Source organism: Aeromonas popoffii (genome assembly GCF_000820025.1).
Taxonomy (GTDB): Bacteria; Pseudomonadota; Gammaproteobacteria; order Enterobacterales; family Aeromonadaceae; genus Aeromonas; species Aeromonas popoffii.
The window spans coordinates 115344-172386 of the sequence record NZ_CDBI01000047.1; the positions used below are offsets into that span (position 1 = coordinate 115344).

The 57043-nt window shown below is 60.0% G+C and carries 50 protein-coding genes, 1 tRNA gene and 1 pseudogene (1 of these 52 running past the window's edge); 34 read left to right on the forward strand and 18 right to left on the reverse strand.

Annotated elements, in window-relative coordinates; genetic code table 11:
- From BN1129_RS09110 to BN1129_RS09120, 3 genes are all read left to right on the forward strand, one after another.
- Nucleotides 1-152, forward strand: the end of a protein-coding gene (locus BN1129_RS09110; RefSeq protein WP_042035934.1) for an LON peptidase substrate-binding domain-containing protein. Its footprint begins 415 nt before the window's first position; only the last 152 of its 567 coding nucleotides appear in the window; its start codon lies off the left edge, out of view; it ends in the stop codon at nucleotides 150-152.
- A 133-nt stretch (nucleotides 153-285) separates the two neighbouring features.
- Nucleotides 286-855 carry a sigma-70 family RNA polymerase sigma factor gene (locus tag BN1129_RS09115; protein ID WP_042035936.1) on the forward strand — a complete coding sequence of 190 codons (570 nt, stop codon included), beginning with the start codon at nucleotides 286-288 and terminating at the stop codon, nucleotides 853-855.
- Nucleotides 848-1525, forward strand: a complete 678-nt coding sequence (locus tag BN1129_RS09120; RefSeq protein ID WP_042035937.1) for a ChrR family anti-sigma-E factor — start codon at nucleotides 848-850, stop codon at nucleotides 1523-1525. The genes BN1129_RS09115 and BN1129_RS09120 overlap by 8 nt, the downstream gene beginning before the upstream one ends.
- A gap of 63 nt (nucleotides 1526-1588) precedes the next feature.
- On the opposite strand, the gene bacA is transcribed toward BN1129_RS09120, so the two are convergent.
- The 5 genes from bacA to galE form a co-directional block, all read right to left on the reverse strand.
- Nucleotides 1589-2404: an undecaprenyl-diphosphate phosphatase gene (gene bacA, locus BN1129_RS09125; protein WP_042035938.1), complete on the reverse strand. Its 816-nt coding sequence runs from the start codon at nucleotides 2402-2404 to the stop codon at nucleotides 1589-1591.
- A 115-nt stretch (nucleotides 2405-2519) separates the two neighbouring features.
- A complete protein-coding gene (gene galM, locus BN1129_RS09130) occupies nucleotides 2520-3545 on the reverse strand; it encodes a galactose-1-epimerase (RefSeq protein ID WP_042035940.1) in 1026 nt (341 codons plus the stop codon).
- On the reverse strand, nucleotides 3542-4690 hold the full coding sequence (gene galK / locus BN1129_RS09135; protein WP_042035942.1) for a galactokinase: 1149 nt from the start codon (nucleotides 4688-4690) through the stop codon (nucleotides 3542-3544). The genes galM and galK overlap by 4 nt, the downstream gene beginning before the upstream one ends.
- Nucleotides 4687-5745 (reverse strand): UDP-glucose--hexose-1-phosphate uridylyltransferase, encoded by a 1059-nt coding sequence (locus BN1129_RS09140; RefSeq protein WP_042036037.1) that lies wholly within the window; start codon nucleotides 5743-5745, stop codon nucleotides 4687-4689. The genes galK and BN1129_RS09140 overlap by 4 nt, the downstream gene beginning before the upstream one ends.
- Nucleotides 5746-5827: 82 nt before the next feature.
- Nucleotides 5828-6841, reverse strand: coding sequence for a UDP-glucose 4-epimerase GalE (gene galE / locus BN1129_RS09145; RefSeq protein ID WP_042035943.1), 1014 nt, complete (start codon nucleotides 6839-6841; stop codon nucleotides 5828-5830).
- 202 nt (nucleotides 6842-7043) lie between these two features.
- On the opposite strand from galE, the gene BN1129_RS09150 reads away from it, so the two are divergent.
- From BN1129_RS09150 to BN1129_RS09175, 6 genes and pseudogenes are all read left to right on the forward strand, one after another.
- Nucleotides 7044-8051 (forward strand): substrate-binding domain-containing protein, encoded by a 1008-nt coding sequence (locus BN1129_RS09150; protein WP_042035945.1) that lies wholly within the window; start codon nucleotides 7044-7046, stop codon nucleotides 8049-8051.
- Between the two features lie 190 nt (nucleotides 8052-8241).
- On the forward strand, nucleotides 8242-11307 hold the full coding sequence (locus tag BN1129_RS09155; protein ID WP_042035946.1) for a beta-galactosidase: 3066 nt from the start codon (nucleotides 8242-8244) through the stop codon (nucleotides 11305-11307).
- A 234-nt stretch (nucleotides 11308-11541) separates the two neighbouring features.
- On the forward strand, nucleotides 11542-12528 hold the full coding sequence (mglB, locus tag BN1129_RS09160; protein ID WP_042035948.1) for a galactose/glucose ABC transporter substrate-binding protein MglB: 987 nt from the start codon (nucleotides 11542-11544) through the stop codon (nucleotides 12526-12528).
- A 53-nt stretch (nucleotides 12529-12581) separates the two neighbouring features.
- Complete coding sequence (mglA, locus tag BN1129_RS09165) at nucleotides 12582-14102, forward strand: galactose/methyl galactoside ABC transporter ATP-binding protein MglA (RefSeq protein ID WP_042036039.1); 1521 nt, start codon at nucleotides 12582-12584, stop codon at nucleotides 14100-14102.
- Nucleotides 14103-14118: 16 nt separating this feature from the next.
- Nucleotides 14119-15129, forward strand: a complete 1011-nt coding sequence (gene mglC, locus BN1129_RS09170) for a galactose/methyl galactoside ABC transporter permease MglC (protein ID WP_017412477.1) — start codon at nucleotides 14119-14121, stop codon at nucleotides 15127-15129.
- Nucleotides 15130-15247: 118 nt separating this feature from the next.
- Nucleotides 15248-15451, forward strand: a pseudogene (locus BN1129_RS09175) (hypothetical protein); the annotation flags it as partial.
- Between the two features lie 905 nt (nucleotides 15452-16356).
- Here the strand turns inward: BN1129_RS09175 and BN1129_RS23790 are convergent.
- A complete protein-coding gene (locus BN1129_RS23790; RefSeq protein WP_167335271.1) occupies nucleotides 16357-16533 on the reverse strand; it encodes a hypothetical protein in 177 nt (58 codons plus the stop codon).
- A gap of 747 nt (nucleotides 16534-17280) precedes the next feature.
- Here BN1129_RS23790 and arcA point away from each other — a divergent pair.
- From arcA to BN1129_RS09200, 4 genes are all read left to right on the forward strand, one after another.
- Entirely contained in the window at nucleotides 17281-18501 is a 1221-nt protein-coding gene (arcA, locus tag BN1129_RS09185) for an arginine deiminase (RefSeq protein ID WP_042035951.1), read from the forward strand.
- 62 nt (nucleotides 18502-18563) lie between these two features.
- The gene (arcC, locus tag BN1129_RS09190) at nucleotides 18564-19490 is read left to right on the forward strand and encodes a carbamate kinase (RefSeq protein WP_042035952.1); all 927 of its coding nucleotides are present in this window, start codon (nucleotides 18564-18566) and stop codon (nucleotides 19488-19490) included.
- A gap of 100 nt (nucleotides 19491-19590) precedes the next feature.
- A complete protein-coding gene (gene argF / locus BN1129_RS09195; protein WP_042035954.1) occupies nucleotides 19591-20595 on the forward strand; it encodes an ornithine carbamoyltransferase in 1005 nt (334 codons plus the stop codon).
- A 122-nt stretch (nucleotides 20596-20717) separates the two neighbouring features.
- A complete protein-coding gene (locus BN1129_RS09200; RefSeq protein WP_042035955.1) occupies nucleotides 20718-22124 on the forward strand; it encodes a YfcC family protein in 1407 nt (468 codons plus the stop codon).
- 206 nt (nucleotides 22125-22330) lie between these two features.
- Here BN1129_RS09200 and BN1129_RS09205 read toward each other — a convergent pair whose 3' ends face one another.
- The 4 genes from BN1129_RS09205 to BN1129_RS09220 form a co-directional block, all read right to left on the reverse strand.
- On the reverse strand, nucleotides 22331-22822 hold the full coding sequence (locus tag BN1129_RS09205; RefSeq protein ID WP_042035956.1) for an arginine repressor: 492 nt from the start codon (nucleotides 22820-22822) through the stop codon (nucleotides 22331-22333).
- A 201-nt stretch (nucleotides 22823-23023) separates the two neighbouring features.
- Nucleotides 23024-23488 carry an aspartate carbamoyltransferase regulatory subunit gene (gene pyrI / locus BN1129_RS09210; protein ID WP_005318436.1) on the reverse strand — a complete coding sequence of 155 codons (465 nt, stop codon included), beginning with the start codon at nucleotides 23486-23488 and terminating at the stop codon, nucleotides 23024-23026.
- 17 nt (nucleotides 23489-23505) lie between these two features.
- Nucleotides 23506-24426: an aspartate carbamoyltransferase gene (pyrB, locus tag BN1129_RS09215; RefSeq protein ID WP_042035958.1), complete on the reverse strand. Its 921-nt coding sequence runs from the start codon at nucleotides 24424-24426 to the stop codon at nucleotides 23506-23508.
- Between the two features lie 274 nt (nucleotides 24427-24700).
- Nucleotides 24701-25243, reverse strand: coding sequence for a hypothetical protein (locus tag BN1129_RS09220; RefSeq protein ID WP_042035959.1), 543 nt, complete (start codon nucleotides 25241-25243; stop codon nucleotides 24701-24703).
- A gap of 201 nt (nucleotides 25244-25444) precedes the next feature.
- Here BN1129_RS09220 and BN1129_RS09225 point away from each other — a divergent pair.
- The 3 genes from BN1129_RS09225 (at nucleotide 25445) to BN1129_RS09235 (ending at nucleotide 29355) form a co-directional block, all read left to right on the forward strand.
- A tRNA-Trp gene (locus BN1129_RS09225) sits at nucleotides 25445-25521 on the forward strand.
- A gap of 319 nt (nucleotides 25522-25840) precedes the next feature.
- Nucleotides 25841-27211, forward strand: coding sequence for a phosphatidylserine decarboxylase family protein (locus BN1129_RS09230; RefSeq protein WP_042035961.1), 1371 nt, complete (start codon nucleotides 25841-25843; stop codon nucleotides 27209-27211).
- 254 nt (nucleotides 27212-27465) lie between these two features.
- On the forward strand, nucleotides 27466-29355 hold the full coding sequence (locus BN1129_RS09235; protein WP_042035962.1) for a methyl-accepting chemotaxis protein: 1890 nt from the start codon (nucleotides 27466-27468) through the stop codon (nucleotides 29353-29355).
- 63 nt (nucleotides 29356-29418) lie between these two features.
- On the opposite strand, the gene BN1129_RS09240 is transcribed toward BN1129_RS09235, so the two are convergent.
- Nucleotides 29419-29931, reverse strand: a complete 513-nt coding sequence (locus tag BN1129_RS09240; protein ID WP_042035963.1) for a lipocalin family protein — start codon at nucleotides 29929-29931, stop codon at nucleotides 29419-29421.
- Between the two features lie 17 nt (nucleotides 29932-29948).
- Nucleotides 29949-30851 carry an AraC family transcriptional regulator gene (locus tag BN1129_RS09245; protein WP_042035964.1) on the reverse strand — a complete coding sequence of 301 codons (903 nt, stop codon included), beginning with the start codon at nucleotides 30849-30851 and terminating at the stop codon, nucleotides 29949-29951.
- 157 nt (nucleotides 30852-31008) lie between these two features.
- Between BN1129_RS09245 and yqhD the strand changes: the two genes are divergently transcribed.
- The 7 genes from yqhD (at nucleotide 31009) to BN1129_RS09280 (ending at nucleotide 41100) form a co-directional block, all read left to right on the forward strand.
- On the forward strand, nucleotides 31009-32172 hold the full coding sequence (gene yqhD / locus BN1129_RS09250) for an alcohol dehydrogenase (protein ID WP_042035965.1): 1164 nt from the start codon (nucleotides 31009-31011) through the stop codon (nucleotides 32170-32172).
- Nucleotides 32173-32677: 505 nt separating this feature from the next.
- Nucleotides 32678-34204 (forward strand): Re/Si-specific NAD(P)(+) transhydrogenase subunit alpha, encoded by a 1527-nt coding sequence (gene pntA / locus BN1129_RS09255; RefSeq protein WP_042035966.1) that lies wholly within the window; start codon nucleotides 32678-32680, stop codon nucleotides 34202-34204.
- A gap of 11 nt (nucleotides 34205-34215) precedes the next feature.
- A complete protein-coding gene (gene pntB, locus BN1129_RS09260) occupies nucleotides 34216-35700 on the forward strand; it encodes a Re/Si-specific NAD(P)(+) transhydrogenase subunit beta (RefSeq protein WP_042035968.1) in 1485 nt (494 codons plus the stop codon).
- A 341-nt stretch (nucleotides 35701-36041) separates the two neighbouring features.
- Nucleotides 36042-36710 carry a helix-turn-helix transcriptional regulator gene (locus BN1129_RS09265; RefSeq protein ID WP_209418494.1) on the forward strand — a complete coding sequence of 223 codons (669 nt, stop codon included), beginning with the start codon at nucleotides 36042-36044 and terminating at the stop codon, nucleotides 36708-36710.
- 25 nt (nucleotides 36711-36735) lie between these two features.
- Nucleotides 36736-38043, forward strand: a complete 1308-nt coding sequence (locus tag BN1129_RS09270) for an L-cysteine desulfidase family protein (protein ID WP_042036040.1) — start codon at nucleotides 36736-36738, stop codon at nucleotides 38041-38043.
- 239 nt (nucleotides 38044-38282) lie between these two features.
- Nucleotides 38283-39683 carry an L-cystine transporter gene (locus BN1129_RS09275; RefSeq protein ID WP_042035970.1) on the forward strand — a complete coding sequence of 467 codons (1401 nt, stop codon included), beginning with the start codon at nucleotides 38283-38285 and terminating at the stop codon, nucleotides 39681-39683.
- An 88-nt stretch (nucleotides 39684-39771) separates the two neighbouring features.
- Nucleotides 39772-41100, forward strand: a complete 1329-nt coding sequence (locus BN1129_RS09280; protein ID WP_042035972.1) for a CoA-disulfide reductase — start codon at nucleotides 39772-39774, stop codon at nucleotides 41098-41100.
- 126 nt (nucleotides 41101-41226) lie between these two features.
- Here BN1129_RS09280 and BN1129_RS09285 read toward each other — a convergent pair whose 3' ends face one another.
- Complete coding sequence (locus BN1129_RS09285) at nucleotides 41227-41982, reverse strand: outer membrane protein assembly factor BamD (protein WP_042036042.1); 756 nt, start codon at nucleotides 41980-41982, stop codon at nucleotides 41227-41229.
- A gap of 117 nt (nucleotides 41983-42099) precedes the next feature.
- Here BN1129_RS09285 and rluD point away from each other — a divergent pair, with 117 nt between their 5' ends.
- The 4 genes from rluD (at nucleotide 42100) to BN1129_RS09305 (ending at nucleotide 47589) form a co-directional block, all read left to right on the forward strand.
- Nucleotides 42100-43080, forward strand: coding sequence for a 23S rRNA pseudouridine(1911/1915/1917) synthase RluD (gene rluD, locus BN1129_RS09290; protein WP_042035974.1), 981 nt, complete (start codon nucleotides 42100-42102; stop codon nucleotides 43078-43080).
- A gap of 105 nt (nucleotides 43081-43185) precedes the next feature.
- Nucleotides 43186-43923 (forward strand): peptidoglycan editing factor PgeF, encoded by a 738-nt coding sequence (gene pgeF, locus BN1129_RS09295; protein WP_042035975.1) that lies wholly within the window; start codon nucleotides 43186-43188, stop codon nucleotides 43921-43923.
- Between the two features lie 207 nt (nucleotides 43924-44130).
- A complete protein-coding gene (gene clpB / locus BN1129_RS09300) occupies nucleotides 44131-46704 on the forward strand; it encodes an ATP-dependent chaperone ClpB (protein WP_042035977.1) in 2574 nt (857 codons plus the stop codon).
- Between the two features lie 60 nt (nucleotides 46705-46764).
- Nucleotides 46765-47589 (forward strand): MBL fold metallo-hydrolase, encoded by an 825-nt coding sequence (locus BN1129_RS09305; RefSeq protein WP_042035979.1) that lies wholly within the window; start codon nucleotides 46765-46767, stop codon nucleotides 47587-47589.
- Nucleotides 47590-47900: 311 nt separating this feature from the next.
- Here BN1129_RS09305 and asnA read toward each other — a convergent pair whose 3' ends face one another.
- Entirely contained in the window at nucleotides 47901-48893 is a 993-nt protein-coding gene (asnA, locus tag BN1129_RS09310; RefSeq protein WP_042035980.1) for an aspartate--ammonia ligase, read from the reverse strand.
- A gap of 153 nt (nucleotides 48894-49046) precedes the next feature.
- Between asnA and asnC the strand changes: the two genes are divergently transcribed.
- Nucleotides 49047-49508: a transcriptional regulator AsnC gene (gene asnC / locus BN1129_RS09315; protein WP_042035982.1), complete on the forward strand. Its 462-nt coding sequence runs from the start codon at nucleotides 49047-49049 to the stop codon at nucleotides 49506-49508.
- Between the two features lie 105 nt (nucleotides 49509-49613).
- Here asnC and BN1129_RS09320 read toward each other — a convergent pair whose 3' ends face one another.
- Nucleotides 49614-50378, reverse strand: a complete 765-nt coding sequence (locus tag BN1129_RS09320; RefSeq protein ID WP_042035983.1) for a substrate-binding periplasmic protein — start codon at nucleotides 50376-50378, stop codon at nucleotides 49614-49616.
- A gap of 85 nt (nucleotides 50379-50463) precedes the next feature.
- Between BN1129_RS09320 and BN1129_RS09325 the strand changes: the two genes are divergently transcribed.
- Nucleotides 50464-51000: a DUF2301 domain-containing membrane protein gene (locus tag BN1129_RS09325; RefSeq protein WP_042035984.1), complete on the forward strand. Its 537-nt coding sequence runs from the start codon at nucleotides 50464-50466 to the stop codon at nucleotides 50998-51000.
- On the opposite strand, the gene BN1129_RS09330 is transcribed toward BN1129_RS09325, so the two are convergent.
- Nucleotides 50997-51401: a CBS domain-containing protein gene (locus tag BN1129_RS09330; protein ID WP_042035986.1), complete on the reverse strand. Its 405-nt coding sequence runs from the start codon at nucleotides 51399-51401 to the stop codon at nucleotides 50997-50999. The two genes, BN1129_RS09325 and BN1129_RS09330, sit on opposite strands and share 4 nt — an antisense overlap.
- A gap of 134 nt (nucleotides 51402-51535) precedes the next feature.
- Here BN1129_RS09330 and BN1129_RS09335 point away from each other — a divergent pair, with 134 nt between their 5' ends.
- Complete coding sequence (locus BN1129_RS09335) at nucleotides 51536-52240, forward strand: SDR family oxidoreductase (RefSeq protein ID WP_042035987.1); 705 nt, start codon at nucleotides 51536-51538, stop codon at nucleotides 52238-52240.
- 38 nt (nucleotides 52241-52278) lie between these two features.
- On the opposite strand, the gene BN1129_RS09340 is transcribed toward BN1129_RS09335, so the two are convergent.
- Entirely contained in the window at nucleotides 52279-52791 is a 513-nt protein-coding gene (locus BN1129_RS09340; RefSeq protein WP_042035989.1) for a 2-amino-4-hydroxy-6-hydroxymethyldihydropteridine diphosphokinase, read from the reverse strand.
- A gap of 126 nt (nucleotides 52792-52917) precedes the next feature.
- On the opposite strand from BN1129_RS09340, the gene cydH reads away from it, so the two are divergent.
- The 4 genes from cydH (at nucleotide 52918) to BN1129_RS09355 (ending at nucleotide 56317) form a co-directional block, all read left to right on the forward strand.
- Nucleotides 52918-53010 carry a cytochrome bd-I oxidase subunit CydH gene (gene cydH / locus BN1129_RS23270; protein ID WP_157013321.1) on the forward strand — a complete coding sequence of 31 codons (93 nt, stop codon included), beginning with the start codon at nucleotides 52918-52920 and terminating at the stop codon, nucleotides 53008-53010.
- A 105-nt stretch (nucleotides 53011-53115) separates the two neighbouring features.
- On the forward strand, nucleotides 53116-54516 hold the full coding sequence (locus BN1129_RS09345; protein ID WP_042035990.1) for a sensor histidine kinase: 1401 nt from the start codon (nucleotides 53116-53118) through the stop codon (nucleotides 54514-54516).
- Nucleotides 54517-54524: 8 nt separating this feature from the next.
- Entirely contained in the window at nucleotides 54525-55040 is a 516-nt protein-coding gene (locus BN1129_RS09350) for a hypothetical protein (RefSeq protein ID WP_042035991.1), read from the forward strand.
- Nucleotides 55037-56317 (forward strand): sigma 54-interacting transcriptional regulator, encoded by a 1281-nt coding sequence (locus BN1129_RS09355; protein WP_042035994.1) that lies wholly within the window; start codon nucleotides 55037-55039, stop codon nucleotides 56315-56317. Before BN1129_RS09350 ends, BN1129_RS09355 begins: the two co-directional genes overlap by 4 nt.
- Nucleotides 56318-56372: 55 nt before the next feature.
- Here the strand turns inward: BN1129_RS09355 and BN1129_RS09360 are convergent, their stop codons facing one another.
- On the reverse strand, nucleotides 56373-56855 hold the full coding sequence (locus BN1129_RS09360) for a DUF1097 domain-containing protein (protein WP_042035995.1): 483 nt from the start codon (nucleotides 56853-56855) through the stop codon (nucleotides 56373-56375).
- Nucleotides 56856-57043: the final 188 nt, after the last annotated feature.

Sequence of the window (57043 nt, forward strand, 5' to 3'; positions counted from 1 at the left end):
ATGATCCCGACTGGTACGATGCCAGCTGGGTGGCTCAGCGTTGGCTGGAGGTGCTGCCCATTCCCGTAGAACAGAAGCAGTGGTTGCTGGCGGCGGAAGACAACCAGCCCGCACTCTCCCTGCTGAGCGGCCTGCTGGTTGCCAGCCATTGAGTGCATATTTTCGGCCCTGCCAGTGATCCTTTTTCCACACCCGGCGTAATGGTGATGACCACAACATTGAAGGCATGGCGCAATGGCATATACTGGCCAACCCCAATCGACTCAGCGCAGGATATCGCCCCCCATGGACAACCCAGATGGCGATCTGAAGTCTCTTCTCATCCGGGTCGCCGAGCAGGCCGACAAGGCTGCCTTCGCCCGCCTGTTTCACCACTTTGCGCCGCGCATCCGCAGCTATGGGCTGCGTCACCTCGGCAGCGAAGCCAACGCCATGGAGCTGGTGCAGGAAACCATGTTGCTGGTGTGGCAGAAGGCCCGCCTCTACCACCCCGAGAAGGGGGCGCCGACCACCTGGATCTACACCGTCATGCGCAACCAGAGTTTTGACATGCTGCGCCGCCGTCGCGCCAGCAAGGAGGATCTCTGCGCCGAGGAGTTGTGGCCCATGCTGGAGTTCAGGGCGGAAGAGGAGCACCTGAGCGGTGGTGAGGATGCCGTGCTGACTCGCCAGATGGCGCACTACCTCGCCACTCTGCCGGAACCGCAACAGCAGGTGGTGCGCGGCATCTATCTGCAGGAGTTCTCCCAGCAGGAGCTGGCGGAGCGACTCGGCGTACCGCTTGGTACCATCAAATCCCGCCTCAGACTGGCACTACAGAAATTGAAAGAGCAAGTGGAGCAAGGCCATGATTAAAACCCATCCGATTCACGCCATGTTGCGCGCCTTCGCTGCCGACGAGCTGCCCCTGCCGCTGGCGGTCGGTGTCTCTGCCCATTGCGAGCTCTGCCCCGAGTGTGCCGCCCGCTTGCAGGCCTGTGAAGAGGCGCTGGCCCGTCAGTATCTGGAGCCGGTAGATGAGCCAACTGAGACAAGCGAAAGCATGCCGGTGGAGCTCGATGCCATGCTGGCCGGCATACTGCAACAGCCGGTGGCCAGCCCGGCCGAACTCGGCCAGCCGGTGCGGCCAGCACCCGAGTTGCAGGTGGCGGGCCAGTCATACCGGTTGCCCAGGGTGTTGGCTCGTCACCATGCCCCCAAGTGGCGCCACATAGGTGCCATTCGTCAGCACAGCTTGCCGCTGGACGAGTTGGGGGCCCGTGCCAGCCTGCTGCACATCGAGGCAGGTGGCCGCATACCCGAGCACACCCATCAGGGCTATGAGTTGACCCTGCTGCTGGCTGGCAACATACAGGACGGGGAGACCTGCTATCAGGCGGGGGACTTCATCTGGCGCGATGCCAGCCACGCCCACAGTCCGCACACTCCGGACGGGTGCCTCTGCTACACGGTGCAGGATGCGCCGGTCCAGTTCACCAAGGGACTGTCGCGGCTGCTCAACGGCATCACCCATCGTCTCTATTGAGGTGGGGCAGCAATAGAAAAAGGGACCGAAAGGTCCCTTTTTCATTCGGCTATTTGCCTGTCATCAGGCCACAAACACCAGGTAGACGACGAAGGCCACGATAAAGCGATAGATGGCGAACGGAATGAAGTCGAGGCGACGGATCAGCGCCAGGAAGGTCTTGATGGCAATCATGGCGACCACGAAGGCAGTGATGAACCCCACCGCAAACATGGGAAAGTCGGCCATGGAGAGGAGGTCGCGGCTCTTGTAGAGATCCAGCCCGCTTGCCGCCACCATCATGGGCACCGCCAGGATGAAGGAGAACTCGGCTGCCGCCTGACGACTGATCCCCATCAGCATGCCGCCGCTGATGGTGGCGCCGGAGCGGGAGAAGCCGGGCCAGAGCGCCAGACACTGGAACAGACCTATGCCGAATGCCTGTTTGTAGCTGATGTCATCCAGGGTCTCGGAGCGTACCGCCGGGCGACATTTCTCGGCGATGATCAGCAGTATGCCGCCAGCCACCAGGGCGTACATCACTGTCTCGGGGCCGAACAGGTTGGCTTTGATCCAGCTGTGAATGGCGAGGCCGATGATCACGGCGGGCAGCATGCCGAGGATGATGTGCACCAGGGAGAGGGTGGCGTGATCCTGCGCTGGCTTCTGGCCAAAGTGGATGCCAATCAGGCCGAACAGGCGGCGCCAGAAGACGGCCACGACCGCGAGAATGGATCCCATCTGGATCACTATCTCGAAGGTGGCGGCCTTGGGGCCTTCGAAGCCCAGCAGGTGGCCGACGATGATCATGTGGCCGGTGGAGGAGACGGGGAGGAACTCGGTCAGCCCCTCGACGACGCCCAGAATAAAGGCGACCAGCAGGCTATAAGTGTCAGTCATCGAACAAACAGTCCTTAATTTCGTTGATGTAAAAACGCCCCGGGAAGGTCTCGGGGCGGTTTATCTTGCTCGATTGTGACAGATGAGGCCATGTAAATCTTAAGATCTGCCGATCTCAGTTGCGGATAAAACGGTAGCGGGTCTGGTGGTGGTAGTAGTGTCCCGGCAGCAGCCAGGGGTTGCCGAGCTCGGGCCGGTTGGGGCTGTCCGGTAACTGCTGCGCCTCCAGGCAGAAGCCGTCGTAATCCCGATACGGCTGGCCGTCGCGGCTCGGCGTATTGGCAAGCCAGTTGCCGGTGTAAAACTGCAGCGAAGGCTGGTTGGTGTAGACCTCCATCGCCAGCTGCCGATCGCCGGAGATCACTCGTGCGGCCCAGGTATGCTCAGGGTCAGGGAGCGGTAAAGAGGGGATCTCTCGGCTGTCATGCCGTAGCTGGTTGAGCAGGAAGGCGTGATCGTACCCCCTGGCCTGCTGTTGCTGGGGATGGCTCAGCCAATCCTGGCCTATTGGGCGCGGGGCGCGCAGATCGAAGGGGCCTTCCACCGGCGTAATGGCCAGCGGCAGACCGCTCTCATCGGTTGGCAAAAAGCGATCGGCGTTGAGGCTGATGGTGTGCTCGCGTACATCGCCGCCCCCATCCAGGTTGAAGTAGGCATGACTGGTGAGACTGACCGGGGTCGGTGCATCCGTGCTGGCCCTGAAATCGACCACCAGATCGCACTGCTCCAGCCGGTACTCCAGCGTCACCCGCACGTTGCCGGGGAAACCCTGATCGCCCGCCTTTGACAGCAGGACGAGTCTGACCCTATCAGCCTCCAGCTCCTTGATGTTCCAGCGCTGGCGATGAAATCCCTCTCGTCCGCCGTGCAGGCAGTGGGGCGCCTGATTGGCATCCAGCGGCCAGTGCTGGCCATCGCGCACCAGTTTGGCGCCGCCAATGCGGTTGGCAAAACGCCCAGCGACTGCGCCCAGCCACGCTTGCTGCGCAGGATAGGCTGCTTCGGCGCAGCCCAGCAGCACCTCGCGGTGCTTGCCCGCTACCGGCAGGGTGAGGGAGGTGAGGGTGGCGCCAAAATCGAGGCCGCGCAGGCGCAGCCCCTCTTCGTTTTCCAGCTCGAATGGGGTCATGGCGCCGCTCATAACTTGCCTGCCCCTGAACTGGCGCGGCAGACATAGCTATCGGCCTTGAGACCGAAGTGGGCCGGATACTCGGCGTCGACGGCGGCAATCACCTCGGCCACCTGCGCCGGGCGTAGCAGGGCAACCACGCAGCCGCCGAAGCCGCCGCCCGTCATCCGCACACCGCCTTCGCGGCCAAGCTTGGCCTTGATGATCTCCACCAGACCGTCGATGGGGGGCACTGTGATCTCGAAGTCATCGCGCATGGCAGCGTGGGACTCGGCCATCAGTTCGCCGAGGCGCACCAGATCGCCGGACTCCAGCGCATCGGCGGCGGCCAGGGTGCGGGCGTTTTCGCCCACCACGTGGCGAGCGCGGCGGTAGCAGATCTCATCCAGCCCGGCCTTGCCCGCTTCCAGCGCGGCCATGTCGAGGTCGCGCAGCGCCTTGACCCCGTAGTGGCGGGCGGCGGTTTCACACTGCTGACGGCGGGTGTTGTATTCGCTGTCCACCAGACCGCGCCACACGTTGGAGTTGACGATCAGCACCGCCAGATCGGGGGGCATGGGGATGAGACGGGTTTCGAGCGAGCGGCAGTCGAGCAGCAGGGCATGATCCTGTTTGCCGCTGGCGGAGATCATCTGATCCATGATGCCGCAGTTGCAGCCGACGAACTGGTTCTCCGCCTGCTGGCCATTGAGCGCGATCTCGGCCTGGCTGATGTCGAGCCCCAGCGCCTCCTTGAAGGCCTGGCCTATGGCCACCTCCAGCGAGGCGGACGAAGACAGGCCGGTGCCCTGCGGCACGTTGCCCGAGACCACCAGGTTGAGGCCGCGCAGCGCATGGCCGCGCACCTGCAGGTATTTCACCACGCCGCGGATGTAGTCGCTCCAGCGCTGCTCGGCATGATGGGTGATGGGGTGGTTCAAATCGAACAGGTCGTGCTGGTTGCCATAATCGGCGGCGATCACGTGCACCAGGCTGTCATCCCGCAGGCCGATGGCGACGCAGGTTTCGAAGTCGATGGCGCAGGGCAGCACGAAACCGTCGTTGTAGTCAGTGTGTTCGCCGATGAGGTTGACGCGGCCGGGGGCACGCACCAGCAGGGCGGGTTGCTGCCCAAACTGCTCTGCATAAACGGCGCTGACGTGTTGGCTGGGGGTCATAGGGTTTCCTCATTGGCTTGGCTGGTCTGGTTGTAGTGAATCGGGTTCAGGGCACGCAGCCGTTCTGCAGCTTGCTCCGGTGTGAGGTCGCGTTGGGCTTCTGCCAGCATCTCGAAGCCCACCATGAACTTGCGCACCGTGGCGGAGCGCAGCAGGGGCGGATAGAAGTGGGCGTGCAGCTGCCAGGCTTCCGGGCAGTCGGAGTGCGGCGGCGCGAAGTGCCAACCCATGGAGTAGGGAAAACTGCACTCGAACAGGTTGTCGTAACGGCTGGTGAGCTCCTTGAGTGCCACCGCCAGATCCTGCTGCAGCTCGGGGGTGAGGCCGAGCAGGGAAGGCACATGGGTCTTGGGCAGCAGCAGGGTTTCGAACGGCCAGGCGGCCCAGAAGGGAACGACTGCCAGCCAGTGTTCGGTTTCCACGACGATACGGGTACGATCCACCAGCTCCCGCTCCACATATTCGACCAGCAGCGGGCGGCCATGCTCGGCCAGCCAGTCACGCTGGTGCTGTTCTTCGCGGGCGATTTCGTTGGGCAGAAAATCGCTGCCCCACAACTGGCCGTGAGGGTGGGGGTTGGAGCAGCCCATGACGGCGCCCTTGTTTTCAAACACTTGCACCCATTGCCACTGGCTCGACAGCTCGGCCACCTGTTCCATCCAGGTGGTGATCACGGCCTCTATGGCGGGCAGCGGCAGCTCGGGCAGTGTCTTGCCGTGATCGGGCGAGAAGCAGATGACCCGGCTGGTGCCGCGGGCGGCCTCCAGTTTCAGCAGGGGATCCTGGTCGCCATGGGTGGGCGGCGTGTCCTGCATCAGGGCGGCGAAGTCGTTGGTGAAGACGAAGGTGCCCTGATAGTCCGGGTTCTTGTCGCCGGTGACGCGCTGGTTGCCTGCGCAGAGGAAGCAATCCGGATCATGGGAGTGATTCGGCGCCTGACTTATCTTCTCTACCTGGCCCTGCCATGGGCGCTTGGCCCTGTGGGGGGAGACCAGCACGTATTGACCGGTCAGTGGGTTGAAACGACGGTGGGGGTGATCAACCGGGTTGAACATCATCACTCCTCATTATTTGATGAAATGGATGGATTGGCCGCCTGCCGGGCGGACGAAGGAGGGCGAGAGGCACTGGGCATGTTCACGCCTCGTACCCCTGCGGATTGGCGGACTGCCAGCGCCAGCTGTCGGCGCACATGGTTGCGAGATCCCGACTGGCCCGCCAGCCCAGCTCGCGCTCTGCCTTGGCGGGATCGGCCCAGCACTCGGCGATGTCGCCGGGGCGCCTGGGTTCAATGCGATAGGGCAGCGGCCGACCGGAGGCGGCTTCGAACGCCGCGACCATTTGCAACACGCTCTGGCCCTGACCTGTGCCCAGGTTGTAGACGTGCATGCCCCCCTGCCGGGCGCAATGTTGCAGCGCTTTGACGTGTCCCTCGGCGAGATCCATCACGTGGATGTAGTCCCGCACCCCGGTGCCATCGACGGTGGGGTAATCGTTTCCAAAGACAGAGAGAGAGGCGCGGCGGCCGATGGCGACCTGGGTCAGGAAGGGCATCAAATTGTTGGGTATGCCCTGGGGATCTTCCCCCAGGGAGCCGGAGCTATGGGCGCCGACCGGGTTGAAGTAGCGCAGCAGCGTCATGCTCCAATGGGGTTCAGCCTGCTGCAGATCCTCGAGGATCTCCTCGATGATCAGCTTGGATCGCCCGTAGGGATTGGTGGCGCTGCGCGGGAAGTCCTCCCGGATGGGCGTGCTGGCCGGATCGCCATAGACGGTGGCTGACGAGCTGAACACCAGGCTGTCGACCCCGGCACGTTTCATCGCCTGCAACAGGGTGAGGGTGCCGCTCAGGTTGTTCTCGTAGTAGTCCAGCGGAATACGGGTCGACTCACCGACGGCTTTCAGAGCGGCAAAATGGATCACTGCGTCGATCTGTTGTTCGGCAAAGATCCGATCCAGCAGGACGGCATCGCGAATATCCCCTTGATAGAAGACGGGTTGCTGGCCGCTGATGGCGGCGATGCGAGCCAGTACGCCCGCCTTGCTATTGCAGAGGTTATCCACCACAACGGGTTTCATTCCCGCTGCCTGCAAGGCCAGACAGGTGTGGCTGCCGATATATCCGCAACCGCCGGTGACCAGAACGTTCATCTTGCTCTCCACTGAAAAAGTGCCTGGAAGAAGTCTAGCCGAGGGGGTGGCGACCAAACTGTGAGCTTGCTTGCAAAATAGTGTAAACGATTACATTGTTTTTGGGATTATTCTGGTAGCAGATATGCGCTTCACCCCTGTTTTCAATAGGTTTGCTGGGTATAATGGTGCGCTATTGCACAGTGAAATAAGTGAAAACAGCATGAGCACCATCAAGGATGTCGCCCGTTTGGCCAATGTGTCGGTGGCAACGGTTTCACGGGTGATGAACAACTCCCCCAAGGCCAGCGCCGCTTCTCGCGAGGTGGTGCAGAAGGCCATGGCCGAGCTGGGCTATACCCCCAACGCCAACGCGCGGGCACTGGTGAGCCAGACCTGTGACACCATGGGCGTGGTGGTCGGTGACGTGGCGGATCCCTTCTTCGGCGCCCTGATCAAGGGGGTGGCGGCGATTGCGGTGGGGCAGGGGTTGCACCTGTTGATGGGTAATGGTTTTCACAGGGCACAACAAGAGCGGGAATCCATCGAGCTGCTGATCGGCAAGCGCTGCGAGGCGCTGGTGGTGCACAGCAAGGCGCTGAGCGACGAGGAGCTTATCGACTACGCCATGCGGGTGCCCGGCATGGTGCTGATCAACCGCGATATTCCTGCCCTCAAGGGACGCTGCATCGCCCTTAACAACCGGCTGGGGGCCGCTACGGCGACCCGTCATCTGATCGATCTGGGCCATCGCCATATCGCGTTTATCAGCTCGGATCACGCCATTGAGGATGCCACCTTGCGTCTGCAGGGCTATCAGGACGGGTTGATGGAGGCGGGTCTGGCAGCAAATCCGGAGCTGATCGAGAGCGGCACACCGAGCGAGGAGGGGGGCGAGCGCGCCATGCTCAACCTGTTGGCCAAGGGGCTCAGGGTGACCGCCGTAGTGGCCTATAACGATGCCATGGCGGCCGGCGCCATCTCGGTGCTGGCGGATAATGGCCTCAAGGTGCCGGAGGAGGTCTCTGTGGTGGGCTTCGATGACATCATCTATGCCAGATACCTGAGACCCAAGCTATCCACCATGCGCTATCCCATCGAGCTGATGGCTGCCCAGGCTGCCAAGCTGGCTATTCAGCTGGCGGCGGGGGAGAGTGAGGCGACCCAGAGCCGGATTTATACCCCCACGCTGATCAATCGCCACTCGGTCGCACCGGTTCGGGCCGGATAGCGTTCAGGCACGGCCTCGTTCGAGGTCGTGTTATGCGCGTTTATTTTTTTACCTGGTTTTTAATCATTTTTACTCCGTTTTACTTAACAAAATCGGTGTAATCGTTTACATCTGTGTGAGCGAGATCGCCGTTCCCTGCGTCATACTTCTCTAGACTGAAGAGGTTTTCCAATCAGCAGGGAGAGAGTGAATGCTCAGGGAGATAGTGGCACGTCAGGATTGGCAGACCCAGGCCATTACGTCGGTAAACCGGCTGGCTGCCCATACCCCCATGTTCAGCTGGCGCAGCGAAGCGGATGCTAGGGATGATCTGGCTTCTTCCTCCCGTCTCTTGCTCGATGGCGAGTGGCGCTTCTCTTTCTTTGCCGCACCCGAGCGGGTGCCCGAAGGCTGGCTGGCGCAGGATCTGGCGGATGCCTGCCCCATTACGGTGCCGGGCAACTGGCAGCTGGATGCCGCCTACCCGGCATCGCGTCCGCTCACGGACAGCCCCATCTACACCAACATCAAGTACCCCTTCCCCTGCGATCCGCCCAGGGTGCCTGCTGCCAATCCGACCGGCTGCTACTCTCGCGAGTTTGAGTTGCCGGCCGACTGGCTGGCCAGCGGCCAGACCCGCATCATCTTCGACGGGGTCGACAGTGCCTTCTACCTGTTCTGCAACGGCCACTGGGTAGGCTACTCCCAGGACAGCCGGCTGCCCGCCGAATTCGATCTCAGCCCCTTTCTGCAGGCCAGCAGTAACCGGCTGGCGGTGTTGGTGTTGCGCTGGTCAGATGGCTCCTATCTGGAGGATCAGGACATGTGGCGCCTGAGTGGTATCTTCCGTTCCGTCAGTCTGCTGCACAAACCAGATCGCCACCTGATGGATGTGCGGCTGACGCCCGTGCTGGATGATTGCTATCGGGATGCAGGTCTCAAGATCGCGCTGCAGGCCGCCAACGCAATGGGTCTGTCGGTGGAGGTCAGCCTCTACGACGGCACAGAGCGGGTGGCCAACCTGCGCCAGCGGCTTGGCACCTCAACCATCGACGAGAAGGGGGCCTATGAAGATCGCAGCGAGTTGTGGCTGGCGGTCACGGCCCCTCGCAAGTGGAGTGCCGAGACACCCCACCTCTACCGGCTGACCCTGACCTTGCTCGGCGAGCAGGGCGAGCCCATCGAGAGCGAGGCCTATGATGTGGGCTTTCGGGCCGTGGAGATCAAAGGCGGTCTGCTGCGAGTCAATGGCCAGCCTCTGCTGATCCGTGGTGCCAACCGCCACGAACACGATGCGGCCCAGGGCCACGTGGTGACCCCCGCCACCATGGCGCGGGATCTGCGGCTGCTGAAACAGCACAACTTCAACGCGGTGCGCTGCTCCCATTACCCCAACCATCCGGAGTTTTACCGCCTTTGCGATCGGCTCGGCCTCTACGTGGTGGACGAGGCGAATCTGGAGACCCACGGCATGACCCCCATGGGGCGGCTGGCGCGGGATCCGGCCTGGGGCAATGCCTTTCTGGAGCGGGCGACCCGCATGGTGGCGCGCGACTTCAACCACCCCTCGATCATCATCTGGTCGCTGGGTAACGAGTCGGGCTATGGCCCGGCCCACGATGCCATGTATGGTTGGGTCAAGGGCAGTGACCCGAGCCGTCCGGTGCAGTACGAGGGGGGCGGCGCCGATACTGCGGCCACCGATATCATCTGCCCTATGTATGCGCGCACCCATCAGGATCAGCCCTTTCCGGCCGTGCCAAAGTGGGCGCTGGCCAAGTGGATCGGCCTGCCGGGCGAGACCCGTCCGCTGATCCTCTGCGAATACGCCCATGCCATGGGCAACAGCCTGGGGGGCTATGCCCACTACTGGCAGGCCTTTCGCGATCACCCCAGGCTGCAGGGCGGTTTCGTGTGGGATTGGATGGATCAGGGGCTCGACAAGCAGACCGACGATGGCCGTCACTACTGGGCCTACGGCGGTGACTTCGGCGACCAGCCCAATGATCGCCAGTTTTGCTGCAACGGCCTGCTGTTCCCGGATCGCACCCCCCATCCCGCCCTGTGCGAGGCGAAACGGGCCCAGCAGCCGTTCCGCTTCAGCCTGCTCCAGCACACCCCGCTGCGGGTGCGGATCGAGAGCGAATACCTGTTCCGCGCCACCGATAACGAACGGCTTTGCTGGCAGCTGTGCGAGAACGGCCATGTGATGCAGCAGGGGGAGCTCTCCCTCATGTTGGCGCCGCAAGGGGTAGTCGAGTTGACCCTGACCGGGACGCTGCCCACCTTTGCGGCGGGCTCCCTCGCCTCGCTGGATCTGGCCATAGTGCAACCCGCAGCCACGGCCTGGGCCGAGCCTGAGCATGAGGTGGCGCGCCAGCAATTTATGCTGCCAACGCCTATGGCGATACCGGTGGCGTTTAACCCCGCCGCGATAAACGAGCAGCCGGATCATTGGCTTGTCTGCGCGGCTGGCAGTGAGTGGCAATTGGACAAAACCAGCGGCCGCATACGCAGTTGGCAGAAACATGGCCGCGAACGGCTGCAAGATGCCATCGCCGATCACTTCTATCGTGCGCCGCTCGACAACGACATAGGCGCCAGCGAAGCGGATCACATAGATCCCAACGCCTGGATTGCCCGCTGGCAAGGCGCCGGACTCAACGATCTGGAGCATCGTTGTCTTGGGCTGGAGGTGGATCCCCATCATGGCCGCGTGCTGGTCAGGCACGGTTACTTTGTCCAGGGGGTGCTCAAACTGTCGACCCGCTGGCAGCACGACTTCGGTGCAGACGGTGCCATGGCGCTTACCATAGCCGTCGAGGTCGCGGCCGGCATGCCGTCACTGCCCCGCATCGGCGCCTTGCTTTGGGTGGTCGACGAGGTGGCAGAGGTGAGCTGGCTGGGCCTGGGTCCTCACGAGAACTATCCGGATCGCCTGCTCGGCGCCGATCTCGGTCGCTGGCAGTTGCCGCTGGCGGCCCTGCATACCCCTTATGTCTTCCCGACTGACAACGGACTGCGCTGTGATACCCGCCAACTACAACTGGGGGATCTCGTGGTCGAAGGGCAGTTCCATTTCAGCGTCAGCCGCTACAGCCAGCAGCAGCTGGCCCTGGCCCGTCACCAGACAGATCTGGTGGCCGAGGGTGGCCTGTATCTCTGCCTCGATGGATTCCATATGGGGATTGGTGGCGATGACTCCTGGAGTCAGAGCGTGCGACCGGAATATTGGTTACAGCCAGGCGGCTACTATTGGAACTGTGTTCTACGCTGAATCTGAGCCATGGGTGGGTCGACTGAGGTGGCGGTTAAGCCTCAATGGAGATTCATTGCTCATAACCATATGATATTTAGTTTTTTTGTTGCCACGTAACAGATTGTAATCGTTTTCATTTTGTTGTCAGGTTCACAGAGCATTGCACAACAAATTGATTACATTAGGCTGGCGCCAGTTCAATAGGTGCACAGCATTCCCTACAAAAACAGATAGAGAGATCGGAGCATAACAATGAAAAAAATCACGACAATTGCCGCCGTGCTGATGAGCCTGATGGCAGGAGCCACTGCCCATGCCGAGACCCGTATCGGGGTGACCGTCTATAAGTACGACGACAACTTCATGGCGGTGGTACGCAAGGCGATCGAGAAGGAAGCGGCTGCCAACCCCGGGGTTGAGCTGCTGATGAATGACTCCCAGAACGACCAGTCCAAGCAGAACGACCAGATAGACGTGCTGCTGGCCAAGGGCGTGAAGGCGCTGGCTATCAACCTGGTTGACCCGGCTGCGGCCCCTGTCGTGATTGAGAAGGCCCGTGGCGAAGATGTGCCCGTGGTGTTCTACAACAAGGAGCCGAGTGCTGCCGATCTGGCCAGCTATGAGAAGGCTTACTACGTGGGGACCGACTCCAAGGAGTCAGGCATCATCCAGGGTCAGCTGATTGCCAAACACTGGCAAGCTCATCCGGAGTGGGATCTGAACAAGGATGGCGTGATCCAGTTTGTGCTGCTGAAAGGGGAGCCGGGTCACCCGGATGCGGAAGCCCGTACCTCCTACGTGGTCAAGACCCTGAACGATGGCGGCGTCAAGACTCAGCAGCTGCACATGGATACCGGTATGTGGGATACCGCCATGGCGAAAGACAAGATGGATGCCTGGATCTCCGGCCCCAACGCTAACAAGATTGAAGTGGTCATCGCCAACAACGACGGCATGGCAATGGGCGCGGTCGAGTCACTGAAAGCGCAGGGCAAGAGTGCCATCCCGGTGTTCGGCGTTGATGCACTGCCGGAAGCGCTGGCCATGGTCAAGAGCGGTGCCATGGCGGGTACAGTGCTGAACGATGCGGCCAACCAGGCCAAAGCCACTTTCGAGCTGACCAAGAACCTGGCTGAAGGCAAACCGGCCGGTGAAGGCACCAAGTGGAATATCGTCGACAAGGTCGTGCGTGTTGCCTACGTCGGTGTGGATAAAGACAACCTGTCTCAATTCGAGTAATTCCCTCCTCCAGGGCAAGGGCGATCCCCTTGCCCTTTTTTCAACCAGATGTGATGGCTGATATGACAACACAGCAACAATCAGAATGGCTGTTGGAGATGATTGACGTCAGTAAGAGCTTTCCCGGCGTCAAGGCACTCGATAATGTCAATTTACGGGTCCGTCCTCATTCTGTGCATGCGTTGATGGGCGAGAACGGAGCGGGAAAATCCACACTGCTCAAGTGCCTGTTCGGCATTTACGAGAAGGATCAGGGCAAGATCTTCTTCAAGGGGCAGGAGATCAACTTCACCTCCTCGAAAGAGGCGCTGGAAAATGGCGTCTCCATGGTGCATCAGGAGCTCAACCTGGTGTTGCAGCGTACTGTGATGGACAACATGTGGCTCGGCCGCTACCCCACCAAGGGGTGGTTTATCGACCACGGCAAGATGTATGACGACACCAAGCGCATCTTCGATGAACTCGACATCGACATCGATCCCAGGGTCAAGGTCGCGACCCTGTCGGTCTCCCAGATGCAGATGATCGAGATCGCCAAGGCGTTCTCCTACGATGCCAAGATCGTCATCATGGACGAGCCCACCTCCTCCCTGACCGAGAAAGAGGTGAACCACCTCTTCAAGATCATCAACAAGTTGAAGGATAAGGGGTGCGGCATCGTTTACATCTCTCACAAGATGGAGGAGATCTTCCAGCTCTGTGACGAGATCACCATATTGCGGGATGGCCAGTGGGTGGCAACCCAGCCACTCAAGGGTATGACCATGGATCAGATCATCGGCATGATGGTTGGTCGTGAGCTGACCCAGCGTTTCCCGGAAAAGACCAACCAGCCGCAAGAGGTGATCCTCGAGATCGAACACCTGACGGCGAAGAACCAGCCCTCCATTAAGGACGTGACCTTCAACCTGCACAAGGGGGAGATCCTCGGCATCGCCGGATTGGTGGGGGCCAAGCGCACCGATATCGTCGAGACCCTGTTCGGCATTCGCGATCGTAGCCAGGGCTGCATCAAGCTGCACGGCAAAGAGGTGGCCAACCACAATGCCCATGAAGCGATTCGCAACGGCTTTGCGCTGGTGACGGAAGAGCGCCGCTCCACCGGCATCTACTCGCGTCTCGATATCGCCTTCAACTCCCTGATCGCCAACATGGACAGCTACAAAGGCTCCATGGGGCTGCTCAGCGACAACAAGATGAAGAGTGATACCCAGTGGGTGATCGACTCCATGCGGGTCAAGACGCCGACCCAGCAGACCCAGATCGGTTCTCTCTCCGGGGGCAACCAGCAGAAGGTGATCATTGGTCGCTGGCTGCTGACCCAGCCAGAGATCCTGATGCTCGACGAGCCCACCCGCGGCATCGACGTGGGGGCCAAGTTCGAGATCTACCAGCTGATCCTGGAGCTGGCGAAGAAGGAGAAGGGGATCATCATCATCTCGTCTGAAATGCCCGAACTGCTGGGGATCACCGACCGCATCATGGTGATGAGCAATGGCCGGGTCGCCGGGATCGTCAATACCAAAGAAACTGACCAGAGCGAGATACTGCGCCTGGCATCTCTGTACCTCTAGAGACAGGAAGACATTTATGGAGTCGGCTAAAAATTTCAATCTGATGCAGGCGCTCAAGGAAAACGCCATCTACTTGGTGTTGCTGGTACTGCTCATGGTCATCGTGATCCAGGAGCCCTCCTTCCTGAGCCTCACCAACTTCAGCAACATCCTGACCCAGTCCTCGGTGCGAGTCATCATAGCGCTGGGGGTGGCGGGCATCATCATCACCCAGGGGACGGATCTCTCGGCCGGTCGTCAGGTCGGTCTGGCGGCGCTGATTGCGGCGACCATGCTGCAGGCGCTGACCAACGTCAACAAGGTGTTCCCCAGTCTGGGGGAGGTGCCCATTCCGGTGGTGATCCTGCTGGTGTGTGCCGTGGGGGCGCTGATCGGGCTGGTTAACGGCCTCATCGTGGCTTACCTGAACGTGACCCCGTTCATAACCACCCTGGGCACCATGATCATCGTTTACGGCATCAACTCCCTCTACTTTGACTCGGTGGGCGCTTCGCCGGTGGCCGGGTTTGATCCCCGCTTTTCCAGCTTCGCCCAGGGATTTATCCGGATAGGGGGATTCAAGCTCTCGTATCTCACCTTCTATGCGGCCATCGCCAGCGTCTTTGTCTGGGTGCTGTGGAACAAGACCCGCTTTGGCAAAAACATCTTCGCCATCGGTGGCAACCCCGAGGCGGCCAAGGTCTCCGGCGTCAACGTGGCGGTCAATCTGGTGATGATATATGCGCTGGCAGGTGTCTTCTACGCCTTTGGCGGCATGCTGGAGGCGGGCCGTGTGGGCAGTGCCACCAATAACCTCGGTTTCATGTATGAACTGGATGCCATCGCGGCCTGCGTGGTGGGCGGGGTGTCGTTTGCCGGCGGGGTAGGGACGGTCGCGGGTGTGATCACCGGCGTGCTTATCTTCACCCTGATCAACTACGGTTTGACCTATATCGGGGTCAGCCCTTACTGGCAGTTCATCATCAAGGGCGGCATCATCATTCTGGCGGTCGCGCTGGACTCCATGAAGTACGCCAAGAAGAAATAACGATTGGCAGGGAGGGTTGGCATTGCCAGCCCTCTCTTCCAGAGAGGGCCATGCCATTCAAGGTCGAGATTGACCTCTTGCTGAGACTGGACACCATTGATGCTACGCGGCGCCGGCTTACCTCGACATGAGCGAATTCAAGAAGCTGCTGGAGAAGATGAGTGGTGAGGGGCGTTACTTTTCGCTGCTTGGCGTGGCGATAGTGGTGGCGGAGCCGTCACGTGGCAGTGGCGATCTCACTCGCCGTCTGACCGTGACCAGCTTGGCTTCAATGCAGCAGACCTATCACAGGCTGAGGGAAATCGTGGGGTCCTTCCGGCAGGAGTAACGGCATCTGGAGTTGGGGTCCAGATAAAAAAGGTCAAAAAGATGGGGGCGACTTGCGTCGCCCCCGATAGTCTTATCGCTCATATCCTTGAACGAAGTTGCTCCCTGCAATCCCTGACTATACCTCTTCCTTTAGGTTTCCCCTTCCCAATCCTTTGGGGTGTCCTGTAGCCATCATGGCTTGACGAGTCGTCCGTTCCCGTCGCACTTTCTCCGTCCTGGGAGGTGTCCTTTACCACATCCTGTGGTGAGTCCATTTGCCCAACCCTGGCAGCCAGTCTTCCTGACCGACTTCATTGCGTCCGTGCATGAGTAACTATAAGGATTTCGCAGGGGACGACAACGGTAGCCTGAAAAACGTTTTTACGAATCTCGTTACGCAAGAAACTTGTTGCGTTTTTTGTCATTTAAAATCATATGGTTGAGTGTTTATAGTTCAGGTTAGTTGATCCCATCTTCCGACTATCTCGGGATTTTTTTCGGCGTTTTGCTCACAGAGTGGGTGGCGAATATCTCACACGCCGTTTAACTCGGGTTCAAAAAGGGGGAAGAGGCAGATGGCTGGTTGCCGGAAAGGCAAGAATGACTACCAATATGGTGGGCCAGCAGCGCAGTGCCCGGTTGCCCTCGCCGCCACAGTCGACGATGACGTAGTCATCGCGCTTCTTCAGGCTGAGCAGGTCGTTGCGAATATTGCCTTAGAGCTGAACGCCGTTTATCTGGTGCCGCTCCGGGTTGTTGTTTCGCTCCTGGAGCCAGTCCGCTGTGGTGAGTTGTGGTTCACCATCGACCAACAGGATCATGACTATCTCCTATCCCTATGAATACAGCTGCCTTGAATATAGGAGGAGGGACGCATGACAAGCCAAGAGGAGGCGACCTCCTCCTGGGCTTTCATTTTCAGTGGTGTTGGCGGCCACCGTACCACTTGCACACGTACTCTGGGACCAGCATCTGGGGAGCCTGGTCGACATGGCAGACCACCATGGGTATCGCGGGGGCGCCCGCAGCGCTGACCAGCGATGGGGTCATGGGCAAGGTCAGGGCGGCGAACAGAAACAGTGACTTGATCTTCATGGCTATCTCCTTGGTAACAGAACACGGTGTGATCTGGATCACTTTCTGAGTAAAGCCGAGCGGGCCTGCGACGCAAGGTGATGAAATAAATTCACCGAATGAAAAAAGTTTGAACAGAGAGGGTGGCAAGGGGGCTGAGAAATACATGACCAAGATGCGGGCTTTGTGCATATCCATATAACCGGCATGTTGTTGACAACGTCTGCCACGAGCCTGTGCTGGCGGGTTTGGCACAATGCCATGATCTGGGACAAGAAGCAGATTATTCAGCGCGCCGCTCACTTATGACTATTTATCTCGATGTTCATCCCGTAAAAATCAGTGAAAAATTCAGTTTCATGCATATTAAATTCAGGTGATGCATTTTTATTTTGTATCACATTGAAAATAATGGTTTTTTGTTTTTTGTTATATCCTTTGGCAGATATGAGAAATGAATTAAACAGGATGAAATTTGAAATTAAAGCATGGGTTTATGCGTGTTGATGCATGATGGCTGAATGAGAGATTGTCAGTTCTGTTACCCTCATCAAAGAATAAATCGTGATTTTATTCAGTTCAGAGTGAATGTGATCAATGTCTAAGTTTATCGTGATTCGCAGGTCTAACCTCGGTCTCGAAAGGCAAGGGCAGGATAGAACACAAGCTGAGTACCCTACATAAAGAATATCCCGCCTTAGCCACGAGCATGAATAGAAGGAATCTATTCAATCACTCGCAGGGACCACTGCTAGACGGAATATAATCATGAGCAAATTTTATGTAGGTTCTGAAGTTGGCCAATTGCGCCGTGTCATGTTGCACCGCCCCAACCTCAGTCTGAAGCGTCTGACCCCTTCCAACTGCCAGGACCTGCTGTTTGATGATGTCCTGTCGGTTGAACGCGCCGGTCAGGAGCACGACAAATTCGCTCAGGTACTGCGCGATCAGAATGTCGACGTTTTCCTGCTGACTAACCTGCTGGCCGAGACGCTGGATGTGCCGGAAGCCAAAACCTGGCTGCTGCAACATCAAGTGTCCGATTATCGCCTCGGCTCTTCCCTCGCCAACGACGTGCGCTGCTTCTTGGCGGACATGCCGCACCGCGAACTGGCGCGCATTCTCTCCGGTGGCCTGACCTACTCAGAGATGCCTTACAGTGGCGTCAACATGGTAGTGGGCATGCACGCCCCGACCGATTTCATCATAGAGCCGCTGCCCAACCACCTCTTTACCCGTGATACCTCCTGCTGGGTCTATGGTGGCGTCTCCATCAACCCCATGGCCAAGGCGGCCCGTCGTCGCGAAACCAACCATGTGAAGGCTATCTACCGCTGGCACCCGCAGTTTGCCGGTCAGGATTTCATCAAGTACTTCGGTGACGAGGATCGTGACTACGACAACTCCACCATCGAAGGGGGTGATGTACTGGTTATCGGCCGTGGGGCCGTGCTCATCGGCATGTCCGAGCGCACCACGCCGCAAGGGGTCGAGCACCTGGCTCGCAGCCTGTTCAAACACGGTCAGGCCAAACAGGTCATCGCCATGGAACTGCCGAAACACCGCAGCTGCATGCACCTGGATACCGTCATGACTCACATGGATATAGATACCTTCTCCGTCTATCCGGAAGTCATCCGCAAGGATGTGAATTGCTGGAGCCTGACTCCGGGCGGTGCCACCGGCATGAACATCAAGGAAGAGGGTTACTTCGTGACCGCCATCGAGAAGGCGCTGGGCGTGGATCAGCTCAAGCTCATCACCACAGGTGGTGACAGTTTCGAGGCCGAACGCGAACAGTGGAACGATGCCAACAACGTGCTGACAGTGCGTCCTGGCGTAGTCGTGGGTTATGAGCGCAACACCTATACCAACGAGAAATATGACAAGGCCGGTATCACAGTGCTCCCCATTCCGGGTGAAGAACTGGGCCGTGGCCGCGGCGGTGCCCGCTGCATGAGCTGCCCGATGGAACGTGACGGCATCTAACAAGACGGCGTGGCGCCGGCAGAGGCTGGCGCCACACATACCAAGACTCGAGATCAACACTCATGAAAAAACCAACTGTCGTCGTCGCCCTGGGTGGCAATGCTCTGCTTCGTCGTGGCGAGCCGCTTGAAGCGGATATCCAGCGCAAGAATATCGCCACCGCCGCCAAGACCATCGCTCTGATCGCTCAGGAGTACAACGTGGTGCTGGTGCACGGCAACGGCCCGCAAGTCGGCCTGCTGGCCCTGCAAAACAGTGCCTATACCAAGGTCGCCCCCTATCCCCTGGATGTGCTGGGTGCCGAGTCCCAGGGCATGATCGGCTACATGCTGATCCAGGAGCTCAAGAACCTGATGCCGAGCCGCAACGTCACCGCGCTGCTGACCCAGGTGCAGGTCGATCCCCAGGATCCGGCATTTGCCAATCCGACCAAGTTTATCGGACCCGTCTATGACGAAGCCGAAGCCCGCGCCCTTGCCGAAGAGAAGCACTGGGTGGTCAAGGCCGACGGCAAGTTCTTCCGCCGCGTGGTGCCGTCTCCGTTGCCCCAGCGCATCGTTGAAGGTGATGCCATCGAAACCCTGATAGCCCAGGGCCACCTCATCATCTGTACCGGTGGTGGTGGCATTCCTGTGACTTGGGATGGCCAGTGCCTGACCGGTATCGAAGCCGTCATCGACAAGGACATGTCTGCCGCCTACCTGGCCAAGCAGATCAAGGCCGATGCCCTGCTGATCCTGACCGATGCCGATGCTGTCTACCTGGATTGGGGCAAACCGACCCAGCACCCGCTGCGAGTCACCAGCCCGGCCGAACTGGCTGGCGTCAAGTTTGATGCCGGCTCCATGGGACCGAAAGTCGAAGCCTCCTGTGAATTCGTCAAGGCGACCGGTGGCATGGTCGGTATCGGTTCTCTGGAAGATGGTCTGGCCATCCTCAAAGGTGAGGCCGGCACCAATATCGTCGCTATCCGCACCGTGAATGCCTAGTCAGCCACTGCCCGAATGGGGCCTGAACAACTTTGTATTGTGTATGCGTAGTCAATAACACTGCCCAAATTGGTCTGAACAAATATAGAGAGAACTCATCATGGCTTTTAATCTGCGTAACCGTAACTTCCTGAAACTGCTCGACTTCACCCCGCGCGAAATCCAATACATGATCGACTTGGCCATCGACCTGAAAAAAGCCAAATACGGTGGCTACGAGCGCAAGCACCTAAGCGGAAAGAATATCGCCCTGATCTTCGAGAAGACCTCCACCCGTACCCGTTGTGCGTTTGAAGTGGCGGCCTTCGACCAGGGTGCGCAAGTCTCCTATCTCGGCCCAAGCGGTTCCCAGATTGGTCACAAGGAGTCCATGAAGGACACTGCCCGGGTACTGGGGCGCATGTATGACGGCATCGAATACCGTGGCTACGGCCAGGAGATAGTCGAAGAGCTGGGCGCCCATGCCGGTGTGCCGGTCTGGAACGGCCTGACCAACGAATTCCACCCGACCCAGATCCTGGCCGACTTCATGACCATGCTGGAGCACGGCAAGGGCAAGCGTCTGGATCAAATCAAGTTCGCCTACCTGGGTGATGCCCGCAACAACATGGGCAACTCCCTGATGGTCGGCGCTGCCAAGATGGGCATGGACATCCGTCTGGTCGCTCCGAAAGCCTTCTGGCCGGAAGAGGATCTGGTTGCCAAGTGCCGCCTGATCGCCGAAGAGACCGGCGCACGCATCACCCTGACCGAGGATGTGAAAGAGGGTGTGCTGGGTACCGACTTCCTCTACACCGACGTCTGGGTCTCCATGGGTGAAGCGAAAGAAGCGTGGGATCAACGGGTGAAACTGATGACCCCGTATCAGATCAACATGGATGTCATCAACGCCACCAAGAACCCGGATGTGAAGTTCATGCACTGCCTGCCGGCGTTCCACAATGATGAGACCACCATGGGCAAGGAAGTGGCTGACAAGTATGGGATGAAAGGTCTGGAAGTGACCGAGGACGTGTTCGAATCCGAGCACAGCATCGTGTTTGACGAGGCCGAAAACCGGATGCACACCATCAAGGCAGTGATGGTTGCTACGCTGGGCGATTAAGGTCGCAGTAGTGGTGCCGGGGGGTAACCCCCGGCTTTTCGACCATGTGACGGCGGCATAATACCTCTAACCCTACAACCCGCAGCTTGCATGGATACCACACCACAGAAGGAAGCTGGACCATGACCAAATTCAAGTTCCCATCAGCCTACACCATACTGTTTGTACTGATCGCCTTGGTGGCCGCCCTGAGCTGGGTAGTGCCAGCCGGCAAATATGACATGATCATGAATGAGGCCCTCGGCAAGGAAGTGCCGGTGACCGGAACCTACAAGCTGGTAGAGGCGAATCCCCAAGGGATAGTCGACGTGCTGTTGGCACCCATCGATGGTCTCTACAACCATGACACCTATCAGGCAGGTGCCATCGACGTCTCCCTGTTTATCCTGATCATCGGTGGTTTTCTTGGCATTGTGACCAAGACTGGCGCCATCGACGCCGGTATCGAGCGTGTTACCTACCGCCTGCGTGGCCGTGAAGAGTGGATGATTCCGATCCTGATGGCGCTGTTCGCTGCCGGGGGGACCATTTACGGTATGGCGGAAGAGTCGCTGCCCTTTTACACCCTGCTGGTGCCCGTGATGATGGCCGCCCGCTTCGACCCCGTTGTCGCCGCGGCGACCGTATTGCTCGGCGCCGGTATCGGTACCCTGGGCTCCACCATCAACCCGTTTGCCACCGTGATCGCCGCCAACGCGGCCGGTATCTCCTTTACCGACGGTATCTGGCTGCGCATAGCCATGTTGGTGGCTGGCTGGTTGATCTGTGTTACTTACGTCATGCGTTACGCCAAGATGGTGCGCAACGATCCCAGCAAATCCCTGGTGGCTGACAAGTGGGAAGAGAACCGTGCTCACTTCCTCGGCAACAAGAGCGACCAGATGCTGGAGTTCACTCTGACTCGCAAGATAGTGCTGGGTATCTTCGTCGCCGCTTTCGCCGTGATGATCTACGGTGTGGCCGTGCTGGGCTGGTGGATGGCGCAGATCTCCGGCCTTTTCCTGGCTGCTGCCATCCTTGTCGGCGTCACCGCCCGCATGAGCGAAGAGGAGCTGACCACCAACTTCATTGACGGTGCTCGCGACCTGCTGGGTGTGGCCCTCATCATAGGTATCGCCCGCGGTATCGTGGTGGTGATGGACAACGGCATGATCACGCATACCATATTGCACAGTGCAGAAGGGATAGTGACCGGCCTCTCTACCGTGGTGTTCATCAACGTGATGTTCGTGCTGGAGCTGGTGCTCTCCTTCCTGGTGCCGTCTTCTTCCGGTCTGGCCGTGCTGACCATGCCGATCATGGCGCCGCTGGCCGACTTCGCCAACGTGGGCCGCGAGCTGGTGGTGACTGCTTACCAGTCTGCCTCCGGTCTGGTGAACCTGGTGACCCCGACCTCCGCCGTGGTCATGGGGGGGCTGGCCATCGCCAAGGTGCCCTATGTGCGCTGGCTGAAGTGGGTGGCACCGCTGCTCGGTATCCTGACCGTGCTGATCGTGGTCTGCCTTAGCCTGGGCGCCTTGCTCTCATAAGGAGTGCCCAGCAAGATGAAACGGGAGCCTGCGGGCTCCCGTTTTTTATGACCAGGCACGGCATCTTGCGCCACCTGCTCTACCCCTCTTATCCAGGATGGCACTACGTCAGGCAAGGAGGAACAGGCAAAGAGAGCAAGAAAAATAGAGCGAGCGGCAACAAAGAGGCGACCCCGGGGTCGCCTTGTGCATTCAGGGGCGGAACGTCAGCGCGCCTGCTCCAGGGTACGCACCACGGCCGCGTGGGCCAGGCGGGTGCGGCTGATATGGCGTGGCGCGACCAGTACCACGTCGTTGCCAGCGACGGCGCCCATGATCTCGGGATTGGCGTTGCGATCGAGCAGGCGGGCCACCACGGTCGCAGCGCCCGGGGTGGTGTGGATCAGCACCATCTGCTGGTTGTGCACCACATCGCGCACCATGTCGTGGATGGAGCGGGTGCTGCCAGCAGGTTCCAGCTGATCGTCCACCAGGGTGTAGACCTTCTTGCCGTTGGCATTTTGCGCTTTGGCGACGCCGAGGCGGCGCAGCAGGCGGGAGATGGTGGACTGGCTGATGTCGGCAAAGCCGCGCTCTGACAACTCGCGGCGGATCTCTTCCTGGGTGCTGTAGCAGTGCTGACCGATGATCTGGCGACAGGCACCCAGCTGGGCCAAGTCGGGCTCTTGTTCAACGGGACGACTGAGGGTTTTGACCACGGCGATTTCCTTTGACTGTGACCGAAGGCTATCGCTCGAAATCTGCCATCAGTGCCTTTTAATAGATAAAAGTTCTGATAGAAAGGAGTGGGACAGGGAATGAGCGATGTTTAGCCTTTATAGGATGGTAAATTATAGCTAAACGGAGAATCCGTGATGTGACAGGGGTCAAAAATGGGCCCAACAGGGCCCATTCAGATATCAGTAACGTTCGCTGACTATATCCTGGGTGAAGGACTTCTCGCAGTATTTGCACTTCATGCGCACCACGCCTTTCACCTCCCTAACCCGGAAGTAGCTGTCTACCGGCTCGTTGTGGGAGATGCAGTTGGAGTTGGGGCAGTGGAACACGCCCGTGATGAACTCCGGCAGTTCCAGCTGATGCTTCTTCACCACGGCGAAGTCTTCGATGATGTTGACGGTTGCCTTGGGGGCGAACAGGGCCAGCTGGTTGGCCTGCTCTGCGGTCAGGCGGGTGTTCTCTATCTTGATGAGATCCTTCTTGCCCAGCGCGCCGGATTTCAGGTTGAAACCGACGGTGATCCGCTCCTGGGTCTCGATCAGCTGGAACAGCTTGAGGATCTTGATGCCCTGGCCGGCGGGGACGTGGTCGATGACGGAGCCGTGACGGATGGCTTCGACTTGCAGTTGATTCTTCTCGGACATGATGTTCCCCTTTTCCCTTAGACGGTTTCGTTCAGTACCAGAGCCAGCAGTGCCTGGCGTGCGTAGACCCCGTTTTCCGCTTGCTGGAAGTAGTAAGCATGGGGAGTCTTGTCGACCGCCACATCAATCTCGTCGACGCGGGGCAGGGGGTGCAGGATCTTCATGGTGGGCTTGGCCCCTTCCAGGGTGGCCAGCTCCAGCACAAACTTGGCTGCCATGTGCTTGTATTCGGTCTCGTCGAAGCGCTCTTTCTGGACCCGGGTCATGTAGAGGATGTCGAGCTCCGGCATTACCTCTTCCATGGTCTCGTGCACGCTGAACCGTATGCCCTTCTCTTCCAGCTCTTCGCAGATGTAGTCCGGCATCGCCAGCGCCTCCGGGGAGATGAAGAAGAAGCGGCAGTTGAACAGGCTGAGGGCCTGGGCCAGGGAGTGGACGGTGCGACCGTACTTGAGGTCGCCGACGAAGGCCACGTTGAGGCCATCGAGCTTGCCTTGCGTCTCATGAATGGAGAAGAGATCGAGCAGGGTCTGGGTCGGATGCTGGTTGGAACCGTCACCGCCGTTGATGACCGGCACGCGGGAGAACTCGGAGGCCAGACGGGCGGCACCTTCTTTCGGGTGGCGCATCACCACGGCATCCGAGTAGGAGCCGATGATCTTGATGGAGTCGGCCAGGGTCTCGCCTTTCTTGGCGCTGGTGTTGCCACCGTCGGCGAAGCCGATGATGTTGCCACCCAGACGCTGAACCGCGGTCTCGAAGGAGAGGCGGGTGCGGGTGGACGCTTCGAAGAAGCAGCTGGCAACCAGCTTGTCTTTCAACAGGCGGGTGTCGGGCTCGGCCTTCAACCGCTGTGCGGTTGCGACCACCAGTTCCATGTCGGACCGGGTCAGGTCCGAAATGGAGATGACATGTTTCTTATAGAGTGGATTGGTCATCGTCTGCATTCCCTTTGACATCAATGAAGGTTTTTCGGGCACAAAAAAAAGCCCCTGAAACAGGGGCTTTTTTTAAAAATAATTGGGGGTCTGTGGGTCGGGAACTGGAAACAACGGGGCTGCTCTGGTGCGCTCCACCCGTCTGCAAGGCTGTTTTCTGAATCAAAAACTGCATCGTTTCGTCTCGACCTTTTTCAAAACCGGACAGATTATAGAGTCGTATTTTGAATTGTCAAAAATTTATTTCAAAGGCAAGATTTGCGCGGGAAAACGTTTAAGCGTCGTGAACGGGTCGGCAAACCCACACGCTGTGCTCCATTTGCAGGGGCAGGTCATCGTCGGCCATGCAGCGCAGATAGGCGAGTCTGTGGTGTCCTTCCAGCAGGCAATAGGGTTGCGGTAGCAGCTGTCCGTCCGGATAACGGCTATCCGGCGCGGTGGCCAGCACTATGATGGGTTCGGACCAGGTGCCCTGGGTCAGCATGTATTCGCCGAGCCAGGAGCGGCGTACGTAACGGTTGTGGCGCAGCATCTCGCCCCAGCGGTCGATCACCTCCATATGACGCGATCCTGTCTGGGTCAGGACGCGGCTGGTGGGCCACTGTTCGCACTCGAACCGGTGACGGGCGAGGTCGAGAAAGCTCCAGTTAGACTCAAATCCGCGCCAATGGCGATAAATCCACTGGGAAAGCACGTTGTGGGGAATGAAGGGCACACGCGGCGCGACCCGGTCGAGATAGTCGGGCAGGTGCTCAGTCTTGCGTTCATCCCTGAAGTTGAGCGGTGCCAGTTGTTGGAGCAATCGGTAATTGAGCATGAGTCGCCTCCCGGAGCCAGACTTAACCCTACCCCCATTTATGTGGCTTTCCTACCCTGACAAGGCTGTAAATACAGCAAGTTACCCCATCAGGCTGCTCAAATTACCGCGAGTTGCTCGTCATTTGTGCAATCGAATCGAAAGTGAGAAAAAAGCCTTTACCTTTGAACCCGGCTTTGTATAATTCGCCTCGTTTGTTGCAGGGGCGTAGTTCCAATTGGTAGAACAGCGGTCTCCAAAACCGATGGTTGCGGGTTCGAGTCCTGCCGCCCCTGCCATTTTCAGAAAAGCCAGCTCATTGAGCTGGCTTTTCGCATTTCTGCGTTCCCGGTTTTTTCTCCCGTCACGCCTGCGCCGATGGCTGCCGTTTTTCGGCGGCGTCAGCCCATTTCCGGCACCTCTTTCCCTTCAGCTCCCGCCCTGCCCCTGACCGCTAGTTGTTATTGTGCCAGTTCGCCCTGTCGTTTCTGGCAATCGTGCTTCAGGGGACCGTGTGATACACAACATGGGCGGTGTCATTGCGTGTTGATGGCAAGCCGATAGCCAATGCTCAAGCCGTGGATTGTGGGCGTGAACATCACTTGAGGAGAGAGATTCATGAACAAGGCAGTTGAAACCCGGTTGAACAAGTCTCGCCCCGGTGGCTGGATGCCACAGGATAGTGCCCGTATCGAGCGCTGGATCCGGCGGATCAAGCACTATGTTGCCAACCAGCCGCGCGCGCTTGTGGCGCCGATCGCCGAATTGCGGGATCTGGTCAATGCCGACCCTTCGCTGCACGCCCAGGCCGAAGCCATGTTCAAGGAGGCTTGGCGCCACAAGCATCTGACCCCGCTCGGTCAGGTCGAGGTGCGATCCTTCGAGGAGTTTCTGGGGCTGCTCAACGGCATCATGACCACGGCCCCCGAGGCGTATCAGGATATCCCGACGCACGAGCCCTCCGGTCTCATCGGTTTTCCCATCAATGCGCTGCTCGACTGGCCCATGGCGACCCAGTCCGGTTATCACTTTTTCGCCAATGCCCTGATCAACCAGCAGTTCAAGAAGATCCTCGATTACTGGGCGCTGTTTCTGCAAAGCCCGGCTTCGCGATACGTGCTGAACGAGCCGGTCAGTCGGCTGGATCGGGAGACCCTGGTGGTGCCCTGGCTTGGCAAGGTAGCCATGGCCGAGATGGTCAAGGTGGCAACCGGCGCCCTGGGTGAGGGTTCCAATCCCACGCCAGCCAGCTTCGAGCAGATCTTTCAGTGCGATCCGGCGGCTGAGTATTTTGGCTTCGGTAGCTGGGATGCGTTCTTCACCCGCACCTTCCGCCCCGGTGTACGGCCTGTTTCGGCGCCAGAGGATGACAACGTCATCGTCAACGCCTGCGAGTCTGCACCGCTGCAGGTGAAAAAAGAGGTGAGCTGCAGCGATCAGTTCTGGCTCAAGGGTCAGCCCTATTCGCTGGACAACATGCTCGATTTTGACGATCTGGCGCCTCGCTTCGAAGGCGGCACCGTGTATCAGGCCTTCCTCAGTGCGCTCAGCTATCACCGCTGGCATAGCCCGGTGAGCGGCATCATTCGCAAGGTGCGCATCGTCAACGGCACCTACTATCTGGAGAACCAGTTCGAGGGCTTTGGCGACCCGCAGGGGGCGGATCCCAGCGCCCCCAACAACTCGCAGCCCTTCCTTACCTCAGTGGCGACCCGGGCGCTGATTTTCATCGAAGCCGATAACCCCAAAATCGGGCTAATGTGTGTAGTGCCTGTGGGCATGGCCGAGGTGTCGAGCTGCGACATCACAGTGCGGGCGGGGGATCGGGTGAAGAAGGGGGATCAGCTCGGCATGTTCCACTTCGGTGGCTCGACCCACTGCCTGCTGTTCCGCCCTGGGGTCGAGCTGGAGTTCGAGTTTTACGGCCAGACTCCGAGCCTGGATGCCGGCAACATGCGGCTCAACACCGCCATAGCCCGGGTACGCTAGATCGTTTTTTTGCGGGCTGGATACACACAGGCCACCTCCTGGAGGTGGCCTGTTGACAGCGGCGGAGGGGGCGTAAGACGGGTTTTTGAGGGATTATTCCCATACCGGATGGCAAGGGATATTGCCAGGATTTAGTTACTGATTCATTTAAAATCAACGGATTGAAATTCATGGTTCGGGATTCTCTGTCGATATAGTCCACACAGGGCGTGCAGCCTTGTTTGACGCCATTGAGACAGCCATAAGGATATCCCATGAATCTCTCCCTTCGCGGCAAGTTGTTGGCCACCAGTCTTGGCGTGGTCCTGATCACGGTCTGCCTGCTGGGCATGACTGCTTTCTATACACTGAAAAACCAGACCCTGAGTGCCATCGACAGCGAGGCGCGCAACTACGCCAGCGCCTATGCGGAGGGGATAGGCAAATGGATGCAGGACAGGCGCGAGAGCCTGACCGCCCAGGTCGATGTCATCGCCAGCCACCCGACCTCCGAGCTGGTGCCCCATCTGCAGCAGACCTTGCGTTCCGGTGGCTTCGGGCTGGCTTACTACGGTTCGGAGGAGGGGGTGATGACCCGCAACGATCCCTCCCTCAACAAGGGTAACTATGACCCGCGCGAGCGGCCCTGGTATCAGGACGCGGTCAAGGCGGGCAAGCTCATCATCACCGAACCCTATGTCAGCGTGACCATGCAGCAACTGGTGGTAACCCTGGCCGAGCCCGTGATGCAGCAGGGTCGGCTGGCTGGCGTGGTCGGTGCCAACCTGGCGCTTGAACAGCTCATCAAGGATGTGCTGGCGATGCGGGTACAAGGGGATGGTTACGCCATGTTGCTGGACAAGAGCGGCCTCATCGTCGCCCATCCGGACAAGGCGCTGGCGCTCAAGAAGAGCCAGGATCTGGCCCCTGAGCTGGATGCCAGCCGACTGGTGAGCATGAGCCAGCAGGGCGGTCTGCAGCTGGTGCAGATCGGCGGACGCGATGCCCAGATGCTGGTGCTGCCCATTCCCAACACCGACTGGCTGCTGGCCATGGTGATGCATGAGGATGTGCTGATGGCGCCGCTGCAGAGCCTGCTGTGGGAGCTGTTACTCATCAGTGCCGGCCTGATCCTGGTATTTGGTCTGGTGCTGACCAGCACCTTCAACTTCCTGTTCCAGGATCTGGGGCGGGTGGCCGGGGCGTTGCACGACATAGCTCACGGCGAGGGGGATCTCACGGTACACATCAACACTCGCAGCAAGGACGAGGTGGGCCAGTTGGCCGAGAGCTTCAACCAGTTCGTGGCGCGGCTGCACGGTATCGTCAGTCGCCTGCGTGACGTGACCCTGGAGCTGACGGCCCAGTCCCGCACCCAGGCGGCCGGTGCCCAGGCCCGCAGCCAGCGGGTGCGTCAGCAGCAGGACGAGATCGTGATGGTGGCGACCGCGGTGACCGAGATGGCCTCCGCCACTCAGGAGATCGCCGGTAACGCCGAGTTTGCCGCCACCACCGCCACCGATGCGGTCGCGCTGGCGGTCGCGGGTCAATCCCAGGTTGGCCAGAGTCAGCGCAGCATTACCGGCCTGGCAGATGAAGTGGCGGATGCCAGCCAGATCATCCACGAGCTGGATGCCCACGCCCAGAAGATCAGCGGTATTCTGGCAACCATCAGCGGCATTGCCGAGCAGACAAACCTGCTGGCACTCAACGCCGCCATCGAGGCGGCCCGGGCCGGTGAGCAGGGGCGCGGCTTTGCGGTAGTTGCGGACGAGGTGCGAGTGCTGTCGCGCCGCACTCATGATTCCACCGACGAGATCCAGCAGATGATCGAGACACTGCAGCAGACTACCCGTCGCGCCGTGGGTGGCATGGAGACCAGCCGTCAGCTGGCAGGCACCAGCGTGGAGGATGCAGAAGCCGCCAACCTGAGTCTTGGCCGGATCAACCAGGCCATAGGTTCCATCAGCGACATGGCGACCCAGATAGCGGCGGCGGCGGAGGAGCAGACCTCGGTCACCAGCGAGATCAGCCGCAATACCGAGAACATACGCCACGTTTCTCAGGAGTTGGCCGAGCAGGCGGGCGAAGAGGCCGCCCAGGCCGCCGAGCTCAAGTCGCTGACCGAGCGGCTGGAGCAGGAGATCGGCCGTTTCCGGCTCTGATCATCCCGCCACTCCAGCAACAGAAAGGGCAGCCCGCGGGCTGCCCTTTGCTATTTCTGGCGCTTATCCCGGCTGTTTGACCCAAATCAGCTGGTCGGTGGCAAAGCCCAGCGCTTGGGCCTTGGCTACCAGCGCATCCACCTTCGCCTTGGGCGGATTAGGGGAGCGGGAGAGGATCCAGAGATAGTCGTGGTTGTAGCTGGTCACCAGCGAGAGCTGGTAGTCGGGGTCGAGATCGATGACGTTGTAGCCGCCGTAGAAGGGGCCGAAGAAACTCACCTTGAGCCGTGCCTCGTCCGGGCTGCCCACGAAGTAAGCCTTGCCCTCGGCTTCACGCCAGCTGCCATCACTCTGCTTGCCGCGGTTGAGCACCTTGACGCCGCCATCGTCGCGCAGGCTGTAGGTGGCGCTCACCTGCTCCAGCCCCCGCTCGAAGCTGTGGTCGAGGCGGGCAATTTCGTACCAGGTGCCGAGATAGCGATCGAGCTGGAAGCCGGTGACGGGGCGGGTGCCGTCGGCAATCCCGGTACAGGCCGTCAGTAGCCAAGCGGTGAACAGGCAAAGCAGTGAACGCATAGGTAATCCCTCTCTTGTTATCCCTCGATGATGCGCAGCTGGCCATCCCGGAAGCGGGAGGCCTGATCCGTCGGCGTGCTGCCGAAGAAGCGCTTGTACTCCCGGCTGAACTGGGAGTTGCTTTCGTAACCGACTCTGGCCGCCGCGGTGCCCGCCTTGATGCCGTCGTGCAGCATCATGATGCGCGCCTTGTGCAGGCGAAACGACTTGATGTACTGCAACGGCGAGGTAGCGGTGACCGCCTTGAAGTGGTGGTGAAAGGCGGAGACGCTCATGTTCACCTCTCGCGCCAGCTCCTCCATGGTGAGGTTGTCGGCATAACGCGACTCTATCATACGCAGCACCCGGGCGATCTGGCCCACATGGTTGTGGCGATTGGCGAGCGCCTGCAAGGCGGGGCCGCCCCCCTCGGTGAGGGCGTGGAACAGCATCTCGCGCACCGTCTGCGGTCCCAGCACCTTGGCGTGCAGCGGGTTGTCCATCAAGTCGATCAGCCGCTCGGCGGCGCAGAACATTGCCTCCGACAGGGGCACCGAGTGGATGCCGCTCTTCTGCGGTGCCGCAGCGGGTAGGGCGTCTCCCAGCTCCAGCAACAGCGCTTGCAGGGTGACCATGTTGATCTCGATGGTAAAACCGATAAGCGGCTGCTCGGGGGAGGCGAAGCACTCGCACTCGCAGGGCAGCGGCAAGGTCATCAGCAGGTAGTGGTTGGGGTCGTAGCGAAACACCTGATCCGCCAGATAACCCACCTTGTGCCCCTGCAGGATCACTATCATCCGTGGCTGATAGAGCACCGGGGTGCGGCCGTGGTACTCGGTGGTATAGATGAAATTCACCTGCTCCACCGGGGAGGGGGTGATGCCGGGGGCAGTGACGTGGCGAGTCACTCTGGCAGCGAGGTCGCTGTAACGGTTTTGCATGGGCGCTCTTTGATTCAATAGTTCCGTTTTTGGCTGCTTTGTAGAAATAGGCAAGAATCAAGCAGGATGTTGCCTTGATGGTAGAGGGGTTCTGGAGAAAAATGCAATCACGATTTCGCGGCCTGGCCGCCCTGACTATCAGAAGAAGGCAATGTCGATGAACAATTTTACTCTGCATACCCCGACCAAGATCCTGTTCGGCAAGGGCCAGGTTGCCCAGCTTCGTGAACAGCTCCCCAGCGACGCCCGCATCCTGATCACCTATGGCGGTGGCAGCGTGGTGCGCACTGGCCTGCTGGAGCAGATCCGCAGCGAGCTGGCTGGCATGACCCTGTTCGAGTTCGGTGGTATCGAGCCCAACCCCACCTATGAAACCCTGATGGGAGCGGTGGCGCTGGCCCGTGCCGAGCGGATCGACTTTCTGCTCGCCGTCGGCGGCGGCTCCGTGCTGGATGGCACCAAGTTCATTGCCGCCGCTACCCATTATGATGAGGCCAGAGATCCCTGGCACATACTCGAGACCGTCGGCAGCGAAGTGCGTTCCGCCATTGCGCTGGGTTCAGTGCTGACTCTGCCCGCCACCGGCTCAGAGATGAACATGGGCGCCGTGGTGACCCGTCGTAGCACGGGTGACAAGGTGCACTTCTTCTCGCCGTTCGTGATGCCGCGCTTCGCCGTGCTCGATCCCGTGCTCACCTACACCCTGCCCGAGCGTCAGGTGGCGAACGGGGTGGTGGATGCCTTCGTCCATATCGTGGAGCAATACCTCACTTATCCGGTCAATGCCAAGGTGCAGGATCGCTTCGCCGAAGGCTTGCTGCTGACCCTGATCGAAGAGGGCCCGAAGGCGCTGGCCGATCCGCACAACTACGAGGTGCGCGCCAACATCATGTGGAGCGCCACCATGGCGCTGAACGGCCTGATCGGTGCCGGTGTGCCGCAGGATTGGGCCACTCATATGCTGGGTCACGAGCTGACCGCCCTGCACGGTCTCGACCATGCCCAGACCCTGGCCGTCGTGCTGCCTGCCCTGCTGCAGGCCAAACGCCAGCAGAAGCACGCCAAGCTGCTGCAATACGCCGAACGGGTATGGGATCTGCGCAGTGGCAGCGAAGCGGAGCGTATCGACGATGCCATCGCCGCCACCCGCGACTTCTTCGAGCGGATGGGGGTCAAGACCCGACTGCGCGACTACGGCCTGAACGATCTGGGCATCGACACCCTGATTGGCAAGCTGGGGGAGCACGGCATGACTGCCATCGGTGAGCACGGCGACATCGACTTGGTGCAGAGCCAACATATTTATGAAGCGGCCTGGTAAGGGCTCCCAATCGGCGCCACTCGGGCGAAGCGATTAAATTGTCGGGGCCGTCCTCCGCCATCTGGCGGCGGGGCGGCCCCGTTTTTGTTGGGAAAATGTTACTTTCCGCGTTTCGCTGCGAGAAGTGAGACGAAAGCGGATTTCGTAAGAACAAAAAACGCTAAGATAGAGGGCCGGTAAAACATTTTTTTGACTGGTTGGATCACTTTATTCAGCCGTTTTTACTGGTATAAGCCTCTAATTTGGTTTGTTTTTTTTAATTGTAGCCAGGGATGGGCTGAATTCTGTACGAGTGCCGTCGGGACTGCGGTTGTAATAAAACTCCAAAATTTGATACTAATCACCTTCGCGCCTGAAAAGCGGGGGCCTGACCATGACAGGAGGTTGAGGTAAAGCCTACTGATTTTCATAACAAAGAGCCCTGGACCTGCACTTTGGTCATGTCTTGTTTCGTCAGAAATGCGACACTGGGCAGCGATTGTTTATTAACCATCAGGGAATAGTCATGCAGATTGGAATACCGAGAGAGAGTCTCGCCGGTGAGACCCGGGTCGCAGCGACCCCGGCTACCGTCGAGCAGCTGAAAAAGCTCGGCTTCGAGGTCGCCATCGAGGCCGGTGCTGGCCAGTTGGCCAGCTTCGATGATGCCGCCTTCGAGGCTGCCGGTGCCAGCGTGGTGCCGAGCGTCTGGCAAGCCGACCTTATCTTCAAGGTCAATGCGCCGACCGATGCCGAGATCGCACAAATTAAAGATGGCGCCACTCTGGTGAGCTTCATCTGGCCTGCCCAGAACCCTGAGCTGGTCAAGAAGCTGTCCGAACGCAACATCAATGTGATGGCGATGGACATGGTGCCGCGGATCTCCCGTGCCCAGTCCCTCGATGCCCTCTCCTCCATGGCCAACATCGGTGGCTATCGCGCCGTGGTTGAAGCTGCGCACCAGTTCGGTCGCTTCTTCACCGGTCAAATCACCGCAGCCGGTAAAGTGCCGCCTGCCAAGGTGCTGGTGATCGGTGCCGGTGTGGCCGGTCTGGCCGCCATTGGTACTGCCGGTTCCCTCGGCGCCATCGTGCGGGCGTTCGACACCCGTCTGGAAGTGGCCGAGCAGATCGAATCCATGGGGGGGGAATTCCTCAAGCTGGACTTCGGTGGCGAAGACGGCGCATCCAGCGATGGTTATGCCAAGGTGATGTCCGATGAGTTCATCGCGGCCGAGATGGCGCTGTTTGCCCAGCAAGCCAAAGAGGTAGACATCATCATCACTACCGCCCTGATCCCTGGTCGTCCGGCTCCGAAGCTTATCACCAAGGAGATGGTCGACAGCATGAAGCCGGGTTCCGTCATCGTGGACTTGGCTGCCGCAACCGGTGGCAACTGTGAATACACCAAGCCGACCGAGTTGTTCGTCACCCCCAACGGCGTCAAGGTGATCGGTTATACCGATCTGCCGGGTCGTCTGCCTGCCCAATCCTCCCAGCTTTACGGTACCAACCTGGTCAACCTGATGAAGCTGATGTGCAAGGAGAAGGACGGCCAGGTTGCCATCGACTTCGACGACGTGGTTCAGCGCAACATGACGGTGATCCAGGCCGGTGAAGTGACCTTCCCGCCGCCCGCCATCGCCGTCTCCGCCGCGCCGCAGAAGCCCGCAGCTGCCAAACCGGCCGCGAAGAAAGAAGAGGCCAAGCCCTCCAACAAGAAGTTCGTGTTTGGCGCCCTCGGTATCGCGGCTTTTGGCTGGATCGCCTCCGTGGCACCGGCCGCCTTCCTCTCCCACCTCACCGTGTTCATCCTGGCCTGTGTGGTCGGTTACTACGTGGTGTGGAATGTCTCCCACTCCCTGCATACGCCGCTGATGTCGGTCACCAATGCCATCTCCGGCATTATCGTGGTCGGTGCCCTGTTGCAAATTGGTCAGGGGTCTACGCTCGTCACTGCGCTCTCGTTTGTCGCCGTGCTGATTGCCAGTATCAACATCTTTGGTGGCTTCACCGTCACCCAGCGCATGCTGAAGATGTTCCGTAAGGATTAAGGGGGTTTAACGTGTCTCAAGGACTGGTAACAGCATCCTATATCGTTGCCGCCGTGCTCTTCATCCTCAGTCTCGCGGGACTGTCGAAGCAAGAAACGGCCAAGCATGGCAACTTGTTCGGTATCGCGGGTATGGCTATCGCCCTGCTCGCCACCGTCTTCAACCCGGAAACCAGTGGTGTGCACTGGATCATCCTGGCCATGGTCATCGGTGGTGCCATCGGTGTGCGGCTGGCACTCAAGGTCGAGATGACCGAGATGCCCGAGCTGGTCGCCGTGCTGCACAGCTTCGTGGGTATGGCGGCCGTGTTGGTGGGCCTCAACAGCTTCATCGATCTGCACCCCTCTGCTCCCGCCGAGGTGGTGGTTTCCGTTGGTTCCAATCTGGATGCGACTCTGGCTGCGGCCCGGGCGGCGTTCGAACAGGCGGCCAGTGTCGCTCAGGTCGAGCACCTCTCCGGCGCCATGCTGAACATCCACCTGGTCGAGATCTTCCTGGGCGTCTTCATCGGTGCCGTGACCTTCACCGGTTCCGTGGTTGCCTTCGGCAAGCTGCGTGGTCTCATCTCCTCCAAGCCGCTGATGCTGCCCCATCGTCACAAGCTGAACCTGCTGGCAGTGGTGGCCTCGCTGGTATTGATGATCTTCTTCGTCAACGCCGGTGGCTCCACCTTCGCCCTGCTGGTGATGACCCTGATCGCCTTCGCCTTTGGCTGGCATCTGGTTGCCTCCATCGGCGGTGCCGATATGCCGGTGGTGGTCTCCATGCTCAACTCCTACTCGGGTTGGGCAGCGGCGGCGGCGGGCTTCATGCTCTCCAATGACCTGCTGATCGTGGTGGGTGCGCTGGTAGGTTCCTCCGGTGCCATCCTCTCTTACATCATGTGTAAGGCGATGAACCGCTCCTTCATCTCCGTCATCGCCGGTGGCTTCGGCTCCGATGGTGTGGCCTCCACGGCTGATCAGGAGATGGGCGAATACCGCGAAACCAACGCCGAGGAAGTGGCTGACCTGCTGAAGAATGCCAGCACTGTCATCATCACCCCGGGCTACGGCATGGCGGTGGCACAGGCCCAGTACCCGGTGGCCGAGATCACCCAGAAGCTGCGTGATCGCGGCGTCAAGGTGCGCTTCGGTATCCATCCGGTTGCCGGTCGTCTGCCAGGCCACATGAACGTGCTGCTGGCGGAAGCGAAAGTCCCTTACGATATCGTGCTGGAAATGGACGAGATCAACGACGACTTCAACGATACCGATGTGGTATTGGTGATCGGTGCCAACGACACCGTCAACCCGGCCGCCATGGAAGATCCGGGCAGCCCCATCGCCGGCATGCCGGTGCTGGAAGTGTGGAAGGCGCAGAACGTCATCGGCTTCAAGCGTTCCATGAACACTGGCTATGCCGGTGTCCAGAACCCGCTGTTCTTCAAAGAGAATACCCAGATGCTGTTTGGCGATGCCAAGGCCAGCGTCGAGGCGATCCTGAAAGCGCTGTAAGCGTTTGTCAGGTATGAAACGAGGAGGCTTCGGCCTCCTTTTTTCATACTTACTTTTTGGTTTACCCTCAGCTACTGCATGGATGGAGATCCCTCGCCCTCAAGGCCTTCAAGCAGGCTCCCGAGTACCAGGCCTGTTGACCCGTTACGGGCTCTGCACAGGGGCGTTCAGGTTCCGTGTGGTGAGCTAGGTGACCCATTCAGACCTGCCGTTGCATGCCCGTTCACAAACGGTGGCACTTTGCTGCCAGTTGGGCATAATGCCTGCGAACAAGCGATACGGCTCAACTTTATTTGAGTCCAATGGCTTTAGTGTTACCCCAAGTTGACCGGATGACTCCTATGATGCAGGCCACTCCATTACGCCAAGCCCGTGTGCTGACCGATGAAGAGCACCACCTGATCGCCAGCTTCGAACCTGCCGTGGAGGCGCTCTCTGCCCTGTTTGGCCCGGGTTGTGAAGTGGTGCTGCATGCCTTCGACAGCCTGCATGCCTCCGTCATCAAGATCGCCAACGGCCATCTCACCGGGCGGGAGGAGGGGGCAGCTGTTACCGACGTCGCCTTCAACAAGCTGCACAGTGCGGCGGGCAGTCAGTGGAGCAGTTACTTCTCCCGTACTCGTGGAGGGGCGCTGCTCAAGTCCTCCTCCATTACCATCAGCAACAGAGAGGGCAAACCCATCGGCATGCTGTGCGTGAACTTCAGCCTGGAGACGCCGCTCGGCGCCCTGCTCGATACGTTCTCGCTGCCTGCCGCGCCGGCGCCGCTCAACAACGAGACCTTCGCCAGTTCGGTGGACGATCTGGTGGCCCAGGTGATCGACAAGGTGGAACAGGATGCCAGCCTCGGCAGCAGCGTGCGCAACAAGGTGATCGTGCACCGGCTCTACGACATGGGCATCTTCGAGATCAAGGATGCCGCCCAGCTGGTGGCCGAGATGCTCGGCATCTCCCGTCATACCGTCTATCTGCATATCCGCAACCGCAAGGCGGATCTGACCGAACAATAAGAACCCGCCCGTGGGCGACATGAACATGAGAAACATCGCAATGAAAGCACAATGGACCGACTTTATTACCCTGCTCAAGCGTGAAGTGGTGCCGGCCCTGGGCTGTACCGAACCCATGTCGGTGGCGCTGGCGGCGGCCAACTGCCGCAAGCTGCTGGGGCAGGATCCGACCCGTGTCAGCGTCTGGGTCAGTGGCAACCTGTTCAAGAATGGCATGGGGGTCGGCGTTCCCGGCACTGGCATGATAGGGCTGCCGGTGGCGGCGGCGGTCGGTTTCACAGGGGGCAACCCGGATGCGGGGCTGGAAGTGCTCAATACCCTGACCCCGGCCCAGGTGGCGGCCGCCAAGGCGCTGCTGCCCATCATCAAGGTGGACGTGAAGGATGTACCTGACGTGCTCTACGCCGAGGTGCTGGCGGAGGTGGAGGGCCACAGTGCCCGTGTGGTGATCTGTACCGACCACACTCGCATCGTCTTGATGGAGCTGGATGGCGAGGTGCTGATGGAGCAGGCCAGTGCCCCTGGCGTGCAGATCCAGCCCGCCAAATCCGGCAAGCCCGCCATGACGCTACGGGAGATAGTGGCGTTTGCGCTGGAGGTGCCGCTGGCGGAGATCGACTTCATTGGTGCCGCGGCCACCATGAATCAGGCGCTGGCGGATGAAGGGCTGCAGGGCTATGGCCTGCAGATTGGCAAGATCCTGACCGAGCAGGTGGAGCGCAAGCTGCTCTCCGACGATCTGATGACGCTGGCCATGCGGCTCTCGTCCGCCGCCTCCGATGCGCGCATGGACGGCGCCATGCTGCCCGCCATGTCCAACTCCGGCTCCGGTAATCAGGGCATAGCTGCCACCATGCCGGTGGTCGCCGCTGCCCGCTTCCTCAAGGCGAGCGACGAGCAGCTGACCCGGGCGCTGGTGATGAGCCATCTGGTGGCCATCTACATCAAGACCCATCAGAACAAGCTGTCGGCCCTCTGTGCCGCGAGCACCGCCGCCATGGGGTCGGGGGCAGCCATCACCTGGCTGCTGGGTGGCCAGTTTGAGCAAATTAGTCACTGTATCAACAACATGATCGGTGACGTTTCCGGTATCATTTGCGATGGGGCGGGCAGTGCCTGTTCCATGAAGGTCTCTACCTCCACTTCGGCGGCGGTCAAATCGTCGCTGATGGCCATCAACAATCTGCACGTGCCCCAGAGCGAAGGCATCGTTTCCGACGACGTGGACGAGACTATCGCCAACCTGGGCCGCCTCTCCAAACTGGGGATGCTGGATACGGATATCGAGATCATCAACATCATGCGGGCCAAGCAACAGGGCAAAGCCCAGTGATGCAAGGGGTGGCGCAAGCCACCCTCTGTTTTGCTGCCTGCTGACGCCACCCCGGCCACGGGGCGTCCGATACGGTCTATGTCAGGGTTGTGCCTGTCAGGCGCTGCCCGGTTTTGTGTCACCCCGCTTGCACCGGGGGACAAGTCGCCACGATGCGGCAAGTTTCGGGGAGGAGTGTGCGTAGAGGACACTCGTCCGTATACCTCGGGCCCGGCCCGACTATTTTGGGGAATATCGTCATGACTCTTAGCGTTATAGGTAATCTGGCCATCCTGGTCATGTTGCTGCTGTTTCTCTATCGGTTGCAGCAAACCCACGTCAGCTTCACCCGTCGGGTCTTCTCGGGGCTGGGGCTGGGCATCTTGTTCGGCGCAGCCTTGCAGCTGCTGTATGGTGCCGGCTCCAGTGTGCTGGTGCAGACCGGTGACTACCTGGATATCGTCGGCAGCGGCTATGTGAAGCTGCTGCAGATGATCATCATTCCGCTCATCATGGTCTCCATCATAGGCGCCATCCTCAAGCTCAACGGCGGCACCGCCCTTGGCAAGATCAGCGCCATGACCATAGGGGTACTGATCTTTACCACCATGATCGCCGCCGGGGCGGGCATACTGATGTCCAACCTGTTTGGCCTGACCGCCGAAGGGCTCACCGCTGGTGCCGCCGAGACCGCCCGTGGCGCCGCGCTGCAGACGACCCTCGGCAGCGTCGAGAGCATGTCTTTTGCCAAGCTGATGCTGGAGTTCATCCCGGCCAACCCCTTCCTCGACATGACGGGCGCGCGCAAGACCTCCACCATCGCCGTGGTGATCTTCTCCATCTTCATCGGCCTGTCAGCCACCGGTATCGCCCGCAAGAAACCCGAGATCTTCGAGAGCTTTGGTCGCTTCATGCAGGTGGCACATGCCATCGTGATGCGCATGGTGACCCTGGTGCTGCGCCTCACTCCCTATGGTGTACTGGCGCTGATGGCCAAGGTGGTCTCCGGCTCCAACTATGCCGACATCCTCAACCTGCTCAGCTTCGTCATGGCCTCTTACGGCGCCATCGCCATCATGTTTGCGGTGCACCTGCTGCTGGTGGGTCTGGTGGGGATCAACCCGGTCCGTTACCTGAAGAAGATCATGCCGGTGCTGGCCTTTGCCTTCACTTCCCGTACCAGTGCGGGCTCGATCCCGATGAACGTGCAGACCCAGACCAAGGCGCTCGGCATTCCGGAGGGGATCGCCAACTTCGCCGCTTCCTTCGGTTCCACCATTGGCCAGAACGGCTGCGCGGGCATCTATCCGGCCATGCTGGCGGTGATGATAGCCCCGACCGTGGGGGTCAACCCCATGGATCCCGGCTTCATCATGACGCTGATCGCCATCATCACGGTCAGCTCGTTCGGGGTGGCCGGGATCGGTGGCGGCGCCACCTTCGCCGCGCTGATCGTGCTCTCTGCCCTAGACTTCCCGGTGGCACTGGCTGGCCTGCTCATCTCCATCGAGCCGCTGATCGACATGGGCCGCACCGCGCTGAACGTCTCTGGCTCCATCACGGCCGGTACGGTTACCAGCCGGCTGATGGGCGAGACCGATATGCAGGTGTTCAACAGCGAGCACGAGGTGTGTCTGGACGGCGAAGAGTCCACCATCTGATCCGCACGCCAGGGGGAGGGGTCAGCCTCTGCCCATCTATAGACAGAAGGGAGGGCATGCCCTCCCTTCGCCATTGAAAGGAAAAACGATGAGAATCCTGATCATAGGTGGCGAAGCCGCCGGTATGAGTGCGGCGGCCAAGGCGCGCCGACTGGCCAAAGAGGCTGACATAGTGGTGTACGAGGCTTCCGAGGTGATCTCCTTCGGTGCCTGCGGCCTGCCTTACTTCGTCGGTGACGAGTTTCAGGAGCCCGGCTACATGGCCGAGTTCACCCCCGAGCAGTTCGCTGCCAAGGGGATTGAGGTCAAGATTGGTCACCGGGTGCTCAGCATCGACCCGGCTGCCCAGACCCTGGTGGTGGAGCACAACGGCGATACCTTCACCGATCGCTACGATCGACTGATGATTGCCACCGGTGCCCGTGAAGTGATGCCCCCCATCCCCGGTTTGCAGCAGCAAGGGGTATTCGGTCTGCGCCGGATGGCCGACGGACTGGCGTTGAAGGAGGCGGTACAGGACAAGCGCAACACCCGCGCCCTGGTGATTGGCTCCGGCTTTATCGGGCTGGAAGTGGTCGAGGCGCTGGTCCATCAGGGCAAAGAAGTGCGCCTGATCGAGCTGGCGGATCGGGTCATCCCGGATGCCTTCGACAGCGAAATCACCCATCACATCGAAACCGAACTGCGCGAGCAGGGCGTCTCTCTCCATCTGGGTGAGCGCGTTGAGGTGTTGCTGGGGGATGGCAGGGTGACCGGCGTGCGAACCAGCCAGGGCGAGTACGAGGCCGATATCGTGGTGGTCTGCACCGGGGTCAAGCCCAACACCGAGTTTCTGGCTGACACTGGCATCAAACGGCTGGCCAATGGCGCCATCGAGGTGGACAGGCAGGGCCGTACCTCGCTGGCCAACGTCTGGTCTGCCGGCGACTGCGCCAGCGTCTGGCACAGCGTCAAGCAGCAGCAGGTCTATGTGCCGCTCGCCACCATCGCCAACAAGCTGGGTCGGATGGTGGGCGAGAACCTGGCCGGGGGCGAGCAGACGTTCCCGGGCACCCTCGGCTCTGCGGCGCTCAAGGTACTGGGGCTGGAGGTGGGGCGCACCGGTCTCTGTGAGCAAGAGGCCCAGGCGATGGGCATCGATTATCGCACCGTGGTGATCAAGGACAAGTGCCACACCAACTACTGCCCGGGTCAGTCAGATATCCACGTCAAGCTGGTGTTTGATCCGGCCAGCAAGCGGCTGCTGGGCGGCCAGATCCTGGGTCGCAAGGGGGCGGTCCACCGCATCGACGCGCTGGCGGTCGCCATCACCATGGGAGTGACTACCGAGCAGCTTGGCATGCTGGACTTTGCCTATGCCCCCCCCTTCTCTCGCACCTGGGACGTGCTCAACGTGGCGGGCAATGTGGCGAGATAACAGGATAAGGAGGATGGCGCATAGCACTGCGCCATCCTCCTCGTCACGGCCTGGACCACATGGCAGGCATAAAAAAACCGATGCCTGGGCATCGGTTTTTTGTTGCGACCGGTTTAGCCATTTCGCTCAGCCACGGCCGAGGCGGTTGTCCGGGTAGTTCTTGGCCAGCACTTCGCGGGCATTCTGAGTCAGGGCCGGCATCTTCAGGGTCTCGTAAGACCGGACCATGATCTCCAGCGCCTTCTCGGTTTCGGCCGTGTCGGGATAGGTCTCGACAATCAGCTTGGCCCGGTTGGCGGCGGCGATCAGCGCGTTGCGCTTCACGTAGAACTCGGCCACGCTCAGGTCGTAGCGGGCAAGGCGGTTCTTCAGGCCGATCATGCGAGCACGGGCATCGGCGGCATAGACACTGTTGGGATAGTTCTGCAACAGCGTCTTGAAGTCCTGGAAGGCCTGACGGGCATAAGAGGGGTCTTTATCGTCCCGATCGATGCTCAGGAGGTCCTGGAAGAAGTTGTAATCGCTGGCCATGTTGGTCAGGCCGCGCATGTAGAACACATAATCGATATTTTTATGCGCCGGATTGAGGCGGATAAAACGGTCGATATTGGCGATCGCCTGGGCGGTATCGTCCTGTTTGTAGTAGGCGTAAATGAGGTCAAGCTGAACCTGGTTGGAGTAGGCGCCGAAAGGATAACGCGAGTCCAATGCTTCCAATAATTCGATAGCATTCACGTAGTTACCGGCATCCAGCTTGAGGCGTGCTTTCTGGTACAGGGTCTCCGGCGGTTCGTCGGGGACCTTGGGTTTGGTGCTGGAACAGCCCGTGATCAAGGTAGCAACCAAGGCGAGCGACATCAGCAGGTGAGACTTCTTTCCCATCAACAACATCCGGTCCATTTCCACGAAATTGGCAAAGTATCCGTTATGCTTGGCTAAAAGAAAAGCTAGAATACCCGGATTATTTCGAATTGATACCCCCCGCTCAAGAGACCATACATGAGCCAGCATATTGAACTGACAGGCGAATTTCAGGATCACCAATTCGGGCAGAGACTCGACCAGGCCCTTGCTGAATTATTTCCAGACTACTCCCGAACACGCATCAAGGAGTGGATTTTACAGGACAGAGTGACCCTGGATGGTCAGGTTGCGAACACCCCGCGCGAGAAGGTAATGGCCGGGCAACAGGTACATGTAGATGTCGAGCTGGAAGATGACACCCGCTGGGATGCTCAGGACATAGCACTCAACATCGTCTACGAAGATGAACACATTCTGGTGATCGACAAACCGGCCGGTCTGGTGGTTCACCCGGGTGCAGGCACGCCGGATGGCACCATACTCAACGCCCTGCTGCATCGCTATCCCGGCATTGCCGAGGTACCCCGCGCCGGTATAGTGCACCGTCTGGATAAAGACACCACCGGCCTGATGGTGGTTGCCAAAACGGTGCCCGCCCAGACTCATCTGGTGGAGGCGCTGCAGGCGCGCCAGATCACCCGTGAGTATGAAGCCATCGCCATTGGTCACATGACCGCTGGCGGCACAGTTGATGCCCCCATCGGCCGTCACCCGACCCAGCGTACCCACATGGCTGTGGTGCCCAATGGCCGTCCTTCCGTGACCCACTACCGGGTACACGAGAAATTCCGTGGCCACACCCGTCTGCGTCTGCGTCTGGAAACCGGTCGTACCCACCAGATCCGTGTGCACATGGCGCACATCAAGCATCCGCTGGTGGGGGATCCCGCCTACGGTGGCCGTCTGCGCCTGCTGCGCAATGCAACCCCGGAGCTGACCCAGATGCTGCGCAGCTTCAATCGTCAGGCGTTGCATGCGACCATGCTGCAACTGGCGCACCCCATCACGGGTGAAGTGATGCAGTGGCACTCCGCCACACCGCAAGACATGGTGGATCTGATGGAAGTGCTGCGCGCGGATACCCTCGCCAATCCGGACGATCTGGTCTGGAACTGATGCGATAGGGCCTGCGTCGGTTTCTGCCGTCATCCGGCCCGAATCGATGCCAAACGGGGTTCCCTTTCAGGAGCCCCGTTTTTATATGAATGAAAGGAGCCACAGATGAAATGGATCGAACCCGACTGGCCAGCCCCGGCTTGCGTCAGAGCCCTGTCGACCACCCGGGATGGCGGCGAGAGTGAAGGGGTGTTCGCCGGTCTCAATCTGGGCGCCCATGTGGGGGACGCGCCAGCGCGGGTCGAGGCCAATCGTGCCCGCTTGCAGCAGGCCGCCCGGATCCCCGGCCCCCTTAACTGGCTCAATCAGGTGCACGGTACCGTCGTTCATCCGGTCAGCAACCAGTATGATGCCGTGCCGGATGCCGATGCGGCTTGCGCCCATGAGGCAGGGCAGGCCTGCATAGTGATGACCGCCGACTGCCTGCCGGTGCTCTTTTGCGATCGGGCAGGTACTGTGGTGGCAGCCGCCCATGCCGGTTGGCGCGGGCTGCAAGGTGGGGTATTGGAAGCCAGCATCCGGGCCATGGGTTGCGATCCTCGCGATCTTCTCGCCTGGCTTGGCCCGGCCATAGGCCCCGCGGCGTTCGAGGTGGGGGGCGAGGTGCGCGATGCTTTTATGGCGGAGCAGGCCGAAGCGGAAGCGGCATTCGAACCTTCGCCCAACGAGGGGAAATGGCTGGCGGATATCTACCGGTTGGCCCGGTTGCGGCTGGACCGGGCCGGTGTGAGCGCGATTTATGGCGGCGAGTTCTGCACCTTCGGCGATAGCGAACGGTTCTACTCTTATCGTCGCGATGGCCAGACTGGCCGGATGGCCTCCATCATCTGGTTGGCCCGCTAAGAACCGGATACGTATCCGGTCAGCAATTGCCCCACCCCTGTCACTGCCAAGCCAGTCCGAGAGGGGCGGGTATTCTGTCTGTTCCCCACTTTGCAGAAAAAATAACCAACCCTTCCCCTTGAAATAGCCCGTACGGGCCTCATCTTTCATCTCAGAAAGTTATGTTGTTTGCCGCACGAGCGGCGTCTGTCTGAAAGGGGGAGCGCGATGCGCCTCGATCGCCTGACCAGCAAATTCCAGGTTGCTATTTCCGATGCCCAGTCCCTTGCACTGGGTCGTGATCACCAATTTATCGAACCCGTCCATCTGATGACCGCGCTGGTCAATCAGGACGGTGGCTCCATTCGTCCACTGCTCACCCTGACCGGGATGGACATCAATGCCCTGCGCTCTCGCCTCGGTGAAGAGTTGGATCGGCTGCCCAAGGTGAGCGGTGTGGAGGGCGACGTGCAGCTCTCCAATGGTTTGGGTCGCCTGCTCAACGTCTGTGACAAGCTGGCTCAGCAGCGCAAGGATCAGTTCATCTCATCCGAGCTGTTCGTGCTGGCGGCCCTCGACGAGAGGGGCAACCTAGGCGAGCTGCTGCGTGCCCAGGGCCTGAGTAAAGAGAAACTTGAAACCGCCATCGACAAGGTGCGCGGTGGCAGAAAGATCGAAGATGCCAACGCCGAGGAGAATCGCCAGGCGCTGGAAAAATACACCATAGACCTCACGGAACGGGCCGAGCTCGGCAAGCTGGATCCGGTGATCGGTCGCGATGAAGAGATCCGACGTACCATCCAGGTGCTGCAACGCCGTACCAAGAACAACCCTGTGCTGATCGGTGCCCCCGGCGTCGGCAAAACCGCCATCGTCGAAGGGCTGGCCCAGCGCATCATCAACGGCGAAGTGCCGGAAGGGCTCAAGAACAAGCGGGTGCTATCGCTCGACATGGGCGCCCTGGTAGCCGGAGCCAAGTACCGTGGCGAGTTTGAAGAACGGCTGAAAGCCGTGCTGAGCGATCTGGCCAAGGAGGAGGGCAACGTCATCCTCTTCATCGACGAGCTGCACACCATGGTCGGCGCCGGTAAGGGCGAGGGGGCCATGGACGCGGGCAATATGCTGAAACCTGCGCTGGCCCGTGGCGATCTGCACTGCGTCGGGGCCACCACCCTGGACGAGTACCGCCAGTACATAGAGAAGGATGCTGCCCTCGAGCGTCGCTTCCAGAAGGTGCTGGTGGAAGAGCCGAGCGTGGAAGACACCATCGCCATCCTGCGCGGCCTGAAGGAGCGTTACGAGCTGCACCACCATGTGCAGATCACCGACCCCGCTATTGTGGCGGCGGCCCAGCTGTCGCACCGTTATATCGCCGACCGTCAGTTGCCGGACAAGGCCATCGATCTCATCGACGAGGCGGCCGCCAGCATCCGGCTGCAGATAGACTCCAAGCCCGAGTCACTCGATCGGCTGGAGCGGCGCATCATACAGCTCAAGCTGGAGCAGCAGGCGCTGATGAAGGAGGATGACGACGCCAGCCGCAAGCGGCTCGATCTCATCAATCAGGAGATCGGCGAAAAGGATAGGGAATACAACGAGCTGGATGAGGTGTGGAAGGCCGAGAAGGCTGCCCTCGCCGGTACCCAGTACATCAAGGCGGCACTGGAGCAGGCCCGTCAGGATCTCGACGTGGCACGCCGCGCCGGCGATCTCGGTCGCATGTCAGAGCTGCAATATGGTCGTATTCCCGAGCTGGAGAAACAGCTGGATCTCGCCACCCAGGCCGAGATGCAGGAGACCAGCCTGCTGCGCAACCGGGTCACAGACGTGGAGATAGCCGACGTGCTGGCCCGTGCAACCGGCATTCCGGTGGCACGCATGCTGGAAGGGGAGCGCGACAAGCTGCTGAGGATGGAAGAGCAGTTGCACAGCCGGGTGATTGGTCAGGAGGAAGCGGTTGAAGCAGTTTCCAACGCCATTCGCCGCTCCCGTGCCGGACTCTCGGACCCGAACCGCCCCATCGGCTCTTTCCTGTTCCTGGGGCCCACCGGGGTGGGCAAGACGGAACTGTGTAAGGCGCTGGCCGAGTTCCTGTTCGATACCCAGGACGCCATGGTGCGGATCGACATGTCCGAGTTCATGGAGAAGCACAGCGTGGCCCGTCTGGTGGGTGCACCTCCCGGCTACGTGGGCTATGAGGAGGGGGGTTATCTGACCGAGGCGGTACGCCGTCGCCCCTACTCGGTGATCCTGCTCGACGAAGTGGAGAAGGCGCACCCGGATGTGTTCAATATCCTGTTGCAGGTGCTCGATGATGGCCGCCTGACCGATGGCCAGGGTCGTACCGTCGATTTTCGCAACTCTGTGGTGATCATGACCTCCAACCTCGGCTCGGATCTGATCCAGGAGCACCACTCCGAGAAGGATTACGACGAGATGAAGGCCATGTTGATGGAGGTGCTGACCCGCAGTTTCCGACCGGAGTTTATCAACCGGATCGACGAGACAGTGGTGTTCCATCCCCTCGACGAGGCTCACATCAAGTCCATCGCCCGCATCCAGCTCAAGAGCCTGATGGGCCGCCTGGAGGCCCAGGGTTACGAGGTGGAGGTGAGCGAGGCGCTGCTCGAGAAGCTGGTGCATGCCGGGTTCGACCCCGTCTACGGGGCGCGGCCCCTCAAGCGGGCAATCCAGCACAAGGTGGAGAACCCGCTGGCCCAGGCGCTGCTCTCCGGTCGCATCGTCCCCGGCAAGAAGTTGCTGCTGGGGGCCGACAGCAATGGCCTGACCATGACCCAGTAAGCGGATGGTCGATGAAAAACGCAGGCTTAGTGCCTGCGTTTTGTTTTAAGGGTAAATGCGATGCTCAAGTTTTCCGTGCTGGTGGATGATGATGTTCATCTGCCCGGCTGCTTGCCTGAAAAGGGGCTGTCGTTACTGTTGGAGTGCGATGGCCTCAAGGTGCTGTTTGACAGCGGCCGTGGTCAGGCGTTGCAGCACAATGCTGCCGTGATGGGGATCGATCTCGCTTCGCTCACTCATGTGGTGCTCTCTCACGGTCATTACGATCATGTGGGCGGTATCAGCTTGCTGCCGGTCTATTCCGACCCGATCCCCTTGATAGCCTGTCCGGATGTGTTCTGCGAACGGGGCTATTTTCTGCCGTTGCCCTTCTTGCGTCGCAACCTTTATCGCCTCTCGGGGGATTTGGTGCGGGAGTCGCTGGTGGCGAGGGGCTTGCTTGCCCACTGCTCGGCCGAGCAGATGTGGCTTTCGGAACGTCTGGTGTTCCTCGGGAGCGTAGCGCGGCGCGACAAGGCCGCTCCTTCCCTGCTTGGCTACATACTGCGTGGTGGGCGAATAGAGAAGGACGCCATATCGGATGATTCGGCGCTGGCCTACAAGAGCCCTCGTGGGCTCATCATCTTCATTGGCTGCGGTCACGCCGGGGTCGAAAATATTGTCCAACGGGCCAAGGAGGTGTGTGGTGATGAGCGAGTGTATGCCGTCATCGGTGGCTTGCATTTGAAATTTTCCAGCCCGCAGCGAGCTGCGGCACTGGGCATGTATCTGCAACAGGAGGAGGTGGAGAGCCTCTTCGCCTGCCATTGCACCGGCAAACGGAAAGTGGGGCTGCCACGGCAGACCAACATAGGTGCGGGGTTCGCATATGTATTTCCGCCATAAAAAAACGGCAATCCGAAGATTGCCGGGAGGAATGTAGTAACGCGACCTTGCGTGGGTTGAGCGGGTCGCAGGGGCAAGCCCCGGTTTCGCAGAGGGTCAGGGTGACCCTCTCCTTACAGCATGCCCGTGATGCGCTCTATCATCCCGGGCGGCCACACACCTGTCAGGTCTGACCTGCGTGCCACAGCACACAGGTCAGACCCATTGAATTATCTTGCTTACAGCATGCCCGGCACGGCGGCCTTCATCTCGGGGGACCAGACGCCGACCTGTGTCTGTTTGTCGATATGCTCCTTTACGAGAAAACCGGCTTACAACATGCCCGGCACGGCGGCCTTAATTTCAGAGGGCCAGACGCCGACCTGTACCTGACCGATATGCTCTTTTTGCAGCAGCAACATGGCCAGACGGGATTGGCCTATGCCGCCGCCTATGGTCTGCGGCATGCGCGCAGCCAGCAGATCCTGGTGCCAGTCGTATTGCAGGCGATCTTCATCGCCGGTGATGGCGAGCTGGCGGCGCAGGGCCTCGGAGTCCACCCGGATCCCCATGGAGGAGATCTCGAAACTGTCTTCCAGCACCGGGTTCCACACCAGAATGTCACCGTTCAGGCCGGCCAGACCCAGCTCGCTGTGGCTGCTCCAGTCGTCATAGTCAGGGGCGCGTACATCGTGGCGCTCGCCGTGGGAGAGGGCCCCGCCGATACCGATGAGGAAGACGGCGCCCAGCTCCTTGGCGATGGCGCGCTCGCGCCCCTTGGCGTCGAGATCCGGGTAACGGGTCAGCAGCGCTTCGCTGTGCAGGAACTGGATCTCGCTTGGCAGGAAAGGGGTCAGCTCATGCTCGGCACAGACGGCCCGCTCGGTGGCCTTGATGGCAGCCCAGATGCCGCGCACCGTCTCCTGCAGATAGGCCAGATCGCGGCGCTCGCTCGGCATCACCTTCTCCCAGTCCCACTGATCCACGTAGACGGAGTGGATGGGGGTCAACTTGTCTTCGTCCGGACGCAACGCCTTCATGTGGGTGTAGATACCCTCACCCGGGCCAAAGCCGAAGCGACCCAGGGTCTGGCGCTTCCACTTGGCCAGTGAGTGCACCACCTCGTAGCTGTGTTCGGGGAGTGTCTTCACCTTGACCTGCACCGCATTCTCGTGGCCAGAGAGGTTGTCTTGAGTGCCATCACCGACCCGGCTCAGAATGGGGGCTTGCACCTCCATCAGACCCAGTTGCTGGGCGAGTTGGCGGGAGAACATCTCTTTGACGAAGCTGATCTGTTGTTGGCTGCGAATGTAGTGCTGTTTCATGCTGAATACCTGTCTCAAATTCGTTGGATGTGACGATTCTTCAACAGATTGCCAAGTAAATTCAATATTCGTTAATAGAAATAGGCTTTGCGTGTTTTTTTCTTCAAAATAAAGCCGTCATTAATGAGATATCGTCAAAGGGAGTGCAAAAAAGTGTCGGAAAATTATCGGATCGATAATCTCGATCAGGCCATCCTCACCGCCCTGATGGACAATGCGCGGATCCCTTACGCCGAGTTGGCCAAACAGCTGGCGGTCAGCCCGGGCACCATTCATGTGCGGGTGGAGAAGATGAAGCAGGCGGGGATCATCGAGGGTACACGGGTGCAGGTGAACGCGAAGAAGCTGGGCTATGACGTCTGCTGCTTCATCGGCATCAACCTCAAAAGCGCCAAGGATTATCCTTCGGCGCTGGCCAAGCTGCAGGCGCTGGATGAGGTGGTGGAAGCCTACTACACCACAGGCCACTACAGCATCTTCATGAAGGTGATGACCCGCTCCATCGACGAGTTGCAGACGGTGCTGATCCACAAGATCCAGACCATAGACGAGATCCAGTCCACTGAAACCCTGATCTCGTTACAGAATCCGATCCTGCGCGATGTGAAGCCCTGAAGCCTATTGCGCCGCAATATCCATGTCACATGCGAAGCGCGCATTTCGCTGCAGCATCCGATAGTGAGAGACGTGAAACCTTGATGAAAGAGTCTGACCGTCGGATCAGGGCGCGATATAGGGGATGCCGTACTTGTCGTAGATGGCCTTGAGCCGGCCATCCCGCTTCATGTGCAACAGCTCGGCATCGTAGGCCGCCATCAGGGCCGGGGTGCCGGCATCGGCGCGAGCCCTGGTCCAGACGGTGTAGTAGGGGCTGGTCTTGAGGGGCTTGGGCAGGTAGTCGAGCTTGCCCTCCAGCCCCACCTCTTTGATCTGGGCGAAGGCGGTGACCAGCGGCATGGGCACGGCATCGATACGTCCGGCGTTCAGCTTGCGCAGTTGCAGCTGGTTGATAGGGATCCCCTGGAAGTGATATGCCGGATCGGCCAGGGCCGCCGTCAGTTCAGGGGTGTAGGAGAAGTCTTTGGTGACGCCGATGCGCCAGGGTTTGAGATCGCTCAGGGTGTCGTAGTGGATCTTCCGCATATCGGCCTTGCGCACGAAGAAGTGCCAGCTATGGCGCAGATGGGACTGCTTTGGGTAGAGTAGATAGCTCTCTCGCTCCGGCTTGTAGGAGTGGGTCATCACCAGGTCATACACGCCGGTTTCGGCATTACGGGTGAGGCGGGCGCCCGAGTCGGCCAGCTCGATCCTGATGGGGACCTTGAGCTTGCCGAAGATGGCGGTGACCATGTCCACATCCAGTCCACAGGGGCGGGCCTGGTCGTCCAGAAATTTCAGTGGCGGTTCCAGCGTGCCACCTATGACCAGTTCTTTGGCCTGGAGCCAGAGGGGAAGCAGCAGGCAGAGCAGAATGAACCTTCGCAAACAACATCTCCTGCCCTGAATAGGGAACCGTCCACGGGCATAATTCAAGTATAATGGCCCGGATATTCAACAGAGACGACCCCGGATGGCAAATCCTGAAATCGAAAGTCAACTGGACGGTATCGACAGGTTGTCGGTCTGCCTCTATCGCCTTGGCCTGAGTCTGGCAGCTTTATTACTGGTATGTCGAGGGGCCAGCCTGCTGATTGGGCAGGATTTTTTACCGCCAGCGATCTGGCTGGTGGCCATGGTGGTGGCGAGCGGGGTGTGCGGACTCTGTCTGCATATCTATGACAAGCGTATTCGCTTCATTTTGCAGGTGATGGCCTGGGGCGGCCTGATACTGAGCGCCAGCGGGGCGCCGGACATGCTGGTGCTGGGGGCGGCGCTGGCCACGCTTTCCGGCCTGGCCTTCAAGGAGCAGTTCTGTTTCGCCATTCCTGGCATCAAGGCGGTTCCCCTGTTGCTGCCATTGTTATGGGGGCTGGAATGGGCCCGGCTCGACTGGGCCGCCGCGCCGGTTTCCCTGGCGTGCGGCCTGCTGCTCTGTCTGCTGAGTCTGGCCAAGTGGCGCATGCCTCTGCACTTTGATATTGGTGACAAGGGGCGCTACCAGAGCTAGGTCTGCTGGCAGCCTTTCATCTGCTGATTGAGGGCCTGCATCACCTGATGGCGGCTGATGATACCGAGCACCTTGCCCCCTTGCAGTACCGGATAGATCTTGGGCTTGGCCTCGCTCATCTGGCGCGCCAGGTCCAGTATGCTGTCGTCCGGGGCGACCGAGAGCGGCGTGTGGCTCATGAGGTCTTCCACCCGGGTGCGGGTGTCGCAGTGGTAGCTGCCGGTGAGCAGGCTGGGAATGCAGTCCTGCTCGGAGAGAAAACCGATCAGCCGTTTTTGCTCGTCCAGCACCGGCAGGCCGCTCAGCCCGGAGTGGTGCAGCTTGTCCAGCGCCTCGGCCAGGCCGAGTCGCGGGGTGAGGGAGTGGGTCAGGCGGCTCATGTGATCGCGGATCTGCAGCATATGGGTGGCTCCAAAAGGGGTAAAGTGGTGTCACTATGGCCGCAGGACGGCGGGCGGGGCCAATGGCTTGTGCCGTGGAGATTGATAGGCACGGCCTTGCCACGGGTCGGCAAGCAATGACAAAAGGAGAGGTTATGCGTGCATTGGTGACAGGGTGTGGCCGCCGGCTCGGTTTTTATCTGTGCGAACAGCTGGTGGCGGCCGGCTGGCAGGTGACGGGCAGTTATCGCAGCGAGCGGCCCGAGCTGGCCAGACTGGCGGCGCTCGGGGTCGAACTGGTGCAGGCCGATTTCGCTCGTGAAGAGGAGGTTGGCAGGCTGATCGAGGCGCTGGCTGCCCATCAGGATCTGGCGCTGGTGATCCACAACGCCTCGGCTTTCGAGCCCCAGGCGGCGGATCCGGCGGCGCAACTGGCCCAGTTCGAGCAGTTTTATCGTGTGCACATGGCGGCACCCTTCCAGCTCAACCGGGCGCTGGCGCCCCGGTTGGCCAGCCATGGCAATGCCAGCATCATCCACATCACGGATATCTACATTCACGCCCCGGCCCCCCAGTTTGCCAGCTATGTGGCCACCAAGGCGGGGGCCCACTCCCTTGCCATGAGCTTTGCCCGCGAACTGGCGCCTGCCATCCGGGTCAACACCATAGAGCCTGGCCCCATACTGTTTCTCGACGAACATGGTGACGCGTGGCGCCAGCAGGTGCTGGCGAAAACGCCGCTGGCGCGGGAAGGAGGGCTCGAGCCCATCTGGCAGGCGGTGCAGCTGCTGATGGGGAACGACTACATGACGGGCGCCAGTATCCGGGTCGATGGCGGTCGCAGCCTGGCCGTCATCTGAGCTCTGATCCAGGGTTGCAATGGCGCCAGCCCTGGTCTTCAGCTCCTGGCGACAGAGACCTCTGTTGCCTGATACAGGGCGAGGGGGGTGAGGCCGACCCGCTGCTCCTCGATCACCTTGCCCTCCATCAGCCGGGTATGCAGTGGTAGCATCACCTTGTGGTCGTGCACCTCCCCCTGCCCATACAGTTCGGCCAGCAGCTCGTTGAGATAGGCATCGACCCGGGTGGCGGCGAAGTCATCAGTCGGGCTGCTGGCCAGAATGTCTATGTCCAGCGGCCGGTCGAGCACCTTGCAGTTCGGATCGCTGCGATCCCGACCGTGCGCCAGCTCCATGGCGATGAAGAAGGTTTTCAGCTGCTGGGGCGCCAGCGTGCTTTCGGTGACGAACAGGCAGTTGAGGAAGTCGTGACGGGAGTGCATTCCCACCGGCTTGGTCTGGATCACCGAGCTCAGATGCAGGCGACCGAAACGCTCGAGCAGTTCGCCGAGCGCCTGGCTGACATGCTGATGGGGATCGAGATTCGATCCAATGCTGCACAGATAGAACATCTTTATCGGTCCTTGCGTAGGGCTCATCTGAAATATATACACAGCTCACGATAATCGGATTTACTATGCATTAACATCAACTTGTCTGTTGTGATCAAGCTCTGTGTTGGCAAAAAGGAGGTTTGCATGAGTGTGGAACTGAAGTGGGCACTGTTGACCACGTCTGGCTCGTTGGCGATGATCCTGATTATCTGTGTGGTATCCGTCGGTCTGGCGTGAACCCTATCCCTCATTTTGCAGTATGAACCGGCCCCCTGGCCGGTTTTGCTTTTTGGGGGAGTGCGGATATGCTGGCCCACCCATGATGAATCGAGATAGTCCAAGATGACCAAGGTACGCCCACGCTCCCTGTTGCAAGTGGTATTGATGGGCTTCGTCCTGGTATTGATGCCGCTGGGCGGCATGATCTGGCACGACAGCCAGGCTCTCGAACACCTCAGCCAGTTGACCAGCGACGAGCTGGAACGGGCGGTGCGCGATACCCGACGGGCGACACTGTTCACCACTCAAGCCATTGATCTGGAGCGTACTCTTCGTCGTTATGCCGTACTGGGAGATGATCGCATCCTGGCCAGTTATCAGCAGCAGCTGGCGAGCTATCGCAGCCTGCTCGCCGCCCATCAAAGTTCGATCCCGGATGCCGAGGTCTACACGGGGCTCGAACAGGCGCTGACCTGGCTCGACAGCATGCAGGATCTGACCCGCGCCAAGGCTGAGTCGACCAGTCCGAAGTTTGATGAATTTAATCAATTTAATCAGCAACTTGAAATAATTACCCGCAACCAGGTTGATGAGCATGTGAGCCGGGTGCGAGCCACTATCGCCGACCTGATGACGGAGATCTGGTGGGTCAGCGGCTTCGTGGCCGTGCTCAGCCTGTTGCTGGTATTGCTGTTTACCTATCTGATCATCCACCCGGTACGTCAGATTGAGTCGCGGATCTTGAGCCTGGGTGCCGGTGTGGAACCGGACAAGCGCCCGGTGGACGGGCCGGCTGAACTGGTATTGCTGGGGGAGCGGATCGGCTGGCTGCACGACAAATTGAAGGAGTTGGAGCAGCAGAAATACCAGTTCCTGCGCCACGTTTCCCACGAGTTGAAGACCCCGCTGGCGGTGCTGCGGGAGGGGGCGGATCTACTCTCAGAGCAGCTTGTGGGGCCCTTGACCCCGGATCAGCAGGAGATCTGCCAGATGCTGGAAGAGAACAGCCGCCGGCTGCAGACCCTGATCGAACGCCTGCTCGACTTCAACCGCCTCAGCCAGCAAGAGGTGTTCAACCTGACCCCGGTGGCGTTGGCGCCCCTGCTGTCTGAATTATCTGTCGAGTACCGGCTGGCGCTGGAATCCAAACAAATCAGTGTACACTTGCCGACCGATCCAATCATGCTGCAGGCCGAGTCGTATCGCTTGCGGTTGATCCTCGACAATCTGTTTTCCAACGCGGTCAGTTATGGCGCCAAGGGTGGCCAGATCTGGATCCGCGCCGGGCAGGATGTCGATGGCGGCTGGCTGGAGGTGGCTAACGAGGGGCCCTCCATTCCGGTGGCCGAGCGGGAACGGATCTTCGAGCCGTTCGAACAGGGCAGCATAGTGCGACAAGGTTTGTTGAACGGCTCCGGTATGGGGCTCTCTATCGCTCGCGAGTCGGCGATGAGTCTTGGCGGCGAGTTGGTATTGGTTGAAGATGAACAGGCGGATGTCTGTTTCCGGTTGACGTTGAAGTGAAGCCTAAGATGAAACAATGTGTTGTTCCGGTATTGATGATGGGGCTGCTCACAGGCTGCTCCCTGTTGCCAGCGCGTGAACCGGTGGTGTCGTCGGATCTCGCCCTCGCCAAGCGGATGGAGTTTGCCAACAAGGAGATGCAGGTGCGCCTGCAGTACTCGGACTGGCTGCTGGCCAGCCATGCCCAGCAGCGGGTGCAGGAGCGTCAGCGCCTCAAGGGGGCGACCGATATCGAAAGCCGGGTCAGTCTGGCCATGGTCAACACCCATCCGTCCGAGTCGGTGGCAAATCGCCGGGCCGGACTGGACAAACTCAAGAGCCTGCTGCCCGAGCTGGGGCTGGATGCCCAGGCCTTCCTGCGCAGCTGGATTGCCCTCGGTGAGGAGCTGCTGGTCCGTGATAGCCGACGCGACGATCAGAGTCAGGAGGTGCAGCGTCTGCATCGCCAGATCGAACAGCTCTCCGCCATCGATGAACAGCTCAATCAGCGCAAGCTGAACGGCAATGGCGAGGCGCTAAAATGAGCCGCATCCTGCTGGTCGACGACGATGTCAGCCTGCTCAAACTGATGAGCATGCGCCTGCGCAGCCAAGGCTACGTGGTGGATACCGCCGACAGCGCCGAAGGGGCGCTGGACAGACTGCGCCAGCAGCGGGCCGATCTGGTGCTGAGCGATCTGCGCATGACGGGCATGGACGGACTGGCGCTGTTCGAGCGCATCCAGTCCCAGTGGCTGGGGCTGCCGGTCATTATAATGACAGCCCACGGTACGATACCCGATGCCATTCAGGCCACCCGTTCCGGGGTGTTCAGCTTTCTCACCAAGCCCATTGACAAGGATGAGCTGTTTGCCACCATAGAGCATGCGCTGAGCCTGACTCGCCCAAAGCAGCGGCAGGATTGGCAATCGCTGATCCTGACCCGCAACCCACAGATGGAGCAGCTGCTGATCCAGGCCAACAGCATAGCCGGCATGGACGTGCCCGTGCTGATCATGGGGCCGTCCGGTTCCGGTAAAGGGGTGATGACCCAGGCACTGCATCAGGCCAGCAGTCGCTGTGACAAGCCGTTGCACGCCATCAACTGCGCCGCCTTGCCGTGGAATGCATTGGATCTGCAGCTGTTTGGCGAGGACGGTCAGTCCGGCCTGTTCGAGCAGGCCAAGGGGGCGACCCTGTTTCTCGACGAGATAGGAGGTCTGTCGGAGTCATTGCAGGCCAAGCTGCTGCAGGTGCTGCAGGAGTACGGTCAGGGTATCCCCGAGGTGCGGGTCATCAGCTCCAGTCATCAGGATCTGGTGACGGCGATGGAGGAGGGGCGCTTTCGGGAGGATCTCTTCTACCGCCTCAACGTGGCGAACATCACATTGCCGCCCCTCAGTGCCCGCAGTGAAGATATTCCACTGCTGGCCAGACAGGCGCTGGACGAATATCGCAGCCGTCACGACGACTGCGCGGCCCTCGGTTTCTCGCCTGAGGCGCTGGCCCTGCTGGCCGCGGCGGGTTGGCCCGGCAACGTGCGTCAGCTCTACAGCGTGGTGGAACAGCTGGCCAGCCTCTGCTGCAGCCCTGTGATCGGCGCCGCCATGGTGGAGTCTGCCCTGAGCGGCGGCAGCGGCGGCATCCCCTCGTTCAACGAGGCGCGTGCCGAGTTCGAGAAGGAGTATCTGATCCGCCTGCTGCGTACCACTGAGGGCAATGTGACACTGGCGGCCAACATGGCGGGAAGAAACCGTACCGATTTTTACAAGTTATTGAATCGGCACGGTATAGAAGCAGCAAATTTCAAGTCGAAGGGATAAGCCGGGCAGGAGAGGCCTGTGTGTCAGCGGCGGATTATCCGCTGGTGAGCGTCATTCAGGCGGGATCGACCACGGCGGTAGCGGCTTGGGCTTTCTGGGTTTTATGGGAGAGCCAGAGGCCGCTCGCCTTCATCAGGTAACCGAACAGCGCGCCAATCACCAAGGAAGGCAGTATCAGTCGCCACTCTCCCGCCGCCCCGAAGGTGGCGCAGCAACCGGCGAAGGTGCCGGGAATATAGCCGAGCCACTGCTGCTTGGCTTGCACGCACATCAGGGTCGCGACCACCCCCGTCATCATGTAACCCGCCACACCGGCCCCCCACCAGGTATCCCCGTGGATCAGCAGCAGGGCCCACAGCATACCGCTCACATTGCACATCATGGTTTGCAGCAGCGCCTTGTAGCCGCCGCTGGAGGCGAAGTAGCTGGTACAGCCGAGGAAGCCGACCCAGGAGATGAGCCCGAGGGCGACGGCGATCCAGCCCCAGATGGCGGAGAGGATCCCGGTCGTGATAGCGATGGCGATCAATGGGCTCATGGTGTGACTCTTCAAGAAGTGACGTCTGGAAAAAGGGGGAGCCTACCCCTCGCAGGGGGGGCGGCAAGCAGGGGCGAAATTGTGTGTGATCTTCATCACTTATTTCAACTCAGGAATACGCTTGCGCTCGCGAAAAAAATTCATTGGTGGCGTCTTTGACCCTGCACCATAGTTAGAGGCCCTGTCCT

Bases quoted from the DNA above. Each gene is read 5' to 3' on its own strand.
- BN1129_RS09115 (WP_042035936.1), top strand. From the start codon at position 286: ATGGACAACCCAGATGGCGATCTGAAGTCTCTTCTCATCCGGGTCGCC.
- BN1129_RS09120 (WP_042035937.1), top strand. From the start codon at position 848: ATGATTAAAACCCATCCGATTCACGCCATGTTGCGCGCCTTCGCTGCC.
- bacA (WP_042035938.1), bottom strand. From the start codon at position 2,404: ATGACTGACACTTATAGCCTGCTGGTCGCCTTTATTCTGGGCGTCGTC.
- galM (WP_042035940.1), bottom strand. From the start codon at position 3,545: ATGAGCGGCGCCATGACCCCATTCGAGCTGGAAAACGAAGAGGGGCTG.
- galK (WP_042035942.1), bottom strand. From the start codon at position 4,690: ATGACCCCCAGCCAACACGTCAGCGCCGTTTATGCAGAGCAGTTTGGG.
- BN1129_RS09140 (WP_042036037.1), bottom strand. From the start codon at position 5,745: ATGTTCAACCCGGTTGATCACCCCCACCGTCGTTTCAACCCACTGACC.
- galE (WP_042035943.1), bottom strand. From the start codon at position 6,841: ATGAACGTTCTGGTCACCGGCGGTTGCGGATATATCGGCAGCCACACC.
- BN1129_RS09150 (WP_042035945.1), top strand. From the start codon at position 7,044: ATGAGCACCATCAAGGATGTCGCCCGTTTGGCCAATGTGTCGGTGGCA.
- BN1129_RS09155 (WP_042035946.1), top strand. From the start codon at position 8,242: ATGCTCAGGGAGATAGTGGCACGTCAGGATTGGCAGACCCAGGCCATT.
- mglB (WP_042035948.1), top strand. From the start codon at position 11,542: ATGAAAAAAATCACGACAATTGCCGCCGTGCTGATGAGCCTGATGGCA.
- mglA (WP_042036039.1), top strand. From the start codon at position 12,582: ATGGCTGATATGACAACACAGCAACAATCAGAATGGCTGTTGGAGATG.
- mglC (WP_017412477.1), top strand. From the start codon at position 14,119: ATGGAGTCGGCTAAAAATTTCAATCTGATGCAGGCGCTCAAGGAAAAC.
- BN1129_RS23790 (WP_167335271.1), bottom strand. From the start codon at position 16,533: ATGAAGATCAAGTCACTGTTTCTGTTCGCCGCCCTGACCTTGCCCATG.
- arcA (WP_042035951.1), top strand. From the start codon at position 17,281: ATGAGCAAATTTTATGTAGGTTCTGAAGTTGGCCAATTGCGCCGTGTC.
- arcC (WP_042035952.1), top strand. From the start codon at position 18,564: ATGAAAAAACCAACTGTCGTCGTCGCCCTGGGTGGCAATGCTCTGCTT.
- argF (WP_042035954.1), top strand. From the start codon at position 19,591: ATGGCTTTTAATCTGCGTAACCGTAACTTCCTGAAACTGCTCGACTTC.
- BN1129_RS09200 (WP_042035955.1), top strand. From the start codon at position 20,718: ATGACCAAATTCAAGTTCCCATCAGCCTACACCATACTGTTTGTACTG.
- pyrI (WP_005318436.1), bottom strand. From the start codon at position 23,488: ATGTCCGAGAAGAATCAACTGCAAGTCGAAGCCATCCGTCACGGCTCC.
- pyrB (WP_042035958.1), bottom strand. From the start codon at position 24,426: ATGACCAATCCACTCTATAAGAAACATGTCATCTCCATTTCGGACCTG.
- BN1129_RS09220 (WP_042035959.1), bottom strand. From the start codon at position 25,243: ATGCTCAATTACCGATTGCTCCAACAACTGGCACCGCTCAACTTCAGG.
- BN1129_RS09230 (WP_042035961.1), top strand. From the start codon at position 25,841: ATGAACAAGGCAGTTGAAACCCGGTTGAACAAGTCTCGCCCCGGTGGC.
- BN1129_RS09235 (WP_042035962.1), top strand. From the start codon at position 27,466: ATGAATCTCTCCCTTCGCGGCAAGTTGTTGGCCACCAGTCTTGGCGTG.
- BN1129_RS09240 (WP_042035963.1), bottom strand. From the start codon at position 29,931: ATGCGTTCACTGCTTTGCCTGTTCACCGCTTGGCTACTGACGGCCTGT.
- BN1129_RS09245 (WP_042035964.1), bottom strand. From the start codon at position 30,851: ATGCAAAACCGTTACAGCGACCTCGCTGCCAGAGTGACTCGCCACGTC.
- yqhD (WP_042035965.1), top strand. From the start codon at position 31,009: ATGAACAATTTTACTCTGCATACCCCGACCAAGATCCTGTTCGGCAAG.
- pntA (WP_042035966.1), top strand. From the start codon at position 32,678: ATGCAGATTGGAATACCGAGAGAGAGTCTCGCCGGTGAGACCCGGGTC.
- BN1129_RS09265 (WP_209418494.1), top strand. From the start codon at position 36,042: ATGATGCAGGCCACTCCATTACGCCAAGCCCGTGTGCTGACCGATGAA.
- BN1129_RS09270 (WP_042036040.1), top strand. From the start codon at position 36,736: ATGAGAAACATCGCAATGAAAGCACAATGGACCGACTTTATTACCCTG.
- BN1129_RS09275 (WP_042035970.1), top strand. From the start codon at position 38,283: ATGACTCTTAGCGTTATAGGTAATCTGGCCATCCTGGTCATGTTGCTG.
- BN1129_RS09280 (WP_042035972.1), top strand. From the start codon at position 39,772: ATGAGAATCCTGATCATAGGTGGCGAAGCCGCCGGTATGAGTGCGGCG.
- BN1129_RS09285 (WP_042036042.1), bottom strand. From the start codon at position 41,982: ATGGGAAAGAAGTCTCACCTGCTGATGTCGCTCGCCTTGGTTGCTACC.
- rluD (WP_042035974.1), top strand. From the start codon at position 42,100: ATGAGCCAGCATATTGAACTGACAGGCGAATTTCAGGATCACCAATTC.
- pgeF (WP_042035975.1), top strand. From the start codon at position 43,186: ATGAAATGGATCGAACCCGACTGGCCAGCCCCGGCTTGCGTCAGAGCC.
- clpB (WP_042035977.1), top strand. From the start codon at position 44,131: ATGCGCCTCGATCGCCTGACCAGCAAATTCCAGGTTGCTATTTCCGAT.
- BN1129_RS09305 (WP_042035979.1), top strand. From the start codon at position 46,765: ATGCTCAAGTTTTCCGTGCTGGTGGATGATGATGTTCATCTGCCCGGC.
- asnA (WP_042035980.1), bottom strand. From the start codon at position 48,893: ATGAAACAGCACTACATTCGCAGCCAACAACAGATCAGCTTCGTCAAA.
- BN1129_RS09325 (WP_042035984.1), top strand. From the start codon at position 50,464: ATGGCAAATCCTGAAATCGAAAGTCAACTGGACGGTATCGACAGGTTG.
- BN1129_RS09330 (WP_042035986.1), bottom strand. From the start codon at position 51,401: ATGCTGCAGATCCGCGATCACATGAGCCGCCTGACCCACTCCCTCACC.
- BN1129_RS09335 (WP_042035987.1), top strand. From the start codon at position 51,536: ATGCGTGCATTGGTGACAGGGTGTGGCCGCCGGCTCGGTTTTTATCTG.
- BN1129_RS09340 (WP_042035989.1), bottom strand. From the start codon at position 52,791: ATGTTCTATCTGTGCAGCATTGGATCGAATCTCGATCCCCATCAGCAT.
- cydH (WP_157013321.1), top strand. From the start codon at position 52,918: ATGAGTGTGGAACTGAAGTGGGCACTGTTGACCACGTCTGGCTCGTTG.
- BN1129_RS09345 (WP_042035990.1), top strand. From the start codon at position 53,116: ATGACCAAGGTACGCCCACGCTCCCTGTTGCAAGTGGTATTGATGGGC.
- BN1129_RS09350 (WP_042035991.1), top strand. From the start codon at position 54,525: ATGAAACAATGTGTTGTTCCGGTATTGATGATGGGGCTGCTCACAGGC.
- BN1129_RS09355 (WP_042035994.1), top strand. From the start codon at position 55,037: ATGAGCCGCATCCTGCTGGTCGACGACGATGTCAGCCTGCTCAAACTG.
- BN1129_RS09360 (WP_042035995.1), bottom strand. From the start codon at position 56,855: ATGAGCCCATTGATCGCCATCGCTATCACGACCGGGATCCTCTCCGCC.